Origin of the sequence: Pseudomonas sp. RL_5y_Pfl2_73 (genome assembly GCF_963970515.1) — a bacterium.
In the GTDB taxonomy this organism is placed as follows: domain Bacteria; phylum Pseudomonadota; class Gammaproteobacteria; order Pseudomonadales; family Pseudomonadaceae; genus Aquipseudomonas.
Map to the genome: position 1 here is coordinate 1 of NZ_CAXAPD010000020.1, position 56598 is coordinate 56598.

Below are 56598 nucleotides of genomic sequence, written 5' to 3' on the forward strand. Positions count from 1 at the left end.
GCTCTATCCGCTCCTTCCGGACTTCGATGACCTGAAGCCCAACACTTTCGAAACCTACTTAACTCATTGAATCTCAAGGAGTTTTCCGTTTCGACTGCGCCGGAAGTGGGGCGAATTATAGACGTCCTGAATCTGCCGTCAACACCTAATTACGTTTTTGTTGCAGAAGGGGTTTTCCTGCCCCGCAAACGCGGGATCCTGCGCATAACCGGCGGGACTCTTAGCATCAACAGTACGCCCCCTATGGAGGCATATATCGCCCACTCCTTCAGATCTGCCCGCACGATCCACAGCATATGCAACAACCCAAGCCCCAGGATCAAATAAACCAGGCGATGCAATTTCTTCCAGCGCACGCCAAGCCGCCGCTGACTGTAGCGATTGGATGTGACCGCCAGCGCCAGTAAGCCGAGAAACCCAAGCGACCCGACAATAATGTAAGGCCGCTTGCTCAACTCGACGCCCAACTGCGACCAGTCGAACCCCAATATGAACGCCGCATACCCACTCAAATGCAGCACCACATAAGTAAAGCACCACAACCCCAATTGCCGCCTTACCGCAATCCACCCCGCCCATCCCGTCAGCTTTTGCAGCGGTGTCATGCTCAAGGTGATCAACAACAGGATCAAGGTGCCCAACCCGAGCCGATCCACCAGCACCTTGCCCGGGTCAGGCCCCAGAGAGTTCATCAAGGCCTCGTAAAGCCAGAACAACGGCCAGACCGCCGTCGCGATGAAAACGCCGATTCGCCAGGCTGGAAAACGCATCAGTAATCCTTACTCAGGTCCATCCCTGCATATAAAGAAGCGACTTCATCCTGATAGCCGTTGAACATCAACGTATCGCGCACATTGGGACTGAACAGCCCGCTAGGTAAACGACGCTCATGCGCCTGGGTCCACCGCGGATGATCGACCGTCGGATTGACGTTGGCATAGAAACCGTACTCGTCAGACGCAATGCTTTGCCAAGTCGTCTTCGGCTGCTCACTCACCAGACTGATACGCACAATGGACTTCACACTTTTGAAACCGTATTTCCACGGGACCACCAACCGCAGCGGCGCGCCGTTCTGGTTCGGCAGCTCCCGCCCGTACATCCCTACCGCCAGGATGGCCAGCGGGTTCATCGCCTCATCCAATCGCAAGCCTTCGACATACGGCCAGTCGATCAAGGCGAAACCAGAACGCTGTCCGGGCATGGTCTTGGGATCCTGCAGGGTTTCGAAGCGGATGTACTTGGCCTTGGAGGTTGGCTCGACCTGCTTGAGCAGCGCGGAAATGGGGAAGCCGATCCACGGAATGACCATCGACCAGGCCTCGACACAGCGCAATCGATAAATCCGCTCTTCCAGTTGATAAGGCTTCATGAAGTCTTCCAACCCATAGCGGCCCGGCTTGCCCACCTCCCCGTCTACTACCACGCTCCAGGGCTCGGTCTTCAACGACCCGGCATTGGCTGCCGGGTCTCCCTTGCCGGTTCCGAATTCATAGAAGTTGTTGTAATGGGTCGCGTCCTTGAACGGTGTGATGGACTCATTCTTGACCGTGACCGCATCCCACTGGACTGAAGGCAGTTTCTCGGCAAACCAGGACGGCGCCTTGCCGGGCTCGACATCGGCATAACGTGCCGCATCGGTAGCACTGGCCCATTGAGGTAAGCTGCTGACGGCGAGGCCAGCCAGGGTTGCACCGAGCATTTGCCGACGGGATAGATAGAGAGACTCGGGCGTGATGTCCGATTCACGGCAGTCGGACGACTTGGGGATCTTGATCAGCATGACAACTCCGCAGCATTGGAGGGTAGATGCACCAATAGACTGCGGAGTATGGGGGAAATTACATTAAGGCAACGTTTAGCGTCGACGAAGACGCAACAAGTATTGCACCGGTCCGGAGGCGGCATAGCCCAGGAACACCAACAACAGGATACGCGGCGGATCACTGAACACCACTGCGAACACCAGCACCACCGCCAAAATCGCCACGAACGGCACACGCCCCTTCAGGTCCAGCTCCTTGAAGCTGTTGTACTTGATGTTGCTGACCATCAGCATCCCGGCCGCCGCCACCAGCAGCGCCACCAGGAACGACATTTTCGACCCCTGGATGCCGTAGTCACTGAATGCCCAGACAACACCGGCCACGACACCTGCTGCGGCTGGACTGGCCAGGCCGATGAAGTAACGCTTGTCAGCCTTGCCGACCTGGGTATTGAAACGAGCCAGGCGCAACGCCGCCCCCGCTACATAGACAAAGGCAACCATCCAGCCGACCTTGCCCATGTCCCCCAGCGCCCAGCCGAACGCCAGCAAGGCAGGAGCCACGCCAAAAGCGACCATGTCGGACAGTGAATCATACTCGGCGCCGAACGCGCTCTGGGTATTGGTCATGCGAGCCACGCGCCCGTCCAGACCATCGAGCACCATGGCGACGAAGATCGCAATGGCGGCAAATGCGAAGTAACGGCTCGCCCCTGCGCTATCACCAGCGCTCAAGGCAGCCTGGGCACTCATGGAGTTGATGATGGAATAGAAACCGGCGAACAGGTTCGCGGTGGTGAACAGGTTCGGCAACAGATAGATGCCACGATGCCGGACCTTACGGCCTTCAGCGTCATGGCCTTCTTCGACATGCTCATCGATGGGCAACAGGCTTTCGGCGTCAGGAGCCTGGCTTGGCTCGTCGGGACGTTCGCTCATGGGCAATACCTTGCAACGGTGTGAAAAATTCGACAGATGTCTGGGACGACGGTTCGACCGCAAACGATGCAGCTTTATACCAGAAGCCACCGCCCAAACGAAAAAACGCGGCCAAGGCCGCGTTTTTCGATCAAGTGCGCGACTTAGTTCTTGGCTTTGTCGACGATCTTGTTGGCACCGATCCACGGCATCATCGAGCGCAGTTGCTCGCCGATGATTTCGATACCGTGAGCGGCGTTGTTGCGGCGCTTGGCAGTCATCGAAGGATAGCCGGTAGCACCTTCGCTGATGAACATCTTGGCATATTCGCCGTCCTGAATACGTTTCAGAGCGTTGCGCATGGCCTGACGGGATTCGGCGTTGATGACTTCCGGACCGGTCACGTACTCACCGTATTCGGCGTTGTTGGAGATCGAGTAGTTCATGTTGGCGATACCGCCTTCGTACATGAGGTCAACGATCAGCTTCAGCTCGTGCAGGCACTCGAAGTAGGCCATTTCTGGCGCGTAGCCAGCTTCAACCAGGGTTTCGAAACCGGCCTTGACCAGCTCGACGGTACCGCCGCACAGAACGGCTTGCTCACCGAACAGGTCGGTTTCGGTCTCGTCCTTGAAGGTGGTTTCGATGATGCCGGTACGACCGCCGCCCACGCCGGCAGCGTAGGACAGGGCCACGTTCTTGGCGTTGCCGGACGCATCCTGGTAAATCGCGATCAGGTCAGGGATACCGCCGCCTTTCACGAACTCGGAACGCACGGTGTGACCCGGGGCCTTCGGCGCGATCATGATCACGTCGAGGTCGGCACGTGGCACGACTTGGTTGTAGTGGATCGCGAAGCCGTGGGAGAAGGCCAGGGTGGCGCCTTTCTTGATGTTCGGTTCGACTTCGTTTTTATACAGCGACGATTGGAACTCGTCCGGGGTCAGGATCATGACCAGGTCGGCTGCAGCAACGGCAGAAGCCACGTCGGTCACTTTCAGGCCATGGGCCTCGGCCTTGGCAACGGTGGCCGAGCCTTTACGCAGGCCGACAGTCACGTCAACGCCGGAGTCTTTCAGGTTGCACGCTTGGGCGTGACCTTGGGAACCGTAGCCGATGATGGCGACTTTCTTGCCCTGGATGATCGACAGGTCGCAGTCTTTATCGTAGAAAACTTTCATGAATTTCCCCTATATCCGGCCGTTCAGGCCATTCGCTAATTTGGGTTAGATGCTCAGTACTTTGTCGCCACGGGCAATCCCGGTGACGCCACTGCGTACGGTTTCCAGAATCGAGGCAGTGCCGATCGATTGAATGAAGCTGTCGAGCTTGTCGCTGGTACCGGTCAATTGAACGGTATAGACGCTGGCGCTGACATCGACGATCTGCCCACGATAAATATCGGTAGTACGTTTGATCTCGGCGCGCTGGGCGCCGGTGGCCTTGACCTTGACCAGCATCAGTTCACGCTCGATGTGAGCGCTTTCCGACAGGTCCACCAGCTTGACCACTTCGATCAGCTTGTTCAGGTTCTTGGTGATCTGCTCGATGATTTCATCGTGCCCTACGGTGGTCAGCGTCAGACGCGACAGAGTCGGGTCTTCGGTTGGCGCCACGGTCAGGCTTTCGATGTTGTAGTTGCGCTGCGAGAACAGGCCCACAACACGAGACAGCGCACCCGGTTCGTTTTCCAGAAGCAGGGAAATAATATGTCGCATGATTAGGTACGCTCCGTCTTGCTCAGCCACATATCGCGCATGGAGCCGTCTTTGATCTGCATCGGGTAGACGTGCTCGCTGGTGTCGACCGCAATATCGATCACCACCAGGCGATCCTTCATGGCGAACGCTTCCTCCATCTTCGACTTCAAATCCTTCGATTCGGTGATGCGCACGCCAACGTGACCGTAGGCCTCTGCCAGCTTGACGAAATCAGGCAACGATTCCATGTACGAATGTGAGTGACGGCTGCCGTAGCTCATGTCCTGCCACTGGCGAACCATCCCCAACACACCGTTGTTCAGGATCACGATCTTCACCGGCAAACCGTATTGCAGGCAGGTGGACAGTTCCTGGATGTTCATCTGGATGCTGCCTTCGCCCGTGACGCAGGCGACATCAGCTTCCGGGAAGCTCAACTTGACGCCCATGGCCGCCGGAAAACCGAAGCCCATGGTGCCCAAACCGCCGGAGTTGATCCAGCGATTGGGTTTGTCGAACTTGTAGTACTGCGCTGCGAACATCTGGTGCTGGCCCACGTCGGAGGTCACAAAGGCATCGCCCTTGGTCACTTCGCACAGGGTTTCGATCACGGTCTGCGGCTTGATCACGCTGCCGTCACCCTTGTCATAAGGGAACAGCCCACGATCACCGCGCCATTCATCGACCTGCTTCCACCAACTGGCCACGGACTCCTTGTTTGGAACCTCGCCGATTTCCTTGAGAATGGCGACCATTTCGGTCAGCACGCTCTCTACAGGACCCACAATCGGCACGTCTGCCTTGATGGTCTTGGAGATGGACGCCGGGTCGATGTCGATGTGGATGATCTTGGCGTTCGGGCAGAACTTCGCCGGACCATTGATGACACGGTCGTCGAAACGCGCGCCAACCGCCAGGATGACATCGGCGTGGTGCATCGCCAGGTTGGCGGTGTAGCTGCCGTGCATGCCGAGCATACCGATGAACTGACGGTCGGTGCCTGGGAACGCGCCCAGCCCCATCAGCGTATTGGTGACCGGCAGGTTGAGCATTTTCGCCAGTTCGGTCAGCGGCGCGGAGCCACCGCCGAGAATGACGCCACCACCGGAGTACAGCACCGGGCGCTTGGCCGCCAGGAGCATTTCGGCTGCCTTGCGGATTTGCCCGGAGTGGCCGCGTACGGCCGGGCTGTAGGAACGCAGCTTGGCTTTTTTCGGGAAGATGTATTCGAACTTCTCGGCCGGGTTGGTCATGTCTTTCGGGACATCGATCACGACCGGGCCCGGACGACCGGACTCTGCCAGGTAGAAAGCCTTCTTCATGACTTCCGGGATTTCCGACGCGTGTTTGATCATGAAGCTGTGCTTCACGATCGGCCGGGAGATACCGATCATGTCGGTTTCCTGGAATGCATCGGTACCCACCATGGTGCTGGGCACCTGGCCGGAGATGATCACCATCGGGATGGAGTCCATGTACGCGGTGGCGATACCGGTGATGGCGTTCGTGGCGCCTGGACCGGAAGTCACCAGTACCACGCCGGCCTTGCCTGTAGCACGAGCGTAGCCGTCAGCCATATGGGTGGCCGCCTGTTCGTGACGAACCAGGATGTGGGTCACTTCCGGTTCTTTGAACAGGGCATCATAGACATGAAGAAGAGCACCACCAGGGTACCCGTAGATATATTTGACGCCTTCGTCACGCAAAAAGCGGACGAGCATCTCACCGCCAGATAAAAGCTCCACGTTGTTCACCTCTAAAACGCCAGAATACCGACCCACAAGAAAGGGACGGGTCTTAATAGGTTTACTTCTCGGCAGAGCATGAGCGACGGTGGTCGCCGACTACGTCAGCACTGACTGAGCAAGTATTGGGATCGTCCCAAGTGTTGCGGGCTTTTCCCACCCAGCGCGAGGTAACGCGTTGCGGGTGTAACAGGTCGGCGCGGATGTGCGCCTCATGATCTGCTGAGTGGGTCTGCTTCTGGCAGTCCCTCTACAGCGGACTTTGGATTCTTCTGTTTCGCCTCCTTCAAGTCAAGTCGTCTATGTGCTTTATTCGAAGTAAGCGCATGAGAACGCAAGAAAAAACCTTTAAACGGCAACTGTGTTAGCTTCAATTGCGCAACCCATGACAAGGAAACAGCATGCGAATGATCTTCTTGGCGGCCAGCCTGCTCGTTGGACTAAGCCCAATGTGCATAGCCGGTCAGGTCTACAAATGGGTGGACGCCCAGGGCGTTACCCACTTCGGCGCGCAGCCGCCCCAAGGCACGGAGGCCACGACCGTGATCAAGTCCGCCCCGCCTCCCGCCAAACCAGCAGTACCGCCGTCTGGCGGGGTCATTGGCGACCAAAAGGCCATCGACCAACAGGTCAAGAAACAGATTGCCGAGCAGCAAGCCCAACTCAAGGCGTTCTGCGAACAGGCCCGGACCAACCTGGCGCAATTGCAAAACAACCCCAGGGTGCGCGAAGACGTGGAGGGGGAAATGCGCCGCCTCAGCGATGAAGAGCGGCACCTGCGGATCGACGAGACCCGCAAGCAAATCGAAGAGAACTGTCAGTAACGCCGGTCAGCCGGCGTTGCTGATCAACTGATCGAACTGCGCCAGCAGCCGCTGCAACTCGATGCCCTGCCCTGGTCGCTGGGCATAGACCATCTCGGCCATGGCGAGGATGCCCGAGGCGTTAGGCAGCGGTAGGTCGTTCTCCAGGATGGCTTTCATCCTGGGCAGGAAAATCCACTGCAGCCATTGCTCGAAGTCCAGGGTGTCGACCGCGAACGGTTCGACACTGGCCAGTGCGTGCGCCGAAGGTGAAACATCGCTCCACCAGCCCTGGACCTGCAGTTCCCGCTCGATCAACAGCAACTGATCGGCGATCTGAGGAAAACGCGTATCCATCAGAGCGAAACCTTGGCCTTCTGACGGGCCAATGCCGCGCCAGCGGAATCGCCCTGTTTCTCACGGGCCTGGGCGATCAATTCCCACAGGCTGGCCTGAAGTGCCGGGCGACCGCTGGAGAATGTCAGGCCACGACGAGCCAATTGCTCGGCTTGCGGCGCATCGCCTTGGGCCATGCGCACCTGGGCCAGACGATAAAGCACCTGAGGTTCGCGCGGCGCCACACGCTGGGCACGCTCCAGGCTGGAAGACGCACCGTTGAGGTCACCGCCGGCCTGTTGCTGTTGCGCCGTGGTCAGCAGGGCCAACACCGGGCCGTCCAGCTGTTCATCGGCGGACAAACCACCAGCGCCTGCCGACGGGATGCTGCTCGGCGTCGAAGGCATGCTGTAGCTGCCCTGATCAATCGGCGAGGTTTGGATTGGGCCGGGGGTCATCGGGCCCGGCGTGATCGGCGTGCTGCTGATCGGCGCCGAGGTCGCCGCGCCGCCACCAGGCACCATCACGACGACACCGGTGTCGCCCTGAGGGATTGCCTGGACCTGGCCCTGCGCCGGCCGTTTCACTGTTGTTTGACGGAAACCGCCATTGGCCGAGACCCGCTCACTGTTGGAAACAGCGGTGCCGGAGTCAACGACCGGAATCGAGCCGCGTTGTACGGTGGAGCAACCACTGAGCAAAGCCACGGCCGTTACCGCTGCAATCAACCACTTGTTCACTTGAAACCCTCTTTGCTTAATTCATCCAGTCCTTGACCCAATCCATCATCGATTCGGCGGGATTCGTGCCGCCACAGGCTGCACCGGGTGGCGGTTCGCTGCCGCGAATATACGGCATCTGCACGGCGCCCGGGCAATTGGCATCGGAGCCTTGCCCCGTGCGCGAATCGACCCACGCCTGGACGATGTTGTCCGGTTGCGGCATGTCCAGCGGCAACGGGTCGGCCTTGCGCATGAAGCTGGTCCAGACCTGCAGCGCACCGGTAGCACCGGTGAACGGAGTCTTGCCGTTGTCATCACGTCCGAGCCAGACCACCGCCAGCAGGTCCTGGCTGAAACCGGCGAACCAGCTGTCGCGCGAGTCGTTACTGGTGCCGGTCTTGCCCGCCAGGGTCAGGGTCCGGGGGAGAACGTTATAAACCGAACGGCCGGTGCCTTCACGCATGACCCGCTGCATCGCGCTCTGGACTAGGTAAATGGAGGCTGGATCGAAACGTTGCTGGATCTGGAACGGGTACCGTTTGAGGGGCTCGCCATCAGCGGTCAGCACGCTGCGGATCCCGCGCATCGGCGTATTGAAACCGCCGTTGGCCAGCGTCTGGTACATGGCCGCCACTTCGATCGGCGCAAGGCCACCGGCCCCCAACAGCATCGACGGGAACGCCGGGAATTCGCGACTCACCCCCAGGCGCGCCAGGGTCTTGAGTACATTCGGCACGCCAACTTCCAGCCCGAGGCGAGCCGTCGACAGGTTGTAGGAATGCGCCAGCCCCTGGTACAGGAAGACCGTGCCGTGGGAACGACGATCGTAGTTCTGTGGTTTCCAGACCTGGCCATCGGCGCCCTTGACCGAGAACGCCTCGTCCGACAGCCAACTGGTCAGCGTGTACTGGCTCGGCTTTTCCAGGGCGGTGAGGTACACCGCTGGCTTGATCAGCGAGCCAATCGGACGCACCGCATCCAGGGCCCGGTTGAAACCGGCGAAACTGGCCTGCCGGCTGCCGATCATGGCCTGGACTTCGCCGGTTTCCGGGTTGGTCACCACCATGGCTGCTTCGACTTCGTCAGCGCCCTTGCGCCCACTCAGTCGCTTGAACGTGTCCTCGACCGAAGCTTCGGCCTTCATCTGCAGGATCGGATCGAAACTGGTGAAGATGCGCAGGCCTTCTTCGGTCAAGTCTTCGTCGCGGTAGTCTTCCCGCAGTTGACGCTTGACCAGGTCCATGAAGCCGGGGAACGAACTGTCTGCCAGGCTGCCACGTTTGGTCACGCCCAACGGCATCTTTTTCGCGGCCTCGACTTGCTCGACCGTCGCCACCCCCTGTTGCTGCAGCAGGTCGAGCACCAGGTTGCGCCGTTCGAGGGCACGTTCCGGATTACGACGCGGGTTGTAGAGAGACGGTCCCTTGACCATGCCCACCAGTAACGCCACCTGATGCAACTTGAGCTCGGACAGCGGTTGGCTGAAGAAGAACTGGCTGGCGAGGCCGAAACCGTGCACCGCCCGTTGACCGTCCTGGCCGACAAATACCTCGTTGAGGTAGGCCTCCAGGATCTCCTGCTTGTCGTAGTGCAGCTCCAGCAACAACGCCATCATGGCTTCGGTCAGTTTGCGGCTCAGGCTGCGTTCGTTGGTCAGGTAGAAGTTCTTGACCAACTGCTGGGTCAGGGTACTGCCGCCCTGGCGCATGTGGCCCGAGGAGGTGTTGACCCAGATGGCCCGGGCAATCGACTTGGGCGAGACGCCGAAGTGATGGTAGAAATCGCGATCTTCGACGGCGATCAGCGTATCGAGCAGGAACGGCGGCACCTGGTCGATCTTGATCAGGATCCGGTCTTCGAGGTTCTTGGGGTACAGGCCACCGATGAGCAGCGGCTCAAGGCGCACCACCGACAGGCTTGCGTTTTTGGCGCCGGTCAGCGCAGCGACATAATCGCCGGAAAAACGCACCCGTACCGGTTGTGCCTGCTCCATGCCCTCATAGAACTGGAAGCCGCGGGTATTGAGGTCGATGGTATTGCCATTGACCGAGGCCGCACCCGGACCATTGGCCACGCTTTCACGGCGATAACCCAAGGCATCGAGCTCGGTCAGGAAATCATCCTTGCTCAGTTTTTGACCGACGAACAACTCCAACGGCCGGGCATAGACCTTGGCCGGAATGGTCCAGCGCTTGCCGGAGAACTTCTCTTGGACCACGGCATCGAGATAGACCGCAAAACCGGCGAGCACGACGAGGCCCACCAGGCTGAGTTTAAGGGCCCAGCCCAGCCAGGGCCGCAGCCGGCTGGCGGGTGGTTTCTTGGGGGTACGGGGGGATCGGGTACGAGTCATGGCGGCGGATTATACGCACTTTGTCGCGGTTCAACATGAGCCCAGCCACACAGCCCATCCGGTTTGCGTTCGCGTCGCTTGCCGCCATAATGACGGCCTTGCTTTTTTCCAGTCTATGAAGGATCGCCCGTGAGCCAATCCCTGATCGCAGCCCTGCAAAACCCGGCCCTCTACCCGCATCCCGTCGAAGGGTTCCAGGTCATCGAGACCCATATTTCCTGGGTATTGCTCACCGGGCCATACGCCTACAAATTCAAAAAGCCGGTCAACTTCGGTTTCCTCGACTTTACCAGCCTCGAGGCGCGCAAACACTTCTGTGGTGAGGAGTTGCGCCTCAACCAGCGCCTGACGCAGGACCTGTACCTGGACGTCCTGCCGATTACCGGCAGCGCCGAAGTGCCCCAACTGGGTGGCGACGGCCCGGCTATCGAGTACGCCTTGAAGATGCGTCAGTTCCCGCAGAGCGAACTGCTCAGCACGCTGCAAGCCAACGGCGAACTGACCACCGCGCACATTGACGAAATGGCCGCGCAGATTGCCCAGTTCCACCTCTCCACGCCCAAGGTTCCCGCCGCAAACGACGCTGGCACCCCGCAAAGCGTGATGGCACCGGTGCTGCAGAACTTCGAACAAATCCGCCCGTTTCTCAACGACAAGGCCGACCTGCTGCAACTCGAAGCCCTGCAAGCCTGGGCCGAAAGCAGCTTCGAACGCCTCAAGCCGCTGTTCACCCAACGCAAGGCCGAAGGCTTCATCCGCGAATGCCACGGTGATATCCACCTGGGCAACGCCACCGTGATTGACGGCAAGGTGGTGATTTTCGACTGCATCGAGTTCAACGAACCGTTCCGTTTCACCGACGTCTACGCCGACACCGCATTCCTGGCGATGGACCTGGAGGACCGCGGCCTGAAATCGCTGGCACGGCGCTTCGTCAGCCAGTACCTGGAACTGACCGGTGACTACCAGGGCCTGGAGTTGTTGAACTTCTATAAAGCATATCGCGCCCTCGTCCGGGCCAAAGTCGCGCTGTTCAGCATGCCGGCCGAAGCCGATCCGGTGCAGCGTGCCACTACCCTGCGCCAGTACCGCAACTACGCCAACCTGGCCGAAAACTACAGCACCATCCCTTCGCGCTTCCTGGCCATCACCCACGGCGTCTCGGCCGTCGGCAAAAGCCATGTCGCGATGCGCCTGGTAGAGGCGCTGGGCGCCATTCGCCTGCGTTCGGACGTGGAGCGCAAACGCCTGTTCGGCCAGCAACAGGTTCCCAACGATCCACAGGCCGGCATTTATAGCAGCGACGCCAGCAGCGCCACCTACACCCGCCTGCATGAAATCGCCGCGGTGATCCTGCACGCCGGCTTCCCGGTGGTGATCGATGCCACTTACCTCAAGCACGATCAACGCGACGCAGCAGCGAAAATCGCCGAGGCCACCGGTGCTCCGTTCCTGATCCTCGACTGCAACGCGCCGCAAGCGGTCATCGAAAGCCGCCTGGCACAGCGTCAGGCAGACCAGAAAGACCCCTCCGATGCGAATCTGGCGGTCATTGCCGCACAACAATCCAGTCGTGAAGCCCTGACCCCGGCGGAAATTCTCTGCAGCAAACGGGTCCAAACCAACGAAAGCGGCACACTCGACATCGTTGTCGCGCAGATCCGTCAGCGCCTGCCAGGCCTATAACTATTTTCGGCCGTGAAGCGATGCCCGGCTTCACGGCCGCCAAATAGTGGCACTATAATGGCGTCATAAAACCAACAGGTGATATGAAATGAGCCTCCCCAAGCTTCTCAACAACCCGCTTTATGCCTTGCTGCGCAAAGACGATATCGCCGGGTTCAACAGCGAACGCCCACAAGGCCCGGTCGACATGCGCGACGGCGACTTTCGAGGCCTTGATCTGCGAGAACTGAACGCGGACGACGTTGACTTCAGCGACGCCTACTTCCGCTCCGCCGATTTGCGTGGCATCGATTTTCGCAAGTCATCATTGGAAGGCGCGAGCCTGGCCCATGCGCAAATATCCGGCGCCTACTTCCCGCCCGAGTTGTCTGCGGACGAGATCCTGATGTCGATGAACTTCGGCACCCGCCTGCGCTATCGCAGCCGCTGACAGGTAAATCGGGTCGGCCAACCCGCGGACCTGCCACCACCGAACGGATCTCCAGCGCCCCCGCTTGCGCTGGAGAATGCAGCCCTTTCCCATCTCATCGTGCGTAATGCATTAGAAGCTTTTGCGTTGAATCCGACCAAAGAATCACGCTTTTCCTACTGACCGCTACACTGCTCAGAAGCTTGCCCACTGCACCGATCGGCCGTCGCAAGGAGGCTCGATGAATGATGAACTGCAACACCTGAAGAATCTGGGCAAGACATCAGCCCAGTGGCTGCACGCTGTCGGCATCCACAGCGCTTCCGATCTACGCCGGCTTGGCGCGGTGGACGCCTATCGCGCCGTGCGCACTCGGGGCTTCCGGGCCTCCAAGGTGTTGCTGTACGCCATCGAGGGGGCGTTGATGGATGTGCATTGGAATGACATTCCCGCCGAGCGCAAAGAAGCCCTGAATAAACAGCTGGACGCCATTGCGACGCGCCACAAGGCCTGACGCCCCTTTCGTTTCCAGCACGAACCTTGGCCGCGAGGTTATTTCGACGAATCACAAAACAATGTTTGACATGGTAATGAGAATCGCTATGATTACCGCATCCGGTCGCGAGACTGGTCGATATTTGAACAGCCCTTGGTTCGGACTCTCAGATATCTCCTCATCAGGCTAATCACGGTTATTTGACCCGGCTTTTGCCGGGTCTTTTTTTGCCTGGAAGAAGCGCTCCTTCTCACACATCGCTCCAAGCTGCGTAGGAGCTGCGTAGGAGCTGCGTAGGAGCTGTCGAGTGCAACGAGGCTGCGATCTTTCCCCAGACACTTGAATCCCAAGCAAAAGATCAAAAGATCAAAAGATCGCAGCCTTCGGCAGCTCCTACCGGGCTGGGTTGGATTCACGCATCTGCGCGCAGTAATCCTGTGGCGGCATGGCCGGCGTATACCACACGTAATCCGCCATGGCTGACGTCACCTCGCTGCCCTCCTCGGCCAGCATCAGAACGATTGGTGCCTCGCTGGCGCCAAGATCCAATGCATGCAGCGGCACACCAACATCCTTTCGAGCATGCCAGGCACCGGCGAACAACAGTGCCGGTATCGGCGCTTGCAGCAGGCGTTCGGCCATGCGTCGGTCACGCTGTTGCTGCACGGCCAGCATCGCCGGCATTTGCGACTCTGGCAGCAAACCGCAGTGCGATTCACGGATTTGCCCCAACAACTCATCCTTCACAGTGGCTGCATTGGAACGAGTACCCATCAAACCCGGTGCTTGTTGATAGAAACGCTGGATCTCGGCGGCATCCAGATTGGCGGCCAACAACGGATAGCGTTGCGCCAGGGCAAACTCGACGACAGGGCCATACAGGCCCCAATCCCAGCCGGGTGACCAGCCCAGTGCGCCGGCCAGATCCTTCGGCAAGACGGGTAACTGGCGGACCGAATCAATGCGTGGCTGCTGGGTGGGGGTGAGCATTTCCAGCAACAGGCCGCCCTGGGCCCGCTGCCCGGCCAAAGTCTGGAGTAGCCATAGCTGCAGCGCGTGATGATCAGGATTGTCGTGCCGCTCCCCCACCACCACCCGCGGCGCCGTTGCCAAGCGTTCGACCAATGCCTGGGGCGTCACGGCCTGGCCATTGTGTACATCACGGATTCGTCCGCCGAGTGGAGGCGGTGCGATGCTCTGACACGCCGTCAGCACACTCAATGCCAGAATCAGGAGCAGGCGCACGTCCGTATCCTCCAGGGCGCCCTCAGCGGGCAATGATCAATGGATGCCCTCGCTCCGGATGGTCTTGCACCAGCACGTCCAGGCCAAACACCGCTTTGAGCGGTTCCGGGCGCAGCACGTGCCGGGGCGTGTCCAGGGCCACCGGTCGACCGGACGCGAGCAGCAACAGGCGATCACAGTAACGCGCCGCCAGGTTCAAGTCATGCAGGATCACCAGCACCGCAGCGCCGCGACTGGCAAACTCACGCACCGCCTGGAGAATGGTGTGCTGGTGCAGCGGATCGAGCATCGAGGTCGGCTCGTCCAGCAACAGTGTTTGCCCCGCTTCACCTGGCCACAACTGCGCCAACACCCGCGCCAGGTGCACCCGCTGACGTTCGCCGCCGGACAACGCCAGGTAACTGCGACCGTGCAGATGCGCAGCGTCTGCCGCTTGCAGCGCGGCAGCGACAATTTGCTCGTCGCGCAGCCGACCACTCTGGTGCGGCAGGCGCCCCATGCCGACGACTTCCTCGACACGGAAGGCAAAATCCAGGGTCGAGGACTGCGGCAAGACCGCCAGGCGCCGGGCGCGCTCGGCACCGTGCCACTGAGCCAGCGGCCGGTCATCGAGCCAGACCTGCCCCTGGGCCGGGCGCAATTCGCCACACAGGCCCGCCAAAAGGGTACTTTTACCCGCACCGTTGGGCCCGAGCACACCGAGCACTTCGCCGGGATTGAGCAGCAGATCGATCTCCGCCAGCACGGTTTTCCGGCCACGGTGGATGTGCAAGTTCTGCGCTCGCAGCATCAGGCGCGCCCTCGTACCAATAGATAAAGGAAAAATGGCGCGCCGATGAAGGCCGTGACAATGCCGATCGGCAATTCCGCCGGGGCCAGCGCCAAGCGTGCCACCAGGTCGGCGAGCAACAACAAACTCGCACCCGCCAGCACTGAAGCGGGCAGCAACACCCGGTGGTCAGGACCCGCCACCAGGCGCACCAGATGCGGCACCACCAGCCCGACGAAACCGATCATGCCCGCCGCCGCCACGGCCGCGCCGACCCCCAGCGCCGTACAAAACACCAGCTCACGCTTGAGGGCTTCGACGTTAACACCCAAGTGGGCGGCCTCGGACTCACCCAACAACAGCGCATTGAGCGCCCGTGCCCGGCGAGGCAGCCAGAGCGCCACACCGGCGCTGACCAGCAGCAGCGGCCACAACCGCGCATAGCTGGCGCCGTTGAGACTGCCTAGGTTCCAGAACGTCAGGGTGCGCAGGGTCGCGTCATCCGCCAGGTAGGTCAATAGACCAACGGCGGAACCGGACAGTGCGGTCAGGGCAATACCGGCCAGGAGCATGGTCGCGACATGGGTCTGGCCGTTGCGTCGACCGAGACGATAGACCAGTGCCGTAACACCAAGCCCGCCAAGGAATGCGCACAACGACAACACGTAGGGGCCAAAGGCTTCGGGCAACCCACCCAGCGCCGAGCCACCGACAATGGCGAAGGCTGCGCCCAAAGCCGCACCGCTGGAGACGCCCACCAACCCCGGGTCCGCCAGTGGGTTACGAAACAGACCCTGCATCGCCACACCGGACAACGCCAACACCCCGCCCACCGCCAACCCCAGCAAGGTACGCGGCAAACGGATCTGACCGAGGATCAGTTCGGCCTGCTCCAGGCCATCGACGGCCACCGGCAAACCCAACAGACGCAAGGCGGCGCGCAAGGTGTCGAGCAGCGGCAAGCTTACCGGCCCCAGGGCCAGGGACAGCCAGGTTGCCAGCAGGCACAGCAGACCCAGGCCGATGAACAAGGTGCGTGGCTTGACCAACGAGGTCATGGCGCCGTGGCCGGCGCAGCCGGATAGAAGCCCGCCGTCAGTGTCACCAGGCATTGTGGCAACCGCGGGCCCAACCCACCGACCAGCAGCGTTGGATCAAGTTCCATGACGCGCCCGTCCCTGGCGGCACGGGTCGAGGAAAGAATCGGGTTTTCCCTGAACAGCGCCGCACGCGCTTCTTCACCGTTCAAGGCACGGTCGGCAAAGACCAGCACTTGCGGATTCAGGCTGGCCAGGGTTTCGACGGAAAAAGATTTGTAACCACTGTGGGTCGCCAGGTTGTGACCGCCGGCCTGCTGTAACAGCCAATCAGCGGAAGTGCCCTTGCCAGCAACCAGCGCCTTGCCGCCGGAACTGCCCACCAATAGCAATACGCCGGGAGCCTTTTGTTTGCGCTGGGCTTCGGCCACCCGAGCCTGTTGCTGGGTGAGTTGTTTTTGATAAAGGTCGAACAACCGCGCCGCCTCGCCCTCGGCCCCCAGCAGTTGTCCCAGATGCCGCAAATTCCCCTGCAAGGCCGGCAGGTCTGGTGTGGCCGAGAACAGTTCAACCTGCACGCCGGCGCTGCGAATTTGCGCCAGTACGGGCGGAGGTCCCATTTCCTCGGTGCCGACCAGGATCTGCGGACGCAGGCTCAGCACGCCCTCCGCCGACAGCTGTCGCTGGTAGCCGATACTGGGCAAGGCCCGCAGGGGCTCAGGATGCTGGCTGGTGGAGTCCACGCCGACCAGCTTCGACTCGCCCCCCAGCGCACTGACCCACTCCGACACGGCACCGCCGGCGCTGACCCAGCGTTGCGGCAATTGGGCCGCGCTGGCCCCCTGGTTGAGCAGCAGTGCGACACAGAACGTAACAACGCGGATGTTCAGGCGCATCGGGCAGCTTCCTCAAAGAAGTTTTTCACAGGACCGGGCATGGCCAAGTATCCTCAGCCACCTGTGAAGAAGGCGCCATTTGATAATTGTTTTCATTTGACCGTCAAGCGTGGATCTTCCCAGATAAATGAAAGAACCCTGTGGGAGCGGGCTTGCTCGCGAATGCAGAGTGTCAGGAAACGCAGTGCTGTATGACACACCGCATTCGCGAGCAAGCTCGCCCCCACAGTTTTTTACCAAGGACACCCATGAAGCTTCTTTGTACCGCCGCCCAATTGCCCGACAACGGCAGTCGCGGTTTCGACCTCGATGGGCGCAAAGTACTGGCCGTGCGGCGTGCCGGCCAGGTGTATGCCTATCTCAACCGCTGCCCGCACCGTGGCGTGCCGCTGGAATGGCAACCCGACCAGTTCCTCGACCCCAGCGCCAGCCTGATCCAATGCGCCACCCACGGCGCGCTGTTTCTGATCGAGAGCGGTGAATGCGTGGCCGGCCCCTGCGCCGGTCAGTTCCTCGCGGCCCTAGACAGCCGGGAGGACGAGCAAGGCATCTGGGTCGAGCTCTAGCAACACTGGCAACGCGCGGTCCACCCACATCTGCTCGGTCGTCAGCGTGACCCCGTAGGCCAGCACCTCCACACCCGCCGCCACCGCATCACGCAGGGCCGCGGCGTACACCGGGTCGATTTCCTGTGCCGGGCGCACCGCTTGGATGCCACTCAGGTTCACACAATACAGCTGCACCGCCCGCACACCTTCCCGGGCCAGGCAGGCGAGCTCCCTCAGGTGCTTGGCCCCGCGCAGGGTCACCGCATCGGGAAACGCCGCCACATTCGTGCCATCGAACCCCAGCGTGACACTTTTGACTTCGACCCAGGCCGAGCCTTGGTCGTAGTCCAGGCGAAAATCGATACGGCTGTTTTCCACACCATAAGCCACTTCACGCTTGAGCCCGGTGAACCCGTTCAGTTCGCTGATGACGCCGGCGCGCAAGGCTTCTTCGATCAACGCGTTGGCCCGCGCGGTATTGATGCAGGCGAGCCGCCCTTGAGGGGTTTCGCCGATTTCCCAGGTTCCGGGCAACTTGCGCTTGGGGTCGCTGGAGCGACTGAACCAGACACGCGCGCCTTCAGCCATGCAATTGAGCATCGATCCGGTGTTAGGGCAGTGAATAGTGAGCAGTTCGCCATGAACAGTCTCGATATCGGCGAGAAAACGCTTGTAACGTCGAATCAAGCGACCTTCTTCCAACGCAGGAGAAAAACGCATCAGCCTTGCCAGCTCCGTAGTCCGCGTTCGATTCGTGCCACCGCTTCCTGTAGCCGCGGCAGGCTCTGGGTGTAGGCGAAACGCACATGGTGGTCGGCCTGATGGCGGCCGAAATCCAGGCCCGGCGTGAAGGCCACATGCTCGGTTTCCAGGAAGTGCTGGCAAAACGCAAAGGCATCGCCGCCGAACGCACTGATGTCGGCATAGAGGTAAAACGCCCCTTCCGGCTCCACCGCAATACCGAAGCCCAATTCACGCAAGGCCGGCAGTAGAAAGTCACGACGCCGCGCGAACTCGGCCCGCCGCTGCTCGAATATCTCGATGGTCGCGGGCTCGAAACACGCCAGGGCGGCGTACTGGGCCATGCTCGGCGCACTGATGTAGAGGTTCTGCGCGAGCTTTTCCAGCTCGCTGACAGCCGCCGAAGGGGCCACCAGCCAGCCAAGTCGCCAGCCGGTCATGCCGAAATACTTGGAGAAACTGTTAAGGACAAAGGCGTCGTCATCGACTTCCAGCACGCTGGCGGCATCGGTGCCGTAGGTCAGGCCGTGATAGATCTCGTCCACCACCAGATGGCCGTTGTGGTCCTTGATGACCTTGGACAGTCCGGCCAGCTCGTCCCGGGAGAGAATCGTCCCGGTCGGGTTGGCCGGTGAGGCCACCAACGCACCGACGCTGTCCTGGTTCCAGTGGCGGTTCACCAGGTCTGGCGTCAATTGGTAACGCACCTCCGGCCCCACCGGCACCAATTGCGCCGCCCCTTCGACCAGACGCAAGAAATGACGGTTGCACGGATAACCCGGGTCGGCCAGCAGCCAATGCTTGCCTGGGTCCACCAGCAAGGCGCTGGCCAGCAGCAACGCTCCGGACCCGCCCGGGGTCACGAGGATGCGCCGGGGGTCAATCTCCACCCCATAGCGCTGGCCGTAGAAACCGGCGATGGCCTCGCGTAGCTCGGGAATGCCACGGGCCGCGGTGTAACGGGTCTTGCCCGCCGCCAGCGCGGCCTGACCTGCCTGGATGATCGGCTCGGCGGTGGTGAAGTCCGGTTCGCCGATCTCCAGGTGGATGACGTCATGCCCGGCGGCCTGCAGTTCGTTGGCACGGGCCAGCAACGCCATCACATGGAAAGGTTCGATGGCGCGGCTGCGCGCACTGTAGGGCTGAGCCATTGGCCTTCCTTCAGGGGAAAAAGAACCGATTCTACCCAACTCTCCAGCCAAGTCAGAAACAACTGCGGGAACGCGCGCAAACCGCGAGCGGTCTGAGGCCGTGGATTGCAGGAAATGACTCCCGCGATTGGCCCAGGCTTGACTAGAATCAAGCATTGAGCAGGTTTACATTCTCACCGAAGCGAACCCGGTCACGTTTTACAGGCCCCAGCCACCGCAGGCTCGACAACCGGGAGTGGCGCGGCCCGATTTGATCTGGTAAGTTCGCCCGCTTGCAGCCGCAGGGCCGGCAGGTGTCGGTGATGGAGCAATCCTGCGTAGTGGATTACAAGAGTAGAGGCGGTCCATTCATGCCCACCCAAGCAAAGCAAAATCAAAATAACGCGCTCAGCGGGTTTGAGCCTTACGTCCCGCAAGCTGGCGAAGAGTACATGGGCGTCCCCATGCGCGCGCACTTCACCAAGATCCTGAACAAGTGGAAACAGGACTTGATGCAGGAAGTCGACCGCACCGTGGATCACATGAAAGACGAAGCGGCCAACTTCCCCGACCCGGCCGACCGTGCCAGTCAGGAAGAAGAGTTCAGTCTCGAACTGCGCGCCCGTGATCGCGAGCGCAAGCTCATCAAGAAAATCGACAAGACCCTGCAACTGATCGAAGACGAAGAATACGGTTGGTGCGAGTCCTGCGGCATCGAGATCGGCATTCGCCGCCTGGAAGCCCGCCCGACGGCCGACCTGTGCATCGACTGCAAGACCTTGGCGGAAATCAAGGAAAAACAGGTCGGCAAGTAATCGCCGGGGCTGTCACCGAAACGGAGCGCTCATACGCTCCGTTTTTTGTTTGCGTTGTTTACCCAAGCCTAGTGAGCCCGCTCCCACAGGGGAATACCGTGATCACAAGATGTATGCCTCTGCCCGCCCGGACCCAGTAACATTCGCCCTATGACTGCCACCACCCCCTACATCGGACGCTTCGCCCCCACCCCCAGCGGCCACTTGCACTTCGGTTCACTGGTCGCCGCACTGGCCTCGTACCTGGATGCCCGGGCCGTGGGCGGGCGCTGGTTGCTGCGCATGGAGGACCTCGACCCGCCCCGGGAGGAACCGGGCGCACAAGCGGCGATTCTCAAGGCACTGGAAAGCTACGGATTCGAATGGGACGGCGAGATGGTTCGCCAGAGTGAGCGCCATGACGCCTACGATCAGGTCATCAACCGGCTGTTCAGCCAAGGCCTGGCCTACGCCTGCACCTGTTCGCGCAAACAACTGGAAGCCTACCAGGGCATTTACCCGGGATTGTGCCGCAACGCCGGGCACGGCACCGAGAACGCCGCCATCCGCCTGCGCGTCCCCGAGCTTGAGTACCACTTCACTGACCGGGTCCAGGGCGAGTTCCGCCAGCACCTGGGTCGTGAGGTCGGTGACTTCGTGATCCGCCGCCGCGACGGGCTCTACGCCTATCAACTGGCCGTGGTCCTGGACGACGCCTGGCAAGGGGTGAGCGATATCGTGCGCGGCGCCGACCTGCTGGACTCCACGCCGCGCCAGCTCTACCTGCAAGAACTGCTCGGGTTGCCGCAACCGCGTTACCTGCATGTGCCGCTGATCACCCAGCCCGACGGGCACAAACTCGGTAAATCCTACCGGTCACCGCCCCTGGCGGCCGATCAGGCCACGGCACTGCTGTTACGGGCATTGCGTGCGCTGGGCCAGCAACCGGGTATCGAACTGGTCGATGCCAGCCCACGGGAACTGCTGGCTTGGGGCATTCGCCACTGGGATGCGGGCAAGATCCCGCGCACACTGAGCCTGCCCGAAGCGCAAATACGTTGACGGCCCTTGCAGCTTGGCGCCCATCCGTTACCATCGCCGCACGTTTTTTGGGCACGCGCATAAATTAGAGAGGCCGGGATGTATATCTATCGCTTGGTCCTGCTCCTGGTAGTGGGGATTTATCTGTTCTCCCCGGCCATCATGGATTGGTGGATCGATGCCACGGGTGCCTGGTATCGGCCATATCTGCTCTGGCTGATCCTGATTGTCGTGACCTTCATCCTGCAGAGCCAAAAAGATGCCGATGAGCTTTAGCCTGACCCAGATGATCCTGATCAGCGCCGCCTACCTGGCAGTGCTGTTCGGCGTAGCCTGGATCAGCGAACGAGGCATGATCCCCCGGGCGATCATCCGCCACCCGCTGACCTACACCCTGTCGCTGGGTGTCTATGCCAGCGCATGGGCGTTCTATGGCACGGTCGGGCTGGCCTACCAGTACGGCTATGGTTTCCTCTCCAGTTACCTCGGTGTATCGGGCGCGTTCCTGCTAGCGCCGGTGTTGCTCTACCCGATCCTGAAAATCACCCGCACCTACCAACTGTCGTCGCTGGCCGACCTATTCGCCTTTCGTTTTCGCAGCACCTGGGCCGGCGCGCTGACCACGATCTTCATGCTGGTCGGGGTATTACCGCTGCTGGCCCTGCAGATCCAGGCCGTGGCCGACTCCATCAGCATCCTGACCCGCGAGCCGGTGCAGCACCGGGTGGCACTGAGCTTCTGCGTGCTGATCATCCTGTTCACGATTTTCTTTGGCTCCCGACACATCGCCACACGGGAGAAACACGAAGGCCTGGTGTTCGCCATCGCTTTCGAATCGGTGATCAAGCTGATTGCCATCGGTGGTGTCGGTCTCTATGCCCTGTACGGCGTGTTCGATGGCCCGCAACAGCTGGAAGTGTGGCTGCTGCAGAACCAGACAGCCCTCGCCGCCCTGCACACGCCCTTGCAGGAAGGCCCATGGCGCACGCTGTTGCTGGTGTTCTTCGCATCGGCCATCGTGATGCCGCACATGTACCACATGACCTTTACCGAAAACCTCAACCCACGCTCGCTGGTCAGCGCCAGTTGGGGCCTGCCACTGTTCCTGCTGCTGATGAGCCTGGCGGTACCGCTGATCCTCTGGGCCGGCTTGAAGCTGGGCGCCAGTACCAATCCGGAATATTTCACCCTGGGCATCGGCATCGCCGCCAACAGCAAGGCCCTGGCGTTGCTGGCGTATGTCGGAGGCCTGTCGGCGGCCAGTGGCTTGATCATCGTCACCACGCTGGCATTGTCGGGCATGGCCCTCAACCACCTGGTGCTGCCGCTCTACCAGCCACCGGCCGAAGGCAATATCTACCGCTGGCTGAAATGGACACGGCGGGCGCTGATCGTCGCGATCATCATGGCCGGCTACGGTTTTTACCTGATGCTGGGTGAGGGACAGGACCTGGCCAACCTAGGTATCGTCGCCTTCGTTGCCACCTTGCAGTTCCTGCCCGGCGTGCTGTCGGTGCTGTATTGGCCGACCGCCAACCGTCGCGGCTTCATCGCCGGCCTGCTGGCAGGGATCCTGGTATGGCTGGTCGCGATGCTGTTGCCGCTGATGGGCAACCTGCAAGGCTTCTATATTCCGCTGTTGAACATGATCTATGTGCTGGACGACACCAGTTGGCATATGGCGGCCATCGCCTCCCTGGCGGCGAACGTGCTGATGTTCACCCTGATCTCGCTGTTCACCAACGCCAGCAGCGAAGAGGCCAGCGCCGCCGAAGCCTGCGCGGTGGACAATGTCCGCCGCCCGCAGCGTCGTGAACTGCACGCCGCCTCGCCCCAGGAGTTTGCCACGCAACTGGCCAAGCCTTTGGGCGCCAAGGCCGCGCAAAAGGAAGTCGAACAGGCCCTGCGCGACCTCTACCTGCCCTTCGATGAACGTCGCCCGTATGCCTTGCGTCGCCTGCGGGACCGGATCGAGGCCAACCTGTCCGGCCTGATGGGCCCCAGCGTGGCCCAGGACATGGTCGAGACATTCCTGCCCTACAAGGCCGGCGGCGAAAACTACGTCACCGAGGACATCCACTTCATCGAAAGCCGCCTCGAGGATTACCATTCGCGCCTCACGGGCCTTGCCGCCGAACTGGACGCCTTGCGCCGTTACCACCGCCAGACCCTGCAGGAACTGCCGATGGGCGTGTGCTCCCTGGCCAAGGACCAGGAAATCCTGATGTGGAACAAGGCCATGGAAGAACTCACCGGGATCGCGGCCCAGCGCGTGGTCGGTTCACGCCTGAGCACCCTGGGCGAGCCGTGGAAAGGTTTGTTGCAAGGTTTCATCGACCTGCCGGACGAGCACTTGCACAAACAGCACCTGGCCCTCGACGGCCAGACCCGTTGGCTGAACCTGCACAAGGCAGCGATCGACGAGCCGTTGGCACCCGGTAACAGCGGCCTGGTGCTGCTGGTCGAAGACCTGACCGATACCCAGATGCTCGAAGACAAGCTGGTCCACTCCGAACGACTGGCAAGCATCGGTCGGCTGGCTGCCGGGGTGGCCCACGAAATCGGTAACCCGATCACCGGCATCGCCTGTCTGGCGCAGAACCTGCGCGAAGAACGCGAGGACGACGGCGAGCTGACGGAAATCAGCGGCCAGATTCTCGAACAGACCAAACGCGTGTCGCGCATCGTCCAGTCGCTGATGAGCTTCGCCCATGCCGGCGGTCACCAACACAATGACGAGCCCGTCTGCCTGGCCGAAGTGGCCCAGGATGCCATTGGTCTGCTGGCGCTCAACCGGCGCAATTTCGAGGTGCAATTCTTCAACCTGTGCGATCCGGAGCATTGGGTCGATGGCGACCCCCAGCGGCTCGCCCAGGTGTTGATCAACCTGCTATCCAACGCGCGGGACGCGTCACCGGCCGGCAGCGCGGTGCGGGTCAAGAGCGAAGCCTTCGAACACACGGTCGACCTGATCATCGAAGACGAAGGCAGCGGCATCCCACAGAACATCATGGACCGATTGTTCGAACCCTTCTTCACCACCAAGGATCCTGGCGAAGGCACCGGTCTGGGCCTCGCACTGGTCTATTCCATCGTTGAAGAGCATTATGGACAAATCACCATCGACAGCCCGGCTGATGTACAAAGCCAACGCGGCACCCGTATCCGGGTGACCTTGCCGCGTCATGTCGAAGCGACGTCCGCTGTGAACTGAGACCGTCGAGAGAATCGAATCAATGCCGCACATTTTGATCGTCGAAGACGAAACAATTATCCGCTCCGCCTTGCGCCGCCTGCTGGAACGCAACCAGTACCAGGTCAGCGAAGCCGGTTCAGTGCAGGAAGCACAAGAACGTTTCAGCATTCCAACGTTTGACCTGATCGTCAGCGACCTGCGCCTGCCTGGTGCCCCGGGTACCGAGCTGATCAAGCTTGGCCAGGGCACCCCCGTGCTGATCATGACCAGTTACGCCAGCCTGCGCTCGGCGGTCGACTCCATGAAAATGGGCGCGGTGGACTACATCGCCAAACCGTTCGACCACGACGAGATGCTCCAGGCCGTGGCCCGCATCCTGCGCGACCGACAGACGGCGACCAGCAACCCGGTGGAGCCCGTTGGCAAGGCCAGTGCCTCGGCGAAAGCCGGCGCCAGCAACAATAATGGCGAAATCGGCATCATCGGTTCCTGCCCGCCCATGCAGGACCTGTACGGCAAGATCCGCAAAGTGGCGCCGACCGACTCCAATGTCCTGATCCAGGGCGAGTCCGGTACCGGCAAGGAGCTGGTAGCCCGTGCCCTGCACAACCTGTCACGCCGGGCCAAGGCACCGATGATCTCGGTGAACTGCGCGGCGATTCCGGAAAGCCTGATTGAGTCTGAACTGTTCGGTCACGAGAAAGGCGCGTTCACCGGCGCCAGCGCCGGACGCGCCGGGCTGGTGGAAGCGGCGGACGGCGGCACGCTGTTCCTTGATGAAATCGGCGAGCTACCACTGGAAGCCCAGGCGCGGTTGCTGCGGGTGCTTCAGGAAGGCGAAATTCGCCGGGTCGGCTCGGTGCAGTCGCAAAAGGTCGATGTCCGCCTGATCGCGGCCACCCACCGTGACCTCAAGAGCCTGGCAAAGATCGGCCAGTTCCGCGAAGACTTGTATTACCGCTTGCACGTGATCGCCTTGAAGCTCCCCGCCCTGCGCGAGCGTGGCGCGGACGTCAATGAAATCGCCCAGGCCTTCCTGGCTCGCCAGAGCGCGCGGGTCAACCGCACCGATCTCAAGTTCGCCCCGGACGCCGAACAGGCCATTCGTCATTACGCCTGGCCGGGTAACGTTCGAGAGCTGGAAAACGCGGTCGAGCGGGCGGTAATCCTGTGCGAGAGCCCGGAAATCTCTGCCGACTTGCTGGGCATCGACATCGAACTGAGCGACCTGGACGACGAAGAATTCATCGGCCTGGCCCCGCAACAGGGCGGTGCTGCCAACAACACCAGCCACGAACCCACCGAAGACCTGTCCTTGGAGGACTACTTCCAGCACTTCGTCCTGGAGCACCAGGACCACATGACCGAGACCGAACTGGCACGCAAACTGGGCGTAAGCCGCAAGTGCCTGTGGGAACGTCGCCAGCGCCTGGGAATTCCACGGCGCAAGACCGGAGCGACCAGCGAAAGCTGAGGTGTGGGGGTAACACCGCCGAATGTGAAAAAACTGTTACCTCAGCTTTTTCACGTAACAGAAGCCGGGGTTTACGGTAACGAAACCCCGGCTTTTTTTCGCCCCGAAAAAATAGTTATAACCCTAGAACCCCCGATTTCGCTGGGCCACGCAAAAGTTGGCACGCACCCTGCTATAGCTTTGGTACAAGAACAATAACAAGCAATGCAAAAGACAATAAAAATAAGACGAATCGACTCACGCACAATAAAAACAAGACGGCGAGAGGCGCAGCTAACTGATTCTTTTGGAGAGGCGTTGTATTTGGGGCTTGCCCCACAACCAGGCCGAGAACAATAAAAACTGTCTCAAGACAGGTGCCTGAACTGGTTGGATCGATTGATCACTGCAACACAGCGACCAAAGCAATCCGTTTGCTCTTGGCTCCCGATTGGGAGGGTCACGAAGGGAAAACCTCGTGACGCGGGCACTCAACAAAAACAAGAAGCCCAAAACCAATAATAAAAATAGAGCACGCAACTAATTCTGGGGGAGCTTCGGCTCCCCTTGTGGTTTCTGTCGTTCCCGCCTCCCCGTAGCCTACAAGGCTTGTCGCTGAAGCTTGCAGCTCTAAATTGCTCCGTCCTACACCATCCCTCGACTAAATGCTAGAATCTCGGCCCATCATGCGGTCACTCTTCGTTTTTGGCCGAATATTCCTTCAAACAGTGCATCCCATGCTGAAGAAGCTGTTCCAGTCATTCCGTTCTCCCTTGCGTCGTACGCAACACATTCGCAGCACGCCTGAAGTGCTCAACAGCGGCCAGCATTCATTGCAAAAGGCCCAGTTCAGCCGTTATGCGGTGAACATCGTCGAACGTTTGCAGAACGCCGGCTACCAGGCTTACCTGGTCGGTGGCTGCGTGCGCGACATGCTGCTCAACATCACCCCCAAGGATTTCGACGTCGCCACCAGCGCCACGCCGGAACAAATACGGGCCGAATTTCGCAATGCGCGGATCATTGGCCGGCGCTTCAAGCTGGTCCACATCCACTTCGGTCGCGAAATCATCGAAGTGGCGACCTTCCGCGCCAATCACCCGCAAAACGATGAAGAGGAAGACAGCAACCAGTCTTCCCGCAACGAGAGCGGGCGCATCCTGCGCGATAACGTCTACGGCACGCAGGAAGAAGACGCGCAACGCCGCGACTTCACCATCAACGCCCTGTATTACGATCCGGTCAGCGAGCGCATCTTCGATTACGCCAACGGCGTACACGACATTCGCAATCGCCTGATCCGCCTGATTGGCGACCCCAAGCAGCGCTACCAGGAAGACCCGGTGCGAATGCTGCGGGCCGTGCGTTTCGCCGCCAAGCTGGATTTCGGCATCGAAAAACACAGCGCCGTGCCGATTCGCGAACTGGCGCCGATGCTGCGGGAAATCCCTTCTGCGCGCCTGTTCGAGGAAGTGCTCAAGCTGTTTCTGTCGGGTAACGCGGCAGACACCTTCGAGATGCTGGTGGACCTGCAGTTATTCGACCCGCTGTTCCCCGCCAGTGCCGAGGCTCTGGAGCACAACCCGACCTACACCCACACCCTGATCAGCGATGCACTGATCAACACCGACCTGCGCATTAAGCAGAACAAGCCGGTGACACCTGCGTTCCTGTTTGCCGCGTTGCTCTGGCCTGCCCTGCCGGCCCGGGTGTTGCGCCTGCAAGATCGCGGCATGCCGCCGATCCCGGCGATGCAGGAAGCGGCCCACGAGCTGATCGCCGAACAGTGCCAGCGCATTGCCATTCCAAAACGCTTCACGATGCCGATCCGCGAGATCTGGGACATGCAGGAACGCCTGCCACGGCGCAGCGGCAAACGTGCCGACCTGCTGCTGGACAACCCGCGTTTCCGCGCTGGCTACGACTTCCTGCTGCTGCGTGAAAGCGCAGGCGAGCAGACCGATGGCCTGGGCGAATGGTGGACCGATTACCAGGACGCCAACGACAGCGAGCGCCGCGACATGATTCGCGAGCTCAGCGGCAAGGATGACGGCGCCAGCGGCCCACGCAAGCGCCGTCGCAGCAGCGGAGCCAAACGCAAGCGTGCCGGTGCACCAAGCGCATCGGGCGAGTAATCGATGGAACGCATCTATATCGGCATGGGCAGCAACCTGGCCGAACCCGCCGAACAATTGCGCAGCGCCATCCAGGCGCTGGCGCAATTGCCCGGCACCCAACGGGTGAGGGTCTCGGCGTTTTATCAAAGCGATTCCCTGCTGCCCGGCCAGCCGCGCTACACCAACGCAGTGGCGGCGCTGGACAGCAGCCTGGCACCGCTGGACCTGCTCGATGCGCTGCAAGCCATCGAAACCGGACAAGGTCGCGAACGCCTCGAACGCTGGGGCCCGCGCACCCTGGACCTGGACATCCTGCTGTTCGGCGATCACCTGATCGACGAGCCTCGCCTCAAGGTCCCCCACTACCACCTGCAGGCCCGGGCCTTCGTGCTGTATCCGCTGGCGGAATTGGCGCCCGCCGACCTGCGCCTGGCCGATGGGCGCTTACTCAAGGATCTCCTTGCGGCGTGCCCATTCGCCGGCCTGGAACGCTTGCCTGCGAACTGATGCCCCCCTGAGGGTGCCAGCAGTCAAATCCAAAACACGCCTCGACGCTGAAACGCATCAGTAACCCCGGTAACACCCGGCGGTAACACATCCAATTGACTTCCCGAGTGCTCCTCACGACTATAGGCGTCCCGTTGCCGCCAACGCGGCGCTGAAGGGCGCAATCCAGGCCTTACAAGCACCATGGATAGAAGGTGCGCCTGTATCAATGACGAATCATGCGCGTTACTCGCAGTAGTTCACGAGCGCCTAATGAGGACTTTTTCATGCCAGCTATTACCCTGACCACGCTGCAAGGTTTCAAGCAAAAAGGTGAAAAAATCACCATGCTGACCTGCTATGACGCAACGTTCGCCCACGCCTGCAATGAGGCCGGTGTCGAAGTGTTGCTGGTGGGCGATTCCCTCGGCATGGTGCTGCAAGGTCACGACAGCACGCTGCCGGTGACCACCGCCGAGATGGCCTACCATGTGGCCGCCGTCAAACGCGGTAACACCGATGCACTGATTCTCGCCGACCTGCCGTTCATGGCTTACGCCACCCTCGAACAAACCATGACCAACAGCGCCATGCTGATGCAGGCCGGAGCCCACATGGTCAAGGTCGAAGGCGCGTTGTGGCTGGCCGATTCGATTCGGCTGCTGGCCGAGCGGGGTATCCCGGTGTGCGCGCACATGGGCCTGACCCCACAAGCGGTCAATATCCTCGGTGGCTACAAAGTCCAGGGCCGCAATGAGAACCAGGCGCGGCAGATGCGCGCCGATGCGATTGCACTGGAGCAGGCTGGCGCGGCGATGTTGGTGCTCGAATGCGTGCCCAGCGAGCTGGCAGAAGAAATCACCCAGGCGGTGAAGATTCCGGTCATCGGAATCGGCGCCGGCCACGCCACCGATGGCCAGGTGCTGGTGCTGCACGACATGCTCGGGCTATCGATCACCGGTCATGTGCCCAAATTCGTGAAGAACTTCATGGCTGGGCAAACGTCCATCCAGGGTGCCCTGGGTGCCTACGTCACCGAAGTCAAGGCTGCGACGTTCCCTGGCGCCGAACACGGGTTTTCTGCATGAACACCGTCAAAACCGTACGCGAACTGCGGGCCGCCGTGGCCCGTGCCCGCGACGAAGGCAAACGTATCGCCTTCGTGCCGACCATGGGCAACCTACACAAAGGCCACGTGGCGCTAGTCACCAAGGCCGCGCAACGGGCCGACTTCGTGGTGGCGAGTATTTTCGTCAACCCCCTGCAATTTGGTGCCGGCGAAGACCTGGAAAAATACCCCCGCACCCTGGCGGCCGACCAGGAAAAGCTGCTCCAGGCCGGCTGCCATCTGCTGTTTGCCCCCAGCGTCGAAGAGATGTACCCCGATGGCATGGCCGGGCAGACCCGGGTCAGCGTCCCGCAATTGTCCGAAGGTTTGTGCGGTGCCAGCCGTCCAGGGCATTTCGAAGGTGTGGCGACGGTGGTCAGCAAGTTGTTCAACATGGTCCAGCCTGACCTGGCGGTGTTTGGTCAGAAAGACTTCCAGCAACTGGCAGTGATTCGCGCACTGGTCCATGACCTGAACATGCCGATCCAGATCATCGGCGAGCCGACGGTTCGCGCCGAGGACGGCCTGGCGCTGTCCTCGCGCAACGGCTTTCTCAGCCCGGATCAACGCGCCGTCGCGCCCGTGGTCTATCGTGCCCTGAGCCAGATCGCCGAGGCCATCAAACAGGGCCGACGAGATTTCCCGGCGCTGATCGATGAGCAGCTCAAGCAACTCAAAGCCGCCGGCCTGCGTCCCGACTACCTGGAAATCCGTCACGCCAAGACCTTGCGCCCGGCATTGGGCGAGGACCGTGACCTTGTGATTCTGGTGGCGGCCTTCCTCGATACCACGCGCCTGATCGACAACCTGCACCTGAACCTCGACACGCCCGCCTGAACCCACACCCGCCCCAATCCGGGGATGGGCCTTGTGGGAACAACGCTTGCTCGCGATAGCGGTCTGAAACTCGACATGCGTGTCGAACTTGACCACTTCGTCGCGAGCAAGCGTTTGCTCCCACAGCGCCCCCCTTCCCGCCCCGTTGTATAAAAAAGTACCGGGAATCGGTCAGACAAAGCCAAGACAGATCGCAACACGAGGTTTACTGTAGTCGCCCTGCGTCCGGCGATCGTGTCGATGCAGTGTCCGGACGCCCACCTGGAGCCGCGCCGGAATTTTTAGTGTACAAAAGGTCGTTCAAGTAAAAAGGAAACCCGCAGCGATGGCGTATTACCGAACCCCTCATGACGTGACCGCTCTGCCAGCCTGGCAAGCGCTGAATGACCACCGCAAAGCCATGCAGGATTTCAGCATGCGCGAAGCGTTCAATGCCGATCCGCAGCGTTTCACTCAATTCACCCTGTCGAGCTGCGGTCTGTTTCTCGACTACTCGAAAAACCTGATCAACGCCCAGACCCGCGACCTGCTGGTGGGCCTGGCCAACGACGTCGACCTCAAGGGCGCGATCAAGTCGCTGTTCGAAGGCGAAATCGTCAACGCCTCGGAAAACCGCCCTGCCCTGCACACGGCCCTGCGTCGGCCAGTGGGCGACAAGTTGCTGGTCAACGGCGTCAACGTGATGCCGGACGTGCATAAAGTGCTGAACCAGATCACCGACCTGGTGGGCCGCATTCACGACGGCCTGTGGCGCGGCTACACCGAGAAGCCGATCACCGACGTGGTGAACATCGGCATCGGTGGTTCTTTCCTCGGCCCGGAGCTGGTGTCCGAAGCGCTGTTGTCCTACGCGCAAAAAGGCGTTCGCTGCCACTACCTGGCGAACATCGACGGCAGTGAGTTCCATGAACTGACCATGAAGCTGCGCGCCGAGACCACGCTGTTCATCGTCTCGTCGAAATCCTTCAACACCCTCGAAACCCTGAAAAACGCCCAGGCCGCCCGCGCCTGGTACCTGGCCCAGGGTGGCTCCGAAGCGGAGCTGTATCGCCACTTCATCGCCGTGTCGAGCAACAACGCCGCCGCCGTAGCCTTCGGCATCCGTGAAGAAAACATCTTCCCGATGTGGGACTGGGTCGGCGGGCGTTACTCGCTGTGGTCGGCCATCGGCCTGCCGATCGCCCTGGCCATCGGCATGTCGAACTTCAAGGAATTGCTCTCCGGCGCCTATTCCATGGACCAGCATTTCCAGAGTGCCCCATTCGAGCAGAACATGCCGGTGCTGCTGGCATTGCTGGGCGTGTGGTACGGCAACTTCTGGGGCGCGCAGAGCCATGCGATCCTGCCGTACGACCACTACTTGCGTAACATCACCAAGCATTTGCAGCAATTGGACATGGAATCCAACGGCAAGAGCGTGCGTCAGGACGGTACACCCGTGTCGACCGACACGGGCCCGGTGATCTGGGGCGGCGTCGGCTGCAACGGTCAGCACGCCTACCACCAGTTGCTGCACCAAGGCACCCAGCTGATCCCGGCCGACTTCATCGTGCCGATCGTCAGCTTCAACCCGGTTTCCGATCATCACCAGTGGCTGTACGCCAACTGCCTGTCCCAGAGCCAAGCGCTGATGCTCGGCAAGACCCGCGCCGAAGCCGAAGCCGAGCTGCGGGACAAAGGCGCCAGCGAAGAAGAGGTGCAGAAACTGGCCTCCCACAAGGTGATCCCAGGCAACCGTCCGAGCAACACCCTGGTGGTCGAACGCATCAGCCCCCGTCGCCTCGGCGCACTGGTGGCGCTGTATGAACACAAGGTGTTCGTGCAAAGCGTGGTCTGGGGCATCAACGCCTTCGACCAATGGGGCGTGGAGTTGGGCAAGGAACTGGGCAAAGGCGTCTACAACCGCCTGGTGGGCCGCGAAGAAAGCTTGGCCGAAGATGCTTCGACCCAGGGCTTGATCAACTACTTCCGCGGACGTCACCGCGGGTGATAGTCTGACAGGGCGGCTCACCCGCCCTGTCACCTCTCGTTCAGGACAGTTCCAACGGCTCGGGTTACCCGCAAACCGTGGAGTACACGGTACTGTAGGAGCTGCCGAAGGCTGCGATCTTTTGATCTTGATCTGATCTTTCACTCGGCACTCAAGTGGCATGAGAGAACAGATCGCAGCCTTCGGCAGCTCCTACGAGGGGCGTGCAGCTCCTCTTGTCGCAAAACAAGAATAAGGAACCGTCATGTTCGATATCAGCCAGTACCCCCAAGCCGATGCCGTCCGCCGGGCTGCGCAATTGAGTCAGGACGAGTACAAGCGGCTCTATAAAGAATCCATCGAACACCCCAGCGCCTTCTGGGCCGAGCAGGCCACCCGCTTTCTCGACTGGATGACGCCCTGGCAAACCGTCCAGCGCTATGACCTCAAGAACGGCGACGCGACCTGGTTCGCCGGTGGCAAGCTGAACGTCAGCGCCAATTGCATTGACCGTCACCTGCAAACGCGCGGCGACCAGACGGCAATCATCTGGGAAGGCGACGACCCCGCCGAATCGGCAGAAATCACCTACAAAAAACTTCACAACCATGTGTGCCGCCTGGCCAACGTGCTGAAAAGCCGTGGCGTGAATAAAGGCGATCGGGTCTGCATCTACATGCCGATGATCCCCGAGGCCGCCTACGCCATGCTCGCCTGCACCCGCATCGGCGCGGTGCATTCCGTGGTGTTCGGCGGCTTCTCACCGGACTCGCTGCGCGACCGGATTCTCGACGCCGATTGCCGCACCGTGATCACCGCTGACGAAGGTGTGCGCGGCGGGCGCTTCGTACCGCTCAAGCGTAACGTCGACAAGGCCCTGGAAAGCTGCCCGAACGTCAGCACCGTACTGGTGGTCGAGCGTACCCAGGGCGAGGTGAACTGGGTTGAAGGCCGTGACCTGTGGTACCACCAGGCCATGCACGAGATGAGCGACGACTGCCCACCCGAACCGATGGACGCCGAAGACCCGTTGTTCATCCTCTACACCTCCGGCAGCACTGGCAAACCCAAGGGTGTGCTACACACCACGGGCGGCTATCTGCTGCAAGCGGCAATGACGTTCAAGTACGTGCTCGACTACCGCGACAACGAAGTGTTCTGGTGCACCGCCGATGTCGGCTGGGTCACCGGCCATAGCTACATCGTCTATGGCCCGCTGGCCAATGGCGCCACCACGCTGATCTTCGAGGGCGTGCCAAGCCACCCGAGCAGTTCGCGCTTCTGGCAGGTGATCGACAAACATCAGGTCAACATCTTCTACACCGCACCGACCGCCCTGCGCGCGCTGATGCGCGAAGGGGCCGGACCGTTGCAGGAAACGTCCCGCAAAAGCCTGCGATTGCTCGGCAGTGTAGGTGAGCCGATCAACCCGGAGGCGTGGGAATGGTATTTCAACACGGTAGGCGAACAGCGCTGCCCGATTGTCGATACCTGGTGGCAGACCGAAACCGGCGGCATCATGCTCAGCCCGTTGGTGAGTGCCCCCCGGCTCAAGCCAGGCTGCGCCACCCGGCCGATGTTCGGCGTGCAACCGGTCTTGCTGGATGAAGTGGGCAAGGAAATAAATGGCCCCGGCAGCGGCGTACTGGCGATCAAATCCAGTTGGCCCGGGCAGATTCGTAGCGTCTACGGCGATCATCAACGCATGGTCGACACCTACTTCAAACCCTACCCCGGCTATTACTTCACCGGCGACGGTGCGCGTCGCGACGAAGACGGCGACTACTGGATCACCGGGCGCATCGACGACGTGATCAACGTCTCCGGGCATCGCATTGGTACCGCCGAGGTGGAAAGCGCCCTGATACTGCACGACAACATTGCCGAAGCGGCTGTCGTCGGTTACCCCCACGACCTCAAGGGCCAGGGCATCTATGCCTTTGTCACGCCGATGAACGGGGTCGAGGCCAATGAGGCGCTGAAGAACGAATTGCTGGCCCACGTCAGCAAGGAAATCGGCAGCTTCGCCAAACCGGAACTGATCCAGTGGGCACCGGCGCTACCCAAGACCCGTTCGGGCAAGATCATGCGGCGCATCCTGCGCAAGATCGCCTGCAACGAACTCGACAGCCTCGGCGACACCTCGACCCTGGCCGATCCAAGTGTGGTGGAGGGGTTGATCGACAAACGCCTCAATCGCTGAGGATTCCCTGTGGGAGCGAGCTTGCTCGCTCCCACAGGGACCACGCCAGCCATAACTGCTAAACTCCCGCGCTTCATTTCTCTAAGGCGCGCCCGGCATGTCTTCCTTGAATCAGGCGCTGCGCGCCGCCCTCGACCAGCGCCAGGAGCTGCTCGGCCAACTGCACCCACAAGGCACCGACTGCTATCGCCTGTTCCATGGCAGCCAGGAAGGTGCGCCCGGCCTGACCATCGACCGCTACGGTCCACAACTGCTGGTACAGAGCTTCCATCAGTCGCTGGAGCGCGACGACCTGCTGCAACTGCACGGCATCGTCAACGAACGGCTAGGCCTGGAAACGCTGCTGGTCTACAACGACCGCGCCCGGGGCAATTCGCGCGTCGACCGCCAAGACACCGTCTATCAGGCGGACGACGCCGCCCTGCAAGACCTGGTCGGCCATGAATGGGGCTTGAATTATCGCGTCCGCGGTCGCCATGCCGGGCAGGACCCACTGCTGTTTCTGGACCTGCGCAACGCCCGGGGCTGGGTCAAGGCACACAGCCGCAATAAAAGCGTGTTGAACCTGTTCGCCTACACCTGCGGCGTCGGCCTGAGCGCTGCGGCCGGTGGTGCGCGGGAGGTGTGCAACCTGGACTTCGCCGAAGGCAACCTGGCGGTGGGCCGCGAAAACGGCCTGCTCAACCCCGATTTGCCGCCGATGGAGTTCGTGCAGTCGGATTACTTTCCGGCGATCCGCCAACTGGCCGGCCTGCCTATCAGCCAGCGGCGTGGGCAGAAACTGCCCAGCTACGTGCGCCTGGAGCAACGCCAGTATGATTTGGTGCTGCTCGACCCGCCTGCCTGGGCCAAAAGTGCGTTCGGCACCGTCGACCTGTTGCGCGACTACCAAAGCCTGCTGAAACCGGCGCTGCTCACCACCGCCGACAATGGCGTGCTGATCTGCTGCAACAACCTGGCAAAAGTGCCCATGGACGACTGGCGCGAGCAGGTGTTGCGTTGTGCGGAAAAAGCCGGCCGTCCGGTGCGCGAGTGGAGCGTGTTGACGCCCGGCAGCGATTTCCCCTCCCGGGACCAGCAGCCGCCGCTCAAGACGTTGATCCTCCAGCTCTAGCAGGCCGTTGAAAAAGGCCGGACCGAATTGGGATCAGGCAAACTACCCGCCATGTTCCTCAATGTCGGCGGAAGACCGAGCCGATGCGTGGACCCGATCTCAAGCAAAACGACCTGTTCAGCTAAACGACGCTGGAGCAGCGGATCCCCAAGGATCACCCGCGACGCGAGCTGGTGGATACGATCCTGGTGTCGATGGATTCTGATTTTGAGAACACTAGTTGGGTACAGGGCGAAGGAGATTTGTTTTTTCGACGTGTCCGGATGACGGCCATCGGGCTGGCGCAGAGCCCACCGGTGCCCGATGAGCAGTCAACACGTCAGGGCAGCGGCACTCCATTTTGAACTGAACGAGCATTACAGAAGCCGCTGGCGTAACCCTGTCACCGGCTACGCCGCGGGGCGCTGTCCTAAGCTTTACTACCCAGAACGTGCGCCGCGGTCGCGGGTTGTTCGCCCCATATCTCCTGATCGATTTTCCCAGCGAGCTCCGGATAGTCCGTCAAGTTGAGAGCAGGTGTGCCCTCACGGTTCTGCGCGAAGTAGTCGCGGGTCAGCTTGGCCACCAGGCCGGAGAGCAGGCAGATCGCAACCAGGTTGATGGTAGCCATCAGCCCCATCGCGGCATCGGCGGCATCGAAGACCGTGGCCACGCTTGCATAAGCCCCCCAGACCACCATCAGCAAGGCCAGCGTACGCAGTACGGTAAGCCCGGCACGGTTGTTCAACTTCAAGTACACCATGGCATTTTCAGCGTAGGTGTAGTTGCCAATGATCGAGGTGAAGGCAAAGAAGAAGATGGCAATCGCGATGAAGTAGGTCCCTGCCCCACCGATGTGGTCGCTCATCGCTGCCTGGGTCAGGTGAATGCCCGTCAGCTCCGGGCTCGCGACCACCCCGGAAAGCAGGATCATGAGCGCGGTGGCGGTACAGATCAGCAACGTGTCGATGAACACCCCGAGCGCCTGCACCAGCCCTTGGGAGGACGGATGGTGCGGATTGGCAACCGCTACCGCGGCGATATTCGGTGCCGAGCCCATGCCGGCCTCGTTGGAGAACAGCCCGCGCTTGATGCCATTGAGCATGGCACCGGCAATGCCGCCGACCGCCTCTTCCAGGCCGAAAGCGCTCTTGACGATAGTCGCCAGCACCGAGGGGACCTCGGACAGGTTGTTGCCGATTACGTACAACGCCATCAGCAGGTAGGCACCAGCCATGAAAGGCACGACCCATTCGGCAATCTGCGCGATTCTCTTGATACCGCCGAAGATCACCACGCCGGAGATCAGGGCCAGGACAACCCCGGTGGCCAACTTGGGCACGCCGAAGGCACCGAGCGTTGCATCGGCGATCGAGTTGGCCTGCACGGCACTGAACACCAAACCGAAAGTCAGAATCAGACAGATGGAAAAGATCGTTGCCGCCCAGGGGGCATTCAGGCCCTTGGCAATGTAGAACGCCGGACCGCCGCGGAACTCACCGCTCTCGGTGCGCACCTTGAACAACTGGGCCAGGGTGCTTTCCGAATAGGCGGTGGCCATGCCGACCAGAGCCACCATCCACATCCAGAAGATCGCGCCAGGTCCACCCAGGGTGATGGCCACGGCCACCCCGGCCAGATTGCCGGTGCCCACGCGCGAGGCCAGACTCGTGCACAGCGCCTGGATCGGCGTGATACCGCTCTTGTCGGTTGCCGGGGCGCGCAGCACGGAACGGAAAAATTCGGGGAAATGGCGGAACTGCAGGAACCCGAGGCGGATGGTGAAGAAGACCCCAACCGCCAGGAGTACATAGATCAGGACATAGCCCCAGAAAAAGGTATTGAGTGCGTCGATTATGGTCGTCATGGCATTCCTTTTGTTTGTCGCGCGCGCGACATGCACTGGCACGCACAGCCTGTGGTTGCAAACTCTTGCGCCTGTCCATTTCCTCCGCGAGCCTCCCCTGAGGCTGGCAGTCCGGGGCAATCACAGGTAATGGAGTAACGCCCGTGCCAGACTGTAACGTTTTGCAATCATAGCCGAACGAAAGTCTCAGGCAGAAAAATGCAGTTTTTCAGCAGACGACTTGTTATTTTATTGCAACAACTTCGACGATTTTCCGGATGGCCGCCGCGGCAGCGCCCAGGGTGCCGAACCTCCCCTCGTGATCCGCAACGGTACAAAGCCCCGCCCGAAAAGACGCCTCGGGAGGGTGCACCAGCTCAGTCCCCCGGTCCGCCCCAACCGAACGCTTGTGCAGCCACGCTCTGACGTGCATATCCGCGGCCACCCGCAGAACAGGGGAGCCCGAGCCCGACCCTGGACAGCCCAGCCAACTAGCGCCAGCGCCTGTACATCATCTTCCACACCGACACCGCGGCCGGCCAACGCTTCGATCGCTGGCTGTTACTGGTCATCCTGGCCAGCCTGCTGGTGGTCATGCTCGACAGCATTCACAGCCAGTACAGCGCGCAACTAATCGGCCTGGAATGGGGCTTCACCGCACTGTTCGCCATCAAGTACGTCACGCGCCTGTATTGCTCGCCCAAGCCGTTGCGCTATGCCTTCAGCTTCTTCGGCCTGGTCGACCTGCTAGGCCCACGCCGGAATTTTCACCGAGAAAACCAGACAAAATCTCATAATTCCCACTGGCTTCGGAACCGTAAACGCATGCCATACTCCAAGGCATTCCGAATTCACACCAAGATGAAGCCGCACATGCCCAAAGGATTGATTCGCGCCATCGGCGCCCTGTTGACCGCACTGGCCCTCTACAGCCTGTTGGGCTTTCTGATTTTGCCGGGCATCGCCTTGCGCATCGCCAACCAGCAATTGGCCGCCCTTGCGACGGTGCCGGCGCATATCCAACGTATAGAACTCAATCCCTTCAGCCTCGAACTCACCCTCTGGGGCCTGAATATAGGCGAACCGGGCAAGGAACAGATCGGCTTCGAACGGCTGTACGCCAATGTGCAACTCGACAGCCTGTGGTCCGGCGCCCTGCACCTGGTCGACATCGAGCTGGACAAGCCCAAGACCGACGTAGTGTTCGCCAAGGACGGTCAGTTGAACCTGCTGGGCCTGTTCAAGCTGCCGGCCAGCGAACCGACGCCCGCCGACCCCGAGGCCAAACCGTTCCCCCTGCGGGTCGACCGGATCAAGTTGGCCGGCGGTTATGTGCATTTCCAGGACCTGCGCCCCAGCGAGCCCATTGAGTTTCTCTACGACACCCTCGACTTCGAGCTGAAAAACCTCAGCACCCTGCCCGACGACAACGCCGACATGACCCTGGTGGCGACAGGCCCCGAGGGCGGGCAGATCGACTGGACCGGTAATTTCAGCCTCACACCGATTGCCTCCCAAGGCACGCTCAAAGTCACTGGCGGCCAAATGAAAGCCTGGTGGCCCTATGTGCGCGACGCCGTGCCGCTGGTTCTGGAAAACGGGATCCTGAACCTCAGCACCGACTACAAACTCAACCTGGCCAAGGGCACTGAGCTGCTGCTCAGCAATGCCGCTGTCAGTGTCGCGCCCTTCTCCATCAAGGCGCCCGATGGCCGTCCATTGGTGAAACTCGAACGCCTGGATGTCAGTGAAACCACGGTGGACCTGGCCAAGCAGCAAGTGATCGTGGGCAAGATCCGCAGCCAGAAGCTGGAAACCTGGGCCGCTCGCGAAGCGGACGGGCAGCTGGACTGGCAGAAACTCTTCGCCAGCCAGCCGGCCAAACCGCAGGTCAAGGCTGAGCCGGCATCCGCCCCGGCAACGGCCGACTCGCCAAAAGCTGAACCGGCGCCGCCCAGCAAACCATGGCAAGTGATGTTGAAGGACGTGCAATTGCGCGACTATCGGGTGCACCTGGCTGACCGTCAGGCCCAACCCGCCGTGGCACTGGAGGTCGGTCCGCTGAACCTCGACCTGCAGAACTACGACACCCTCAACGGCTCGCCCTTTACCCTCAAGCTGGACACCGGTATAGGCAAACAGGGCAAGATCCTGGCCGACGGCGAGGTCAACCTGAACCCGATCACCGCCAAGCTCAAGGTCAAGACCCAGGACGTCGACCTGCGCCTCGCCCAGTCGTACATCAACCCGTTCATTCGCCTGGAGCTGCGCTCCGGGATGCTCGGCAGTGACCTGGCGGTCGATCTCAAAAGCACCGAGCCGCTGGCATTTGCCGTCACCGGTCGCGCCCAGGTCGATCAATTGCACACCCTCGACACGCTCAAGACCCGCGACTTCCTCAAGTGGCAGAGCCTGGTCCTCGAAGGGCTGAGTTATCAGCACGGTGACAGCCTGTCCATCGACAAGGTCAACCTGTTCCAGCCTTACGCGCGGTTCATGATCAATGACGACCGTACCACCAACGTCGATGACCTGCTGATCCCACAACCGACCGACAGCGGCGCCAAGAAAACCGCGGCAAAACCGTCGTCCCAGGAAAAACCGCTGGCCATCCACATCGGTGGCATCGCCATCAATGACGGTTCGGCCAACTTCGCCGACTTCAGCCTGACGCCCAATTTCGCCACCGCCATCCAGCAGCTCAACGGCCAGATCGGCACCATCGACAGTCGCCAGGCCAAACCGGCCAGCGTGGACATCAAGGGCAAGGTCGATCGCTATGCCCCGGTCACTATCAAGGGGGCGCTCAACCCCTTCGATCCGATGGCCAGCCTCGACATCGCCACCAGTTTCAAACGGGTCGAGCTGACGACCCTGACGCCCTATTCCGGCAAATTCGCCGGCTATCGCATCCGCAAGGGTCGGCTCAATCTCGACCTGCATTACCGGATCACCCAGGGCAAGCTCCAGGCAGAGAACAAAGTGGTGGTCGAGCAACTGCAACTGGGGGAGAAAGTCGACAGCCCGGACGCCGTGAGCCTGCCGCTGAAACTGGCCGTCGCCTTGCTCAAGGACTCCGAGGGCAAGATTTCCATCGAGCTGCCGGTTTCCGGCGACCTCAACGATCCACAATTCAGTGTCATGCCAATCGTCTGGCAGACCCTGCGCAACCTGGTGGTCCGAGCGGCCCAGGCGCCGTTCAAACTCATCGGTGGGCTGGTGGCCGGCGGCGGCTCGGAGGACCTGGGCAACGTCGCGTTTGCGCCGGGCTCCAGCGACCTGAGCAAGGACAACGAAGGCACGTTGCTCAAACTGTCCGAAGCCCTTGGCAAACGTCCGGAGCTGCGTCTGGAGATCGAAGGCACCGCCGCCGAAAGCAGCGACGGTCCGCTGCTTGCCGCCCAGCGCCTGGAACGTGAATACCAGTACAACTACTACAAGATACTGCAGCGTCGGGGCGACAAAGTACCGGCCCAGGCCTCCCTGATACAGGTACCCGAGGATGAAAAGGCACCGTTGCTCGAAGGCATCTATCGCGCCCGCCTCAAGACCCAGCCGCCTGCCGAATGGACGCAACTGGATAAAAAGGCGCGCATCGAGAAACTGCGTGAAGGCGTGATCAAGTTCTGGAGCGGCAGCGACGTGCTCTTGCGCCAACTGGGGCAGGAGCGGGCCAGCAGCATCAAGGACTTCCTGGTGGACAAAGGCCAGTTGGCAGACGACCGCGTCTATTTCATCGACGCGAGCCTCGGCCAGGCCGAGAGCGATGGCCGGGTTATTACCCCGATGCATCTGGATGCCGAATAAGATGAAACCCTGGTTCGGGCTCTGCGTAGGTCTATTGCTGCTGGCCACCGGCCAGGCCGCGGCTGCCGACACGCTGCGCTGCGCCAGCCAGTTGATCAGCGTCGGCGACCGCTCGAGCGAAGTGTTGCAAAAGTGCGGGGAGCCAGCGGCGCGGGATGACCTGGGCTACAAGCGCAGTGTCAATCGCCGGGAGGAATACCCGGTGGAGGAATGGACCTACGGCCCCAACAGCGGCATGTATCAGTACCTGCGTTTCGAGGGGAATCGGCTGGTGCAGATCACCAGCAAGCGGGGGCGGTGAAAGGCCTCCTATCCCATCCGTTGGAATGGTGTTGAAAGGACCGGCGCCATCGCGAGCAGGCTCGCTCCCACAGTGGAACGGGTTTCTTCAAGCCGAACGCATTTAAATGTGGGAGCGAGCCTGCTCGCGAAAAGCGCAACTCGGTTTCCCAGACATCCCCACAAACTTCACCGCACCTTTCCCTCCCCGGAATAGAACAGGCCCCCGACACGAATGCCGGGGGCCTGTAATGGCCACGTCCGTGTGGCCTTTCGCATGAACTCCAAAGCAACGGCAAACGTATAACCTGGCCCGCTTGCCGCGCCTTCTCCCAGTCCAGGCGAGAAGTCTCAGCCTTACTCGGATTTCAGGCCATCAGCCGATACGGCTTGCACGCCTTTGATCTTTTTGGCGATCGCTACGGCGGTGTCTTTTTGCGCATCCGTGACTGCAGTAGTCGAAGACAGGGATACAACACCTTTATTGGTTTCGACTTTGATATCAGTGCCTGGAATGCCTTTTTCAGTGACCAGGTCAGCTTTGACCTTGGTGGTGATCCAGGTATCGGAAACGTCTTCTTTGGCCTCTGTCACTTCGCCCGCAGCCAGCATCATTGGCGCCTGAGTTGCTTGAGTGGTCTCGGCGAATGCGCTAGCCATGCTCAGGGTCAATGCGGTAGCAGCGGCGGCAGTGATAGCGAACTTCTTCATACGAGTAACTCCTGTTTTTCTCAGAAACCGCCGGAGGTGCATCCCGGCAGGGTTAACTGGAGTAGTGCGAACGCTGTGCCAGCTTTGAAGAATCAACTAATTACTTATAAATCATAAAGTTAAGCGAATTGGTTTTTTTCGCGATCATGCAATATGCATGAAGCGGTGATTCTGAACATGCAACTTGCGGGTTTGGGCCTATTTCTAAGCTTATGAATTGCGAAGGGTCTCTGTAAGGCCCTAGATTGTTCCCTCCTGAGTACCCAGCATCCATAAAAAAGGGCCGCTACGCAGCCCAGACCAAATCAAGTTCGAATTTATTTTTTTCCGGCAGGTGCCGCTGCGCCACCGGTGCAGCCGGCCGGCAAGAATTCTTGATCGGCATCAGAGCCACACGTCCACGCGCCTGCCGCCGAGCGGGAGAGTGTGATCGTCTTACCCGCCACAGCGGCAGGTGAATTAACCAGCTTACAAACGACGGTGCCTGACCCGGCCGAAGCCGTACCCGTGATTGTGAGTTCGCAGTTGCTGGTAGGCGTAGTTACGTTCATGTTCTCTGCCGTTGGATCAGTACCTTGATTCATGGCGTCCTCATACGGCACCTTTAGCGCAGAAATTTCCGCCAGTCCCGCCGTCGCCTTGGCCCGCGCCTGGTACTTGGAATATTGCGGCAACGCAAACGTCGCCAGAATGCCGATGATCGCCACGACGATCAGCAGTTCGATCAAGGTAAAACCACTCTGCTTATTCATAAACATCTCCCATGCATGAGTCGAAATCTCATGACCTGAAACGGTCATTGCAGGGCATATGCCAACCCTGCAACCCCATCAATAAAGGGTTTAGAACCCGCACAACGGCCACGTCCTACCTCAACAACCGCACTATCTGACGTTTTTTGTCACCCTGCCCCGCTGGTTTGGCGCCAAGCCTTGACTAGGCTATAAGTCATGAATTGTTCGCCGCCGGGATTCCCATGAATGACATCGCCCTCAGCGGCCTGACCAAGCAATTGGTGTTGGCCGAACTGCTCACCGAGCAAAGTGCGCAACAGGCGCATCAACAGGCCCAACTCAGTCATATCCCCCTGGTCAGCTACCTAGTGCAGAACAAACTGGTCCAGAGCCGCCAGGTCGCGGAGATCGCCTCGGAGCATTTCGGCGTCGCCCTGCTGGACCTCAACAGCCTGGACAAAGAAGCCCAACCCAGCGACCTGGTCAGCGAAAAACTGGTGCGCCAGCATCACGCCCTGCCGCTGTGGCGCCGTGGCAACAAATTGTTCGTGGGCATCTCCGACCCCACCAATCACCAGGCCATCAACGACATCCAGTTCAGCACCGGCCTGACCACCGAAGCCATCCTGGTGGAGGACGACAAGCTCAGCGACGCCATCGAAAAGTTCTTCGAATCCAGCAGCACCGGCCTGGAAGGCATGAGCGATGTCGACCTCGACGGCCTGGACATCGAATCGATCGACGACACCAGGCAGGATTCCATCGCCGGCCAGGACACCGACGACGCGCCCGTGGTGCGCTTCGTCAACAAGATGCTGTTGGACGCGATCAAGGGCGGCTCTTCCGACCTGCACTTCGAGCCCTATGAAAAAATCTACCGGGTGCGGGTGCGCACCGACGGGATATTGCGGGAAGTGGCCAGGCCGCCGATCCAACTGGCCAACCGCATCGCCGCCCGCCTGAAGGTCATGGCCAGCCTGGATATTTCCGAGCGGCGCAAACCCCAGGACGGGCGCCTGAAAATGCGCCTGTCGAAAACCAAGTCCATCGATTTCCGGCTCAACACCCTGCCCACGCTTTGGGGCGAAAAGGTGGTGATCCGGATCCTCGACCCATCCAGCGCGCAGATGGGCATCGACGCCCTGGGCTACGAAGCGGACCAGAAAGACCTGTACATGGCCGCCCTCAAGCAACCCCAAGGGCTGATCCTGGTGACCGGTCCGACCGGCTCGGGCAAGACCGTGTCGCTCTACACCGGGCTGAATATCCTCAACACCGTGGACATCAACATTTCCACCGCCGAAGACCCGGTGGAGATCAACATGGAAGGCATCAACCAGGTCAACGTGAATCCGCGCCAGGGGATGGATTTCGCCCAGGCCCTGCGCTCGTTCCTGCGCCAGGATCCGGACGTGATCATGGTGGGCGAGATCCGCGACCTGGAAACCGCCGAGATCGCCATCAAGGCCGCCCAGACCGGGCACTTGGTGCTCTCTACCCTGCACACCAACAGCGCCGCCGAAACCCTGATCCGCCTGCAGAACATGGGCATTCCGGGGTTCAACATCGCCACCGCCGTGCACCTGATCATCGCCCAGCGGTTGGCGCGCAAGCTGTGCAGTCACTGCAAGACGGCCATCGAGATTCCCGAGGAAACCTTGCTCAAGGAGGGTTTCCCTCGGGAACGCATCGGCACATTCACGATCTATGAGCCGGTCGGTTGCGAACAGTGCAACCTTGGTTACAAAGGGCGCGTGGGGGTTTACGAAGTGGTCAAGAACACGCCCGAGCTGCAACGGCTGATCATGGCCGAGGGCAACTCGCTGGAAATCGACCTGCAAATGCGCAAGGACGGTTTCAATGACCTGCGCACGTCGGGACTGCTCAAAGTGATGCAGGGCGTCACCAGCCTCGAAGAAATCAACCGGGTCACCAAGGATTGAACATGGCGGTCAAGTCAGTCAAAACCGATGTTTACACTTGGGAAGGCAAGGACCGCAAAGGCACAAGAATGAGTGGCGAGCTGACGGGACAAAGCCCGACGCTGGTCAAGGCACAGCTGCGCAAACAAGGCATCAACCCGCAGAAGGTGCGCAAGAAATCCACCTCGATCTTCAGCAAGGGCAAGCGCATCAAGCCGCTGGATATCGCCCTCTTCACCCGCCAGATGGCCACGATGCTCAAGGCTGGCGTGCCGCTGTTGCAGGCGTTCGATATCATTGGCGAAGGCTTCGACAACCCCAACATGCGTAAGCTGGTGGACACGGTGAAGCAGGAAGTCGCCGCCGGCAACAGCTTCGCTGCGGCGCTGCGCAAGTGCCCGCAATATTTCGACGAGCTGTACTGCAACCTGGTAGACGCCGGCGAACAGGCCGGTGCCTTGGACACGCTGCTGGACCGGGTCGCGACCTACAAGGAAAAGAGCGAAGCGCTCAAGGCCAAAATCAAGAAAGCCATGACCTACCCTGCGGCCGTGATCCTCGTTGCCGCAGTGGTCACGGGGATCCTCCTGGTCAAGGTCGTGCCGCAATTCGAATCGGTATTCTCTGGACTCGGCGCGCAACTCCCTGCCTTCACGGTAATGGTCATAGGTCTGTCGGAAATCATGCAGCAATGGTGGTGGATGATGCTTGGCGGATTGGTGGGGATATTTTTTGGCGTGAAGTACGCGCTCAGGCGTTCGGAGCGCTTTCGCGACTGGCGCGACAAATGGCTGCTCAAGCTGCCGTTGATAGGCACCTTGCTGTACAAATCCGCCGTGGCCCGCTACGCCCGTACGCTTTCCACCACCTTCGCCGCCGGCGTGCCACTGGTGGAGGCCCTGGATTCGGTGTCTGGCGCCACCGGCAACGTGGTGTTCAAACGTGCCGTGCAACGCATCAAGCAGGACGTTTCGACCGGCATGCAGTTGAATTTCTCCATGCGTGCCTCAGGCGTCTTTCCGAACATGGCGGTCCAGATGACCGCCATCGGCGAGGAGTCCGGTGCGCTGGACGACATGCTCGACAAGGTGGCGAGCTTTTATGAGGCCGAGGTGGACAATCTGGTGGACAACCTCACCAGCCTGATGGAACCCTTCATCATGGTGGTCCTGGGGGTGGTCGTCGGTGGCCTGGTGGTTGCCATGTACTTGCCCATCTTTCAACTCGGCTCTGCGATCTGACATGCCCCTGAGCGAATTTTTCGTGCTGTATCCCCTGGCTTTCGTGCTCGTTGCAGCACTGCTTGGCCTGATCATCGGCAGCTTCCTCAACGTGCTGGTGTGGCGCCTGCCGAAGATGCTCAACCGCGAATGGCGCCTGCAGGCCCACGACCTGCTGGGCCTGCCTGCCGAAACCCCGGGCCCGGTCTACAACCTGATGCTGCCCCACTCCCAATGCCCGCACTGTGGCCATCGCATTCGCGCCTGGGAAAACATTCCGCTGCTCAGCTACCTGATGCTGCGCGGCCGTTGTTCGAACTGCGCCGCGCCCATCGGCAGGCGTTACCCCCTGACCGAAATGGCCTGCGGTGCGTTATCGGCGTTCGTTGCCTGGCATTTCGGCTTTGGCTGGCACGCCGCGATGGTGATGGTGTTGACCTGGGGCCTGCTGGGCATGAGCCTGATTGACGTCGAGCATCAATTACTGCCCGATACCCTGGTGCTGCCGTTGTTGTGGCTGGGTTTGATCATCAACAGCTTCGGGCTCTTCGTGTCCTTGAACCAAGCGATGTGGGGGGCGGTGGCCGGCTACCTGGCGCTATGGTCGGTGTTCTGGGTGTTCAAGCTGATCACCGGCAAGGAAGGCATGGGCTATGGTGATTTCAAGCTGCTGGCGATGCTCGGCGCCTGGGGGGGCTGGCAGATCCTGCCGCTGACGCTGCTGTTGTCGTCGCTGGTGGGTTCCGTTGTCGGGGTGATTGTGCTGCGCTTGCGTGATGCTCCCGGGTCGACGCAGATTCCGTTTGGACCTTATCTGGCCATTGCCGGCTGGATTGCCTTGCTCTGGGGTGGTCAAATAACCGACTTCTATTGGCAGTCTGTCGGTTTTTAATGAATACCTCAGCAAAAAAAACCTGGATTCTCGGCCTGACCGGTGGCATCGGCAGCGGCAAGAGCGCGGCGGCCCAGCATTTCATCGACCTGGGCGTGCACGTCATCGACGCCGATCATGCGGCGCGCTGGGTGGTCGAGCCCGGGCGCCCGGCGCTGGCGAAAATCGCCGAGCACTTCGGCCCCGGCGTATTGCAGGCCGACGGCGCCCTGGACCGGGCGGCGCTGCGCAAGCTGATCTTCGAGAACGCCGATGAACGCCGCTGGCTCGAGGCGCTGCTGCATCCGCTGATCGCCGAGGAAATCGCCCACCATCTGGCCCAGGCACAATCGCCCTATGCGATCCTGGTATCACCGCTGCTGATCGAGTCAGGGCAGTACACCATGACCCAGCGGATCCTGGTGATCGATGCGCCGGAACAACTGCAGATCGAACGTACGTTGCAGCGCGACCAGACCAGCGAGCAGCAAGTCCAGGCGATCCTCAAGGCCCAGTCCAGCCGCCAGGATCGCCTGAGCCATGCCGACGACGTGGTGGTCAACGATCGCGACCTCGCCTGGCTGCACAGCGAGGTCGAGCGCCTGCATCACTTTTACCTTACTTTGCGTGGAGGCCAATCATGAGCCAAACCCCAACCGTTGATTGCCCAACCTGTGGCGCCCCTGTGGAATGGAGCCCGGAGAGTAAATTCCGGCCGTTCTGTTCTGATCGCTGCAAACTGATCGACCTCGGCGCCTGGGCGTCGGAAGAACACAAGATTCCGGTCAGCCCCGATGCCGAGGACGAGCTGTTCAGCGAGGACTTCGAGCCTCGCCATTAAGGCCGCATGAAACCGTAGTCCTGTTCATCGTCGAGGTTTTCCGCCAGGAAACTCAACTCATCGGCCAGGTCTTCAGGGCTGCGCACTGTCTTGCTCTGTTGCACGATCGCAGTGAGCAAGGCGCGCAGGCTCAAGCCCGGGTCAAAACCAATCTCCATGGCGGCGTCGTGGCTACGCCTGATCTCTTGTCTTGCCCACTCATAAACACTCATGGTTGTGCTCCTGGAAATTTTCCAAAGCATGAAGGGCGTGTGGTGGTGCAGCCTTGACGTGAATCAAGGCTTGTCATCATCGTTCCACGGCGCCGACAGGTAGCGCGTGCGGTTGAAGGTCTCCAGCCATTCGGGACTGAACACCACCAATGCACTGATCACCGTGCCGTTGATGAAGGCCTCGGGGAAGATGATCAACCAGAGGTAGCCGACAAAATCTTCCAGCCAGTAAGGCATGGCGAATATACCGTCGTACCACAGCAGGCCGAGCCCCAGCAGCAGGCACGCCAACGCCGAAAGCGCGGCCGCGAGAAACCCCGAACAGAAGATATACACGAACAGATTGCGCGGCTGGGCGCGCTCCACCAGGATCGAGCAACACTCGGTGACCAGCACCGGTAGCAGGATCAGCAGCGCACCGTTGACCCCGACCGCCGCCATGTCCTGACGCCCCAGCAGTACCAGCGCAAGCTGCGCGCACAGGCCACCCAGGATCGCCAACGGCCAGTCCAGCAACAGCGTCACGGCAGTCATGCCGATGAAGTGATACGAGACACCCGTATCAAAATCCCGGCGCACCAGCCACAGCATGAACAACGCCAGCACCGTACCGAACAACAGGTGCTGGCGACGGCTGTCGGTGAACAGCTCGACCCACGGTGTCCGCACCACGGCCCAGACCAACACCGGCACATACATCAGCCAACCGGCCGCCAGGGTCTGCGGTGAAAGCAGTTCGGCACCGATCATGGGCTACTCCTGCGAGAACTTGAACGCCGTCCGTGCGCTACTCAGTAGCGACACTTCCTGGCTGTTGTACCAAGGTCATTGCAAACTTACCAAAGCCTACCGACCAATCCGAATAGTCATTCTCGTGCATAAAGATGAAAACGTCTTGCGGACGAACCAGGGCTTGAACCCCGAGATTGTCCGCGATTTTTTTGTAGAGCTCGCGCTTCATCGCATCACTGCGGCCCCTGCGCATCGTAATCTCAATCACGATCAAACGGTCTGAACGATCCACACCATTAAACGTGCGGCTGTAGAAGAACTGCTCAGGGTCATAGTCCGTGACCAAGCTGAACAATTCATCCTCGGGCATACCAATGCTCTCGACCAGCGCTTGATGTATCCCATCGACGATGCGCTGACGTTGCTGCTGGCTGGTGCCCTTGATGACGACGGTACGAACGAATGGCATGTGAGGTAATCTCAATTTTATGGGGAATACCCCTCAATCCTGGCGACTTCGAGCAATCGTTAGAAATTGAAGGTGCATGGGATTCTGCAAAATCCGCCCGGCGCCTGATATCGATTTATACGCTCAATATAATTGAGTTAAAGTCACTTTATGAAACGTCGCCTCCCCCCATTGAATGCACTGCACACCTTCGAGGCCGCTGCCCGACTGGGCAAAATGATCGCTGCCGCCGAGGAGCTGTCTGTCACGCCTGGCGCTGTGAGTCGCCAGGTACGCCAACTGGAGCTGAGCCTGGGTGTGGACCTGTTCGAAGGCCCAAAAAACAAACCTCAGCTCACCGTTGCCGGAAGAGAACTGCTGCCAGAACTGACGGCCGCACTGGATCAGATCGAGGCCGCGGTGAGCAGGGTCCGAGACACGACGACAGGCACCTTGGACGTGTCCTGTTTCAGCACGTTTACGGTCAAGTGGCTGATACCGCGTCTTTTCGACTTCAATACGACTTACCCGGAAATCAAGATTCGCCTGAGCTCACCGGTTCACGGGAGCGATCCGGGGCGGGACCGATATGACGTGATGATCACGGCTGAACAGGGCATCGTGGACGAACAAAAAAACACCGTCCGGCTGTTTCCTGAACGATTGGGTGTCGTGTTGTCGCCGACCTTATCCGCGCGCATTCAATTAACCGACTTGGGCTCGATTTTCAGCCATCCCCTCCTGCACACCAAAACCCGTCCGGATGCCTGGGCAAACTGGGGGGATGCGACTGGACACCAGGCCACCGCACCGGCCGGACTGGAATACGAGCACTATTACTTTACGTTGGAGGCGGCCATTGCCGGCCTGGGGATTTGTGTCGCCCCGTGGCACCTGGTGGCCGACGACATTCGCTTGGGTCGCCTGGTGGCACCGTTCGGGTTTCGCCCGAGCCGCTACGTCTATATCGCCAAGCGCAGCGCGCAGCAGAGCAAGAAGCTGGATCTGTTCTGCGCCTGGTTGGCATGCCAGGCTGAACAGGATGGCCTGCTGGGACCTGCCTGGGGGTAATGCTGTTCACTTGAGCGGTTATCGGAGATTGGGCCTTCCATTCCTCGATCTGTTTCAGGGGTGGTGTGTATATCCGTTTTCGCGGTAACGGCTGCTTATGGTTCCGCTCTTACAGCGGCTCACTTTTGAGAAGCGCAAAAGTAAGCAAAACGCTACATGCCCCACCACTCGGCACCTCGCTTTGGCTCGGTGTGCCCTCACTCCGGCATTGCTCCGTGGGCCCGCCACGAAGGGCCATCCATGGCCCAGCGCGGCTATCCCGGCATCCATGCCGGGATGCCCACTCCACAATGCCTGCGTTCGGCCAGCGTGGTTAACGGGGCGCCGAGATCAACGTCCACCGCGAGGCGGCCTGGTAGCCGACCTGGTTCTTGGTGGGACCGCGTTTCTCCTGTGGGAGCGAGCCTGCTCGCGAAAGCGGTGGTGCAGTTTACGGTGATGTTGGATGTGTCGGCCTTATCGCGAGCAAGCTCGCGATAGCGGTGGTGCAGAGGCATAGAGGCTCGACCCCTTGCTGTAGGCTCCAAGTGAATAGCATTACCTGGCCTGAGCGCAAATTTTCCCCTTTCACAGCAAGCTTTATTTTTTTTGATCACATTTGAACGCTAAGCTTGGGCTCATGGATGATTCCGATTACTTACGCCTGCTGACCATCGCGGCCGAGCAAGCCAACGCCTTTCTCTCCAATGCCCGCAAATGGGAGCGTGAGCGTTGGGTCTGCCAGCGTCTGCTGCAAGGGCTGAACGTGCCTTATCGCGCCGACGAGTTCGCGCCGGCCGGCGAGCCGCCGGATGTGTTGTTTCGCGATGCCAATTTCGAGGTGTTTTTCGTGCTCGACGAGGGCCGGCGCCTCAATGACGAATGGCGCGATGAACTGCAACGCCGCCGCAGCGCCTTCTCCCTGAGCCAACTGGTGCGTCGCGAGGCCAAGCCGCGACGGATCCCGGCCAATGAGTTCCTGATGCGGCTGGCCCCGACCCTGCGCAAGAAAGCTCACAACTACACCGAGCGCGGCATGGACCTGGGCGACCTGGACATCATCGCCTTTGCCAGCCTCAAGCGCGAAGTGCTGGACCTCAACAGTCACTTCCCACCGCCGACCGAATACCTGCGCCAGGGCTGGCGCTCGCTGTCACTGGTGGGGCCGACGTTTGCCCGGGTGCTGTTCGCCCACCCCGACGCGCCGGACTTTCTGCGAAGCAACCTGGGTCGCAGCATTGTGTTCGATGTCGGGATCAGCCTGTGAGCCCTTTGCAGGAACTGATCGCAACTGTGCCCCAGCAAGGTCGCGTACGCTGGATTGGCGTACGCCCCCAGGGCCATGCGCCCATGATCGAGCTGGACGCCGTGGAAGCCCGCCTGGAAGCTGGGCTCACCGGCGATCATGCGCGCCCCGGCGTGCGCAATGCGCGGCAAGTGACGCTCATCCAATGGGAGCACCTGGCCGTGATCAGCTCGCTGATGGGCCGTCCCGAGGACCGGCCTGTGCTGCCACAGGAACTGCGACGCAATATTGTGGCCAGCGGCATCAATCTGTTCAGCCTCAAGGGCCGGCGCTTTCGCATTGGCCAAGCCATTTTTGAAACCACCGGCTGGTGCCAGCCTTGTACTCGATTGGAGCGAAACCTCGGCGAAGGTACGTTCCAGGCTGTACGCGGCCATGGCGGAATCACCGCCCGGGTGTTAAAAAGTGGAATCATTCGCCTGGACGACAACCTGATCGTCGAACCCGTTCCGGCGAGCGGCTACGCGGCTTTCAAGGCCGGCTAGCCGGACGCTGTAGCGTCTTCACATTCCGCAACGTCTACCTGACGAGGCCTATATGACCAGTCGCCTGAACCCTGATGACCAGAAGCATGTCGAAGAGTACCTGCAACTGTCCCAGCACCGAGTCGAGCGCCGGCCTTTTCGGCCCTGGATGCTCCTGGTGGTGGTACTGGCCGTGACTATCGGCCTGGGCCTGTTGAGCCGACTGATCAGTTACCTGACGCTATGAGCCGCCCAGTCACACTGCCGCTCGCGCGGGTAACGGCACCGATTTCCTTTAGCCTTGCGAGATATCCCCATGACTCATCGTATTGTCATCGTTGGCGGCGGCGCCGGCGGTCTGGAGTTGGCCACCCGTCTGGGTAAGACTCTGGGCAAGCGTGGCACGGCCAGTGTGATGCTGGTCGACGCGAACCTGACCCACATCTGGAAACCACTGCTGCACGAAGTGGCCGCCGGCTCCTTGAACTCCTCCGAAGACGAACTCAACTATGTCGCCCAGGCAAAATGGAACCACTTCGAGTTCCAGCTGGGACGCATGAGCGGCCTGGATCGCGAGCGCAAGAGAATCCAACTGGCCGCCACCTATGACGAGGCCGGCGTCGAGCTATTGCCGGCCCGGGAACTGGGCTACGACACCCTGGTGATTGCCGTCGGCAGCACCACCAATGACTTCGGCACCGAAGGCGCAGCGCAGCATTGCCTGTTCCTCGACACCCGCAAACAGGCCGAGCGCTTCCATCAGCAATTGCTTCACCACTATCTGCGGGCCCACGCCGGGCAGACCGATATCGTCGAGCGCATCAGCGTCGCCATCGTCGGAGCCGGTGCGACCGGGGTCGAACTGGCCGCCGAGCTGCATAATGCCGCCCACGAACTGCACGCCTATGGCCTGGACCGGATCAAACCAGAGAACATGCACATCACCCTGATCGAGGCGGGCCCACGCGTCTTGCCAGCCCTGCCAGAGCGTATCGGCGGACCGGTGCACAAGACCCTGGAAAAACTCGGCGTCAACGTCATGACCAACGCCGCCGTCAGCCAGGTGACCGCCGACAGCCTGATTACCGCGGACGGCAAAGTGATCGACGCAAGCCTGAAAGTCTGGGCCGCCGGGATTCGCGCCCCGGACTTCCTCAAGGACGTCGACGGGCTGGAGACCAACCGGATCAACCAACTGCATGTGCTACCCACCTTGCAGACCACCCACGACGAGAACATCTTCGCCTTCGGTGACTGCGCCGCCTGCCCGCAACCCGACAGCGAGCGCAACGTACCGCCTCGCGCCCAAGCCGCGCATCAGCAGGCCTCGCTGCTGGCCAAGTCCTTGAAACTGCGGATCGAGGGCAAGGCCCTGCCCGCGTACAAATACACCGACTACGGCTCGCTGATCTCGCTGTCGCGGTTCTCGGCGGTGGGCAACCTGATGGGCAACCTGACCGGCAGCGTGATGCTCGAAGGCTGGCTGGCGCGGATGTTCTACGTGTCGCTGTATCGCATGCACCAAATGGCGCTATACGGCATGTTCCGCACGGCCATGCTGATGCTGGGCAGCAAGATCGGGCGCGGAACTGAGCCTCGGCTCAAGCTGCACTGAGGATAAAAAGCGAAGCGTCAACCGCTTGTGGGGGCGCTGAGTTTTAGAAGTGCATTGCCTGCTCGCGAAGACGGCAGTGAAATCAATATTTATCTAAACGATAAAACTCGATCTGCACAGCCAATCAATCAAACCTGAAACCGCTGCACCATCGTGTGCAGCGAATTGGCCAGCTGCGACAACTCATGGCTGGACGCGCTGGTCTGGTCCGCGCCGGAAGCCGAGCGCACCGACAAATCACGAATGTTCACCAGGTTGCGATCCACCTCACGGGCCACTTGCGCCTGCTCTTCGGCAGCGCTGGCGATCACCAGGTTGCGCTCGTGGATTTCAGTGACCGACTCTGTGATGGTCTGCAGCGCGTCCCCTGCCCGCTCTGCCATGGCCAGGGTACTGGCGGCGCGACTGGAGCTGGCCTGCATGGAATCGAGTGCCTGGGTGGCACCGCTGCGCATGCCCTGGACCATTTGCTCGATTTCCTGGGTCGATTGCTGCGTGCGATAAGCCAGCGCCCGCACCTCATCGGCCACCACCGCAAACCCACGCCCGCTCTCACCCGCCCGGGCCGCTTCAATGGCCGCGTTGAGGGCCAGCAGGTTGGTCTGCTCGGCAATGGCGCGGATCACGTCCAGCACCTTGCCGATATCCTGCGACTGGTTGGCCAGGGATTGCACCAAGCCGCCAGTCACTTGCACATCGCTGGCAAGGGCGCCAATAGCTTCGACCGTGTCGCTGACCCGCTGCTGCCCAAGGGACGCAGACTCACTGGACTGACGCGTGGCATCGGAGGTGGAAACCGCATTGCGCGCCACCTCTTCCACGGCGGTGGTCATTTCGGTGACGGCAGTGGCGGCCTGTTCAATTTCATTGTTCTGCTGTTGCAGGCTGTGGGTGCTGTCGAGCGTGACGGTGTTCAGCTCACCGGCTGCGGTGGCCAGTTGCGCGGCAGAACCGCTGATGCCCTGCAACGTCTCACGCAGATTCTGCTGCATGACTGCCAACGCTTTGAGCAAGCGGCTCACTTCGTCGTTACCATCGGTCTCGATTGGCCGGGTCAGGTCACCCCGGGCGACGTTCTCCGCAGCATTGAGTGCCTCACCCAAGGGTTTGACGATACTGCGCGTAAGCAGCATGGCCAGGGCCACCGTGGCCAGGGCGGCAAGCACAACGAACAGACTGACGATCATGCGGGAACTGGTGTAGTGCGCCTGGGACTTCTGGCTCTCTATGGAAACCTGCTTGGAGAACAGCTCCGCCAGGTCGTTGAGCTGCTTGCCGGAACCGTCCACCACGGTTTTCATGTCCACCAGCAGCAGCTTGATCAGCTCATCCCGACGCCCTTGTTCTGCCAGGGTGAAGGATTGGGCGATACCTGTACGGTAAGCGGCGAAGGTTTGCTTGAACTGGTCATAAAGCGCCTTGCCTTCAGGCGTCACGACGAGCTTTTCGTAGGCAGCGATTTTTTCGCCCAGCTCCTTGTCCCGCGTGTCCATCTGCCCGCGATACACCGCAATGTTCTTCGAGTCCTGGTCCAGGGCCATGCGCAGGGAAATGGTGCGGATCCGCAACATCCATTCGCGGATCTCATCACCGCCGCGAATGCTCGGCAACCACTGGGTTTGCACCGCTACTTCACTGTCACGAATACTCGACATCTGTCCCAGCGCGAACACCCCGAGCAACGCCACCAGCACGGCGATCAAGGCAAAACCCAACGCGGCACGAGGGGCGATATTCAGTTGACGAAGAACCATAGGGAATGCCTTTTTTTATTGTTGGCCTGAAGTGGGGCCAGGCCCCTGTCGGCGGGTTATCGGCAAGTTGTACGATGTCTTAAGTCCAATCTGCTTTATCGCACGCAAAAAAAATCCCCGTATCTTTCGATACGAGGATTTTTAATATGGTCGGGGTAAGGGGATTCGAACTCCTGACATCCTGCTCCCAAAGCAGGCGCGCTACCGGACTGCGCTATACCCCGGTAAAAAAAAGGCGACCTTTGCAAGTCGCCTTCTCGATCAGCGCTTTTGGCCTCTGATCTTAAGATTCGATTCCAGCGAGCTGGTTTCAAAAATGGTGGGTCGTGTGGGATTCGAACCTACGACCAATTGGTTAAAAGCCAACTGCTCTACCAACTGAGCTAACGACCCAAAAATGGTCGGGGTAAGGGGATTCGAACTCCTGACATCCTGCTCCCAAAGCAGGCGCGCTACCGGACTGCGCTATACCCCGTTTGAAATGGCTCCGTGACCAGGACTCGAACCTGGGACCCAATGATTAACAGTCATTTGCTCTACCGACTGAGCTATCACGGAACTGATATTTCAAGCTACAACATTGAAGCAAGCTTCAACCTCTTCTACTCTTACGCATCGCTGCGTTCGTGTGTCTGAGGCGCGCTATTCTACAATTTTAAAAACCTCTGTCAACCCCTTAAATTGCTTTCAAGACAATGATTTGCAACTTATTTTCGATTCCTTCTCAGCGAGAAGTAACCCTTGGGGTAACTGACTGCGGGGCGCACTTTACAAGCCTTTTCCTTTGAGTTCAACGGTCTGATGAAAAAAATGGCCTCGCAAAGCAAACACGCCCTGTGGCAAGCGATGGACTGTGTAGGAGCTGCCGAAGGCTGCGATCTTTTGATCTTTCGCTTCAGACCCTGGCGTCAGAGGAAAGATCGCAGCCTCGTTGCACTCGACAGCTCCTACACAACTCCTACGACACCCTCCAGCGGGAGCAAGCTCCCTCGCCACAAAAGCCTCGGCACTCTACTCAGTTGAAGACGATTTCGTCGTTCTCCACTGTACCGGTCACGGTTTCGCCCGGCATGAATCGACCCGACAGGATCAACTGCGCCAGCGGGTTTTCGATCCAGCGCTGGATCGCCCGCTTCAGCGGCCGTGCGCCATAGACCGGGTCGTAACCCACCGCAATCAGCTTGTCCAAC

At 60.5% G+C, this 56598-nt stretch carries 52 protein-coding genes, 4 tRNA genes and 1 pseudogene (1 of these 57 only partly in view); 29 read left to right on the top strand and 28 right to left on the bottom strand.

Annotated features, from left to right (window positions below):
• Window positions 1-149: 149 nt before the first annotated feature.
• The 6 genes from msrQ to AACY42_RS19055 all read right to left on the bottom strand — a co-directional run bounded on the left by msrQ (window position 150) and on the right by AACY42_RS19055 (window position 6128).
• Window positions 150-770: a protein-methionine-sulfoxide reductase heme-binding subunit MsrQ gene (msrQ, locus tag AACY42_RS19030; RefSeq protein WP_339481592.1), complete on the bottom strand. Its 621-nt coding sequence runs from the start codon at window positions 768-770 to the stop codon at window positions 150-152.
• Window positions 770-1783, bottom strand: a complete 1014-nt coding sequence (gene msrP / locus AACY42_RS19035; protein WP_339481593.1) for a protein-methionine-sulfoxide reductase catalytic subunit MsrP — start codon at window positions 1781-1783, stop codon at window positions 770-772. Before msrP ends, msrQ begins: the two co-directional genes overlap by 1 nt.
• A gap of 75 nt (window positions 1784-1858) precedes the next feature.
• A complete protein-coding gene (gene pssA, locus AACY42_RS19040; RefSeq protein WP_339481595.1) occupies window positions 1859-2704 on the bottom strand; it encodes a CDP-diacylglycerol--serine O-phosphatidyltransferase in 846 nt (281 codons plus the stop codon).
• 143 nt (window positions 2705-2847) lie between these two features.
• Window positions 2848-3864, bottom strand: a complete 1017-nt coding sequence (gene ilvC / locus AACY42_RS19045) for a ketol-acid reductoisomerase (RefSeq protein WP_339481596.1) — start codon at window positions 3862-3864, stop codon at window positions 2848-2850.
• 45 nt (window positions 3865-3909) lie between these two features.
• Window positions 3910-4401, bottom strand: coding sequence for an acetolactate synthase small subunit (gene ilvN, locus AACY42_RS19050; RefSeq protein WP_003205610.1), 492 nt, complete (start codon window positions 4399-4401; stop codon window positions 3910-3912).
• Window positions 4402-4403: 2 nt separating this feature from the next.
• Window positions 4404-6128: an acetolactate synthase 3 large subunit gene (locus AACY42_RS19055; RefSeq protein ID WP_339481597.1), complete on the bottom strand. Its 1725-nt coding sequence runs from the start codon at window positions 6126-6128 to the stop codon at window positions 4404-4406.
• Window positions 6129-6535: 407 nt separating this feature from the next.
• Here AACY42_RS19055 and AACY42_RS19060 point away from each other — a divergent pair, with 407 nt between their 5' ends.
• On the top strand, window positions 6536-6952 hold the full coding sequence (locus AACY42_RS19060; RefSeq protein ID WP_339481718.1) for a DUF4124 domain-containing protein: 417 nt from the start codon (window positions 6536-6538) through the stop codon (window positions 6950-6952).
• 6 nt (window positions 6953-6958) lie between these two features.
• Here the strand turns inward: AACY42_RS19060 and AACY42_RS19065 are convergent, their stop codons facing one another.
• Genes AACY42_RS19065 through mrcB form a run of 3 tightly spaced genes read right to left on the bottom strand, consistent with a single transcriptional unit; the run spans window position 6959 to window position 10342 of the window.
• Window positions 6959-7288 (bottom strand): YqcC family protein, encoded by a 330-nt coding sequence (locus AACY42_RS19065; RefSeq protein ID WP_339481598.1) that lies wholly within the window; start codon window positions 7286-7288, stop codon window positions 6959-6961.
• Window positions 7288-8007, bottom strand: a complete 720-nt coding sequence (locus tag AACY42_RS19070) for a hypothetical protein (RefSeq protein WP_339481599.1) — start codon at window positions 8005-8007, stop codon at window positions 7288-7290. The genes AACY42_RS19065 and AACY42_RS19070 overlap by 1 nt, the downstream gene beginning before the upstream one ends.
• Window positions 8008-8023: 16 nt before the next feature.
• Window positions 8024-10342, bottom strand: a complete 2319-nt coding sequence (gene mrcB / locus AACY42_RS19075; protein WP_339481600.1) for a penicillin-binding protein 1B — start codon at window positions 10340-10342, stop codon at window positions 8024-8026.
• A 129-nt stretch (window positions 10343-10471) separates the two neighbouring features.
• Here mrcB and AACY42_RS19080 point away from each other — a divergent pair, with 129 nt between their 5' ends.
• From AACY42_RS19080 to AACY42_RS19090, 3 genes are all read left to right on the top strand, one after another.
• Entirely contained in the window at window positions 10472-12028 is a 1557-nt protein-coding gene (locus tag AACY42_RS19080; RefSeq protein WP_339481602.1) for a bifunctional aminoglycoside phosphotransferase/ATP-binding protein, read from the top strand.
• A gap of 88 nt (window positions 12029-12116) precedes the next feature.
• Window positions 12117-12458 (top strand): pentapeptide repeat-containing protein, encoded by a 342-nt coding sequence (locus AACY42_RS19085; RefSeq protein ID WP_339481603.1) that lies wholly within the window; start codon window positions 12117-12119, stop codon window positions 12456-12458.
• Window positions 12459-12678: 220 nt separating this feature from the next.
• On the top strand, window positions 12679-12951 hold the full coding sequence (locus AACY42_RS19090) for a TfoX/Sxy family protein (RefSeq protein ID WP_339481604.1): 273 nt from the start codon (window positions 12679-12681) through the stop codon (window positions 12949-12951).
• Between the two features lie 375 nt (window positions 12952-13326).
• On the opposite strand, the gene AACY42_RS19095 is transcribed toward AACY42_RS19090, so the two are convergent.
• From AACY42_RS19095 to AACY42_RS19110, 4 genes are read right to left on the bottom strand one after another with little or no spacing between them, the layout of a single operon-like run.
• Window positions 13327-14178, bottom strand: a complete 852-nt coding sequence (locus AACY42_RS19095) for a ChaN family lipoprotein (RefSeq protein ID WP_339481606.1) — start codon at window positions 14176-14178, stop codon at window positions 13327-13329.
• Between the two features lie 22 nt (window positions 14179-14200).
• The gene (locus tag AACY42_RS19100) at window positions 14201-14968 is read right to left on the bottom strand and encodes a heme ABC transporter ATP-binding protein (RefSeq protein ID WP_339481607.1); all 768 of its coding nucleotides are present in this window, start codon (window positions 14966-14968) and stop codon (window positions 14201-14203) included.
• On the bottom strand, window positions 14968-15951 hold the full coding sequence (locus AACY42_RS19105; RefSeq protein ID WP_339481720.1) for a FecCD family ABC transporter permease: 984 nt from the start codon (window positions 15949-15951) through the stop codon (window positions 14968-14970). The genes AACY42_RS19100 and AACY42_RS19105 overlap by 1 nt, the downstream gene beginning before the upstream one ends.
• Window positions 15952-16001: 50 nt before the next feature.
• Entirely contained in the window at window positions 16002-16880 is an 879-nt protein-coding gene (locus AACY42_RS19110) for a heme/hemin ABC transporter substrate-binding protein (protein ID WP_339481610.1), read from the bottom strand.
• A 248-nt stretch (window positions 16881-17128) separates the two neighbouring features.
• Between AACY42_RS19110 and AACY42_RS19115 the strand changes: the two genes are divergently transcribed.
• The gene (locus AACY42_RS19115; RefSeq protein ID WP_339481611.1) at window positions 17129-17446 is read left to right on the top strand and encodes a Rieske (2Fe-2S) protein; all 318 of its coding nucleotides are present in this window, start codon (window positions 17129-17131) and stop codon (window positions 17444-17446) included.
• On the opposite strand, the gene sfsA is transcribed toward AACY42_RS19115, so the two are convergent.
• Both sfsA and AACY42_RS19125 read right to left on the bottom strand, forming a co-directional pair.
• Complete coding sequence (gene sfsA / locus AACY42_RS19120) at window positions 17402-18148, bottom strand: DNA/RNA nuclease SfsA (RefSeq protein WP_339481613.1); 747 nt, start codon at window positions 18146-18148, stop codon at window positions 17402-17404. The two genes, AACY42_RS19115 and sfsA, sit on opposite strands and share 45 nt — an antisense overlap.
• Entirely contained in the window at window positions 18148-19320 is a 1173-nt protein-coding gene (locus AACY42_RS19125) for a pyridoxal phosphate-dependent aminotransferase (RefSeq protein ID WP_339481614.1), read from the bottom strand. The genes sfsA and AACY42_RS19125 overlap by 1 nt, the downstream gene beginning before the upstream one ends.
• A gap of 350 nt (window positions 19321-19670) precedes the next feature.
• Between AACY42_RS19125 and dksA the strand changes: the two genes are divergently transcribed.
• The 12 genes from dksA (at window position 19671) to AACY42_RS19185 (ending at window position 35617) form a co-directional block, all read left to right on the top strand.
• Window positions 19671-20114 (top strand): RNA polymerase-binding protein DksA, encoded by a 444-nt coding sequence (dksA, locus tag AACY42_RS19130; protein WP_339481615.1) that lies wholly within the window; start codon window positions 19671-19673, stop codon window positions 20112-20114.
• 150 nt (window positions 20115-20264) lie between these two features.
• Window positions 20265-21155, top strand: a complete 891-nt coding sequence (gluQRS, locus tag AACY42_RS19135; RefSeq protein ID WP_339481616.1) for a tRNA glutamyl-Q(34) synthetase GluQRS — start codon at window positions 20265-20267, stop codon at window positions 21153-21155.
• Window positions 21156-21233: 78 nt separating this feature from the next.
• A complete protein-coding gene (locus tag AACY42_RS19140; RefSeq protein WP_003176118.1) occupies window positions 21234-21410 on the top strand; it encodes a hypothetical protein in 177 nt (58 codons plus the stop codon).
• Window positions 21394-24348 (top strand): sensor histidine kinase, encoded by a 2955-nt coding sequence (locus AACY42_RS19145; protein ID WP_339481617.1) that lies wholly within the window; start codon window positions 21394-21396, stop codon window positions 24346-24348. Before AACY42_RS19140 ends, AACY42_RS19145 begins: the two co-directional genes overlap by 17 nt.
• 22 nt (window positions 24349-24370) lie before the next feature.
• Entirely contained in the window at window positions 24371-25804 is a 1434-nt protein-coding gene (locus AACY42_RS19150; protein ID WP_339481618.1) for a sigma-54-dependent transcriptional regulator, read from the top strand.
• A 716-nt stretch (window positions 25805-26520) separates the two neighbouring features.
• On the top strand, window positions 26521-27918 hold the full coding sequence (locus tag AACY42_RS19155; protein WP_339481619.1) for a polynucleotide adenylyltransferase PcnB: 1398 nt from the start codon (window positions 26521-26523) through the stop codon (window positions 27916-27918).
• A 3-nt stretch (window positions 27919-27921) separates the two neighbouring features.
• A complete protein-coding gene (gene folK / locus AACY42_RS19160; protein WP_339481621.1) occupies window positions 27922-28407 on the top strand; it encodes a 2-amino-4-hydroxy-6-hydroxymethyldihydropteridine diphosphokinase in 486 nt (161 codons plus the stop codon).
• A gap of 266 nt (window positions 28408-28673) precedes the next feature.
• Window positions 28674-29474, top strand: coding sequence for a 3-methyl-2-oxobutanoate hydroxymethyltransferase (gene panB, locus AACY42_RS19165; protein WP_339481623.1), 801 nt, complete (start codon window positions 28674-28676; stop codon window positions 29472-29474).
• Window positions 29471-30331, top strand: a complete 861-nt coding sequence (gene panC / locus AACY42_RS19170) for a pantoate--beta-alanine ligase (protein ID WP_339481624.1) — start codon at window positions 29471-29473, stop codon at window positions 30329-30331. The genes panB and panC overlap by 4 nt, the downstream gene beginning before the upstream one ends.
• A 325-nt stretch (window positions 30332-30656) precedes the next feature.
• Window positions 30657-32321 carry a glucose-6-phosphate isomerase gene (gene pgi, locus AACY42_RS19175; RefSeq protein WP_339481625.1) on the top strand — a complete coding sequence of 555 codons (1665 nt, stop codon included), beginning with the start codon at window positions 30657-30659 and terminating at the stop codon, window positions 32319-32321.
• A 244-nt stretch (window positions 32322-32565) separates the two neighbouring features.
• The gene (gene acs, locus AACY42_RS19180) at window positions 32566-34503 is read left to right on the top strand and encodes an acetate--CoA ligase (RefSeq protein WP_339481626.1); all 1938 of its coding nucleotides are present in this window, start codon (window positions 32566-32568) and stop codon (window positions 34501-34503) included.
• A gap of 97 nt (window positions 34504-34600) precedes the next feature.
• Entirely contained in the window at window positions 34601-35617 is a 1017-nt protein-coding gene (locus tag AACY42_RS19185; RefSeq protein ID WP_339481628.1) for a class I SAM-dependent rRNA methyltransferase, read from the top strand.
• A gap of 409 nt (window positions 35618-36026) precedes the next feature.
• Here the strand turns inward: AACY42_RS19185 and AACY42_RS19195 are convergent, their stop codons facing one another.
• On the bottom strand, window positions 36027-37463 hold the full coding sequence (locus AACY42_RS19195) for an alanine/glycine:cation symporter family protein (RefSeq protein ID WP_339481629.1): 1437 nt from the start codon (window positions 37461-37463) through the stop codon (window positions 36027-36029).
• An 852-nt stretch (window positions 37464-38315) separates the two neighbouring features.
• Here AACY42_RS19195 and AACY42_RS19200 point away from each other — a divergent pair.
• Both AACY42_RS19200 and AACY42_RS19205 read left to right on the top strand, forming a co-directional pair.
• Complete coding sequence (locus tag AACY42_RS19200) at window positions 38316-41249, top strand: DUF748 domain-containing protein (RefSeq protein WP_339481722.1); 2934 nt, start codon at window positions 38316-38318, stop codon at window positions 41247-41249.
• 1 nt (window position 41250) lies between these two features.
• A complete protein-coding gene (locus AACY42_RS19205) occupies window positions 41251-41550 on the top strand; it encodes a DUF2845 domain-containing protein (RefSeq protein ID WP_339481630.1) in 300 nt (99 codons plus the stop codon).
• 335 nt (window positions 41551-41885) lie between these two features.
• Here the strand turns inward: AACY42_RS19205 and AACY42_RS19210 are convergent, their stop codons facing one another.
• Window positions 41886-42239, bottom strand: coding sequence for a BON domain-containing protein (locus AACY42_RS19210; protein WP_339481631.1), 354 nt, complete (start codon window positions 42237-42239; stop codon window positions 41886-41888).
• Window positions 42240-42556: 317 nt separating this feature from the next.
• Window positions 42557-42991, bottom strand: a complete 435-nt coding sequence (locus AACY42_RS19215) for a pilin (RefSeq protein ID WP_339481633.1) — start codon at window positions 42989-42991, stop codon at window positions 42557-42559.
• Between the two features lie 224 nt (window positions 42992-43215).
• Between AACY42_RS19215 and pilB the strand changes: the two genes are divergently transcribed.
• Genes pilB through yacG form a run of 5 tightly spaced genes read left to right on the top strand, consistent with a single transcriptional unit; the run spans window position 43216 to window position 47827 of the window.
• The gene (gene pilB / locus AACY42_RS19220) at window positions 43216-44916 is read left to right on the top strand and encodes a type IV-A pilus assembly ATPase PilB (protein WP_339481635.1); all 1701 of its coding nucleotides are present in this window, start codon (window positions 43216-43218) and stop codon (window positions 44914-44916) included.
• 2 nt (window positions 44917-44918) lie between these two features.
• Window positions 44919-46136 (top strand): type II secretion system F family protein, encoded by a 1218-nt coding sequence (locus AACY42_RS19225; protein WP_339481636.1) that lies wholly within the window; start codon window positions 44919-44921, stop codon window positions 46134-46136.
• 1 nt (window position 46137) lies between these two features.
• A complete protein-coding gene (locus tag AACY42_RS19230) occupies window positions 46138-47007 on the top strand; it encodes a prepilin peptidase (RefSeq protein ID WP_339481638.1) in 870 nt (289 codons plus the stop codon).
• Window positions 47007-47630 carry a dephospho-CoA kinase gene (gene coaE / locus AACY42_RS19235; protein ID WP_339481639.1) on the top strand — a complete coding sequence of 208 codons (624 nt, stop codon included), beginning with the start codon at window positions 47007-47009 and terminating at the stop codon, window positions 47628-47630. Before AACY42_RS19230 ends, coaE begins: the two co-directional genes overlap by 1 nt.
• The gene (gene yacG, locus AACY42_RS19240) at window positions 47627-47827 is read left to right on the top strand and encodes a DNA gyrase inhibitor YacG (protein WP_339481640.1); all 201 of its coding nucleotides are present in this window, start codon (window positions 47627-47629) and stop codon (window positions 47825-47827) included. The genes coaE and yacG overlap by 4 nt, the downstream gene beginning before the upstream one ends.
• Here yacG and AACY42_RS19245 read toward each other — a convergent pair.
• From AACY42_RS19245 to AACY42_RS19255, 3 genes are all read right to left on the bottom strand, one after another.
• The gene (locus AACY42_RS19245) at window positions 47824-48039 is read right to left on the bottom strand and encodes a hypothetical protein (protein ID WP_339481642.1); all 216 of its coding nucleotides are present in this window, start codon (window positions 48037-48039) and stop codon (window positions 47824-47826) included. The genes yacG and AACY42_RS19245 overlap by 4 nt on opposite strands.
• Before the next feature lie 63 nt (window positions 48040-48102).
• Complete coding sequence (locus tag AACY42_RS19250; RefSeq protein WP_339481644.1) at window positions 48103-48789, bottom strand: energy-coupling factor ABC transporter permease; 687 nt, start codon at window positions 48787-48789, stop codon at window positions 48103-48105.
• A 37-nt stretch (window positions 48790-48826) separates the two neighbouring features.
• Window positions 48827-49240: a tautomerase family protein gene (locus AACY42_RS19255; RefSeq protein ID WP_339481646.1), complete on the bottom strand. Its 414-nt coding sequence runs from the start codon at window positions 49238-49240 to the stop codon at window positions 48827-48829.
• 150 nt (window positions 49241-49390) lie between these two features.
• On the opposite strand from AACY42_RS19255, the gene AACY42_RS19260 reads away from it, so the two are divergent.
• The 5 genes from AACY42_RS19260 to AACY42_RS19280 all read left to right on the top strand — a co-directional run bounded on the left by AACY42_RS19260 (window position 49391) and on the right by AACY42_RS19280 (window position 53654).
• A complete protein-coding gene (locus tag AACY42_RS19260) occupies window positions 49391-50290 on the top strand; it encodes a LysR substrate-binding domain-containing protein (RefSeq protein ID WP_339481648.1) in 900 nt (299 codons plus the stop codon).
• Between the two features lie 619 nt (window positions 50291-50909).
• On the top strand, window positions 50910-51536 hold the full coding sequence (locus tag AACY42_RS19265) for a DUF1780 domain-containing protein (RefSeq protein ID WP_003205682.1): 627 nt from the start codon (window positions 50910-50912) through the stop codon (window positions 51534-51536).
• Window positions 51533-52060 carry an MOSC domain-containing protein gene (locus AACY42_RS19270; protein ID WP_339481650.1) on the top strand — a complete coding sequence of 176 codons (528 nt, stop codon included), beginning with the start codon at window positions 51533-51535 and terminating at the stop codon, window positions 52058-52060. Before AACY42_RS19265 ends, AACY42_RS19270 begins: the two co-directional genes overlap by 4 nt.
• Before the next feature lie 52 nt (window positions 52061-52112).
• Window positions 52113-52286 carry a DUF3094 domain-containing protein gene (locus AACY42_RS19275; protein ID WP_003185543.1) on the top strand — a complete coding sequence of 58 codons (174 nt, stop codon included), beginning with the start codon at window positions 52113-52115 and terminating at the stop codon, window positions 52284-52286.
• 69 nt (window positions 52287-52355) lie between these two features.
• On the top strand, window positions 52356-53654 hold the full coding sequence (locus tag AACY42_RS19280) for an NAD(P)/FAD-dependent oxidoreductase (RefSeq protein WP_339481652.1): 1299 nt from the start codon (window positions 52356-52358) through the stop codon (window positions 53652-53654).
• 128 nt (window positions 53655-53782) lie between these two features.
• Here the strand turns inward: AACY42_RS19280 and AACY42_RS28725 are convergent, their stop codons facing one another.
• The 7 genes and pseudogenes from AACY42_RS28725 to clpB form a co-directional block, all read right to left on the bottom strand.
• Window positions 53783-54646: a methyl-accepting chemotaxis protein gene (locus AACY42_RS28725; protein WP_445261751.1), complete on the bottom strand. Its 864-nt coding sequence runs from the start codon at window positions 54644-54646 to the stop codon at window positions 53783-53785.
• Window positions 54638-55408: pseudogene (locus tag AACY42_RS28730) on the bottom strand (MCP four helix bundle domain-containing protein); the annotation flags it as partial. The pseudogene AACY42_RS28730 and the gene AACY42_RS28725, both read right to left, overlap by 9 nt.
• Window positions 55409-55555: 147 nt before the next feature.
• Window positions 55556-55632 (bottom strand) — tRNA-Pro (locus tag AACY42_RS19290).
• 93 nt (window positions 55633-55725) lie between these two features.
• Window positions 55726-55801: transfer RNA gene (locus tag AACY42_RS19295), tRNA-Lys, on the bottom strand.
• A gap of 5 nt (window positions 55802-55806) precedes the next feature.
• Window positions 55807-55883: transfer RNA gene (locus tag AACY42_RS19300), tRNA-Pro, on the bottom strand.
• 7 nt (window positions 55884-55890) lie between these two features.
• Window positions 55891-55966, bottom strand: a tRNA-Asn gene (locus AACY42_RS19305).
• Window positions 55967-56423: 457 nt separating this feature from the next.
• Window positions 56424-56598, bottom strand: the 3' end of a protein-coding gene (clpB, locus tag AACY42_RS19310) for an ATP-dependent chaperone ClpB (protein WP_339481655.1). Its footprint extends 2390 nt past the window's final position; 175 of the gene's 2565 nt are visible here — the last part of the coding sequence; the start codon falls outside the window, past its right edge — the gene reads right to left on this strand; it ends in the stop codon at window positions 56424-56426.

What these genes read in the sequence shown, in the direction of transcription:
- AACY42_RS19150 (WP_339481618.1), top strand. Translation starts at nt 24,371, where the DNA reads ATGCCGCACATTTTGATCGTCGAAGACGAAACAATTATCCGCTCCGCC.
- AACY42_RS19090 (WP_339481604.1), top strand. Translation starts at nt 12,679, where the DNA reads ATGAATGATGAACTGCAACACCTGAAGAATCTGGGCAAGACATCAGCC.
- pgi (WP_339481625.1), top strand. Translation starts at nt 30,657, where the DNA reads ATGGCGTATTACCGAACCCCTCATGACGTGACCGCTCTGCCAGCCTGG.
- pssA (WP_339481595.1), bottom strand. Translation starts at nt 2,704, where the DNA reads ATGAGCGAACGTCCCGACGAGCCAAGCCAGGCTCCTGACGCCGAAAGC.
- coaE (WP_339481639.1), top strand. Translation starts at nt 47,007, where the DNA reads ATGAATACCTCAGCAAAAAAAACCTGGATTCTCGGCCTGACCGGTGGC.
- ilvC (WP_339481596.1), bottom strand. Translation starts at nt 3,864, where the DNA reads ATGAAAGTTTTCTACGATAAAGACTGCGACCTGTCGATCATCCAGGGC.
- AACY42_RS19125 (WP_339481614.1), bottom strand. Translation starts at nt 19,320, where the DNA reads ATGGCTCAGCCCTACAGTGCGCGCAGCCGCGCCATCGAACCTTTCCAT.
- AACY42_RS19265 (WP_003205682.1), top strand. Translation starts at nt 50,910, where the DNA reads ATGGATGATTCCGATTACTTACGCCTGCTGACCATCGCGGCCGAGCAA.
- folK (WP_339481621.1), top strand. Translation starts at nt 27,922, where the DNA reads ATGGAACGCATCTATATCGGCATGGGCAGCAACCTGGCCGAACCCGCC.
- AACY42_RS19260 (WP_339481648.1), top strand. Translation starts at nt 49,391, where the DNA reads ATGAAACGTCGCCTCCCCCCATTGAATGCACTGCACACCTTCGAGGCC.
- AACY42_RS19185 (WP_339481628.1), top strand. Translation starts at nt 34,601, where the DNA reads ATGTCTTCCTTGAATCAGGCGCTGCGCGCCGCCCTCGACCAGCGCCAG.
- AACY42_RS19085 (WP_339481603.1), top strand. Translation starts at nt 12,117, where the DNA reads ATGAGCCTCCCCAAGCTTCTCAACAACCCGCTTTATGCCTTGCTGCGC.
- acs (WP_339481626.1), top strand. Translation starts at nt 32,566, where the DNA reads ATGTTCGATATCAGCCAGTACCCCCAAGCCGATGCCGTCCGCCGGGCT.
- AACY42_RS19205 (WP_339481630.1), top strand. Translation starts at nt 41,251, where the DNA reads ATGAAACCCTGGTTCGGGCTCTGCGTAGGTCTATTGCTGCTGGCCACC.
- AACY42_RS19225 (WP_339481636.1), top strand. Translation starts at nt 44,919, where the DNA reads ATGGCGGTCAAGTCAGTCAAAACCGATGTTTACACTTGGGAAGGCAAG.
- dksA (WP_339481615.1), top strand. Translation starts at nt 19,671, where the DNA reads ATGCCCACCCAAGCAAAGCAAAATCAAAATAACGCGCTCAGCGGGTTT.
- panB (WP_339481623.1), top strand. Translation starts at nt 28,674, where the DNA reads ATGCCAGCTATTACCCTGACCACGCTGCAAGGTTTCAAGCAAAAAGGT.
- msrP (WP_339481593.1), bottom strand. Translation starts at nt 1,783, where the DNA reads ATGCTGATCAAGATCCCCAAGTCGTCCGACTGCCGTGAATCGGACATC.
- AACY42_RS19250 (WP_339481644.1), bottom strand. Translation starts at nt 48,789, where the DNA reads ATGATCGGTGCCGAACTGCTTTCACCGCAGACCCTGGCGGCCGGTTGG.
- AACY42_RS19155 (WP_339481619.1), top strand. Translation starts at nt 26,521, where the DNA reads ATGCTGAAGAAGCTGTTCCAGTCATTCCGTTCTCCCTTGCGTCGTACG.
- AACY42_RS19065 (WP_339481598.1), bottom strand. Translation starts at nt 7,288, where the DNA reads ATGGATACGCGTTTTCCTCAGATCGCCGATCAGTTGCTGTTGATCGAG.
- sfsA (WP_339481613.1), bottom strand. Translation starts at nt 18,148, where the DNA reads ATGCGTTTTTCTCCTGCGTTGGAAGAAGGTCGCTTGATTCGACGTTAC.
- msrQ (WP_339481592.1), bottom strand. Translation starts at nt 770, where the DNA reads ATGCGTTTTCCAGCCTGGCGAATCGGCGTTTTCATCGCGACGGCGGTC.
- AACY42_RS19275 (WP_003185543.1), top strand. Translation starts at nt 52,113, where the DNA reads ATGACCAGTCGCCTGAACCCTGATGACCAGAAGCATGTCGAAGAGTAC.
- ilvN (WP_003205610.1), bottom strand. Translation starts at nt 4,401, where the DNA reads ATGCGACATATTATTTCCCTGCTTCTGGAAAACGAACCGGGTGCGCTG.
- mrcB (WP_339481600.1), bottom strand. Translation starts at nt 10,342, where the DNA reads ATGACTCGTACCCGATCCCCCCGTACCCCCAAGAAACCACCCGCCAGC.
- pilB (WP_339481635.1), top strand. Translation starts at nt 43,216, where the DNA reads ATGAATGACATCGCCCTCAGCGGCCTGACCAAGCAATTGGTGTTGGCC.
- AACY42_RS19195 (WP_339481629.1), bottom strand. Translation starts at nt 37,463, where the DNA reads ATGACGACCATAATCGACGCACTCAATACCTTTTTCTGGGGCTATGTC.
- AACY42_RS19115 (WP_339481611.1), top strand. Translation starts at nt 17,129, where the DNA reads ATGAAGCTTCTTTGTACCGCCGCCCAATTGCCCGACAACGGCAGTCGC.
- AACY42_RS19060 (WP_339481718.1), top strand. Translation starts at nt 6,536, where the DNA reads ATGATCTTCTTGGCGGCCAGCCTGCTCGTTGGACTAAGCCCAATGTGC.
- AACY42_RS19140 (WP_003176118.1), top strand. Translation starts at nt 21,234, where the DNA reads ATGTATATCTATCGCTTGGTCCTGCTCCTGGTAGTGGGGATTTATCTG.
- AACY42_RS28725 (WP_445261751.1), bottom strand. Translation starts at nt 54,646, where the DNA reads ATGCAGCAGAATCTGCGTGAGACGTTGCAGGGCATCAGCGGTTCTGCC.
- AACY42_RS19110 (WP_339481610.1), bottom strand. Translation starts at nt 16,880, where the DNA reads ATGCGCCTGAACATCCGCGTTGTTACGTTCTGTGTCGCACTGCTGCTC.
- panC (WP_339481624.1), top strand. Translation starts at nt 29,471, where the DNA reads ATGAACACCGTCAAAACCGTACGCGAACTGCGGGCCGCCGTGGCCCGT.
- AACY42_RS19280 (WP_339481652.1), top strand. Translation starts at nt 52,356, where the DNA reads ATGACTCATCGTATTGTCATCGTTGGCGGCGGCGCCGGCGGTCTGGAG.
- AACY42_RS19210 (WP_339481631.1), bottom strand. Translation starts at nt 42,239, where the DNA reads ATGAAGAAGTTCGCTATCACTGCCGCCGCTGCTACCGCATTGACCCTG.
- AACY42_RS19245 (WP_339481642.1), bottom strand. Translation starts at nt 48,039, where the DNA reads ATGAGTGTTTATGAGTGGGCAAGACAAGAGATCAGGCGTAGCCACGAC.
- AACY42_RS19215 (WP_339481633.1), bottom strand. Translation starts at nt 42,991, where the DNA reads ATGAATAAGCAGAGTGGTTTTACCTTGATCGAACTGCTGATCGTCGTG.
- gluQRS (WP_339481616.1), top strand. Translation starts at nt 20,265, where the DNA reads ATGACTGCCACCACCCCCTACATCGGACGCTTCGCCCCCACCCCCAGC.
- AACY42_RS19145 (WP_339481617.1), top strand. Translation starts at nt 21,394, where the DNA reads ATGCCGATGAGCTTTAGCCTGACCCAGATGATCCTGATCAGCGCCGCC.
- AACY42_RS19200 (WP_339481722.1), top strand. Translation starts at nt 38,316, where the DNA reads ATGCCCAAAGGATTGATTCGCGCCATCGGCGCCCTGTTGACCGCACTG.
- AACY42_RS19100 (WP_339481607.1), bottom strand. Translation starts at nt 14,968, where the DNA reads ATGCTGCGAGCGCAGAACTTGCACATCCACCGTGGCCGGAAAACCGTG.
- AACY42_RS19230 (WP_339481638.1), top strand. Translation starts at nt 46,138, where the DNA reads ATGCCCCTGAGCGAATTTTTCGTGCTGTATCCCCTGGCTTTCGTGCTC.
- yacG (WP_339481640.1), top strand. Translation starts at nt 47,627, where the DNA reads ATGAGCCAAACCCCAACCGTTGATTGCCCAACCTGTGGCGCCCCTGTG.
- AACY42_RS19255 (WP_339481646.1), bottom strand. Translation starts at nt 49,240, where the DNA reads ATGCCATTCGTTCGTACCGTCGTCATCAAGGGCACCAGCCAGCAGCAA.